The following is a 57,315-nucleotide window of genomic DNA, read 5'->3' as shown; positions in this document are numbered from 1 at the left end:
ATGCCCGGATCGAGGAGCTGGAGGCGGCGCACGCGCCGGAGCAGCCCCAGTCCGGCGGCTTCCTGGATTCCATGCGCGAGAGCCTGTTCGGCTCGAGCCCGTCGCGCGGCTCGGTTCCCAACGTGCCGCCGCGCGACTCGCGGCCGGTGTGGAACAGCGGCCAGGCAATGCAGCAGACGCAGCCGGGTTACGGCCAGCCGCCTTACGGACAGGCTTACGGTCAAGGTCAGGGCTATGGCGCTGCGCCGGTCGGCGGTGGCGGCGGCTCCTTCCTCGGCACGGCCGCGGCTGCGGCCGCCGGTGTCGTCGGCGGCTCGCTGTTGCTCTCCAGCATCCGCAACATGATGGGCGGACCGCATCAGGCTTTTGGCGACACCAACGCATTGGGTGACCGCAGCGGCAGCCCGTGGGGCGGCGGCGACCAGTCCGGCGGCTCGCTCGCGCGCGACGCAGGGATCAACGATATCGGATCGAACCGCGACCGCGGCGATGATTCGCGCCAGGGCTTCGTCGACCAGGCATCGAACGACGATCGCAACGACAACGATCAGAACTACGACGATGACCACGACGACGACAACATGGACATGGCCGACGACAGCGATTTCGGCGGCGGCGACGATGGCGGCAACGATTACGCGTGACGCTACCTCTCTTTCTTGCACCAAACAGAACGGCCGCCAATGAGGCGGCCGTTCTTGTTTGATGTCGCGCCCTTGCTCGGAATTCTTGCCTTCCCCCCTTGTGGGAGAAGGTGGCGCGAAGCGCCGGATGAGGGGTTTTCTCCGCGCATGCGGATACAGTTCTACTCGCGGATAGAGACCCCTCACCCGGCTTCGCGTTCCGCGAAGCCACCCTCTCCCACAAGGGGAGAGGGTAAGCGGCGAGCGCATGGACTCACATCACCACGACCTTGGTGCCGACATTGACGCGACCGTAGAGGTCGATGACGTCGTCGTTGCGCATACGGATGCAGCCGGAAGAGACGTTGGTGCCGATGGTCCAGGGCTCGTTGGAGCCGTGGATGCGGTAGAGCGTCGAGCCCAGATACATCGCGCGCGCGCCGAGCGGATTTTCCGGACCACCTTCCATGTGGCGCGGCAGGTCGGGACGGCGCGCGATCATTTCCGCCGGCGGCGTCCAGTCCGGCCATTCGCGCTTGGCCGAGATGGTCTTGACGCCGGACCAGGTGAAGCCGGGACGCCCCACACCGATGCCGTAGCGCAGCGCCTTGCCGTTGCCCTCGACGAGATAGAGGAACTTATTCGGCGTATCGACCACGATGGTGCCGGCACTTTCCTTGCCGCTATAATCAACGAGCTGTTTCTCGAATCTCGGATCGAACGGACGCTGCCGCGGATCGACCGCATCCTGCTGCACGCCGGCGCCCTGCATCTGCGGCTCGCCCATCGGCGGCAGCCGCCGCTGGTCGTAATAGCCGGGCTGCTGCTGATACATCGGCTGCTGTTGCTGCGGATAGTAGGTCTGGCCGCGGCCGGGGGCGTCGCCGAACAGAAACTCGATGAAGCCCCCGCCCATGTTCGAATTGGAGGCGACGCGCACCGGCGCCGGCGGGACCTGCGGCGCATAGAGCACCACGGGCGGATCGGAAGGCACGCTGTTGTCGAAGGCAATCGCGCGGTCGGCGCCGGTCATGAAGGTGCAAGCGCTGCCGAGCAGCGCGACAGACATTCTCTTGAACATCGACGTACTCTGTACTGTTTCGTCTAGATCACATTCGTCGTGGAGCGGTTGGCTGATCCGCGCTCGCGACGTGGTCAATAAAGATCAAAAGCAAATCGGTTTGGTAAACGCAGAGCGCGTTTCGATTCACCACGCCGTCAAGACAGGCGCAATTTGGCGATCAGCGTTTATTTTCGATGAACGGCGATCTCGCATGGTTAATCGCCCCTTTGCGCGCCGTCGCGCGCGGCCGCATCACAGTTCCTGCTGTGAACTTCGTGTTAAATCGCTTCTGCCTACAAAGACGCGTGAGTGAGGTGGGGGGAGTATCCTAATGGCTGTTCACCGCAAGCGTTTTCGCGTCGAGGAAGCTGTCGTCGGCGAGATGCCAATTCCTGAAGTAATCGACGAGGCTCTTCCGATGCATAGCGAGATCATGGCCGAGCTGCGCGCGATCCGTGCACAGATGGCCCGCGGCAGTCATGCAGGGCACGCCGCGCTGCCGCCGAGCGAATCCGTCGTGGCGCAGGAAGTTGCCGAGACGCGCGCGATGCTGGAAACCTATCGCGCCCAGATCGAGCAGTGCGAGAAGCTCAAGGTCGAGCTCGACCTCATTCACGACGCCATCAACCGCACCAAGCGCGAGATCGCGGTGCTGCATGGCAAGAGCTTCAACGGCGAGGAGATGGCCAAGGTCAACGGCGAGCTCGGCGCGGTCGTCGGCGGCACCGAGCAGGCGACCCAGCAGATCCTCGAAGCCGCCGAATCGATCGATCAGGCGGCATCCGCGCTCTCCAAGGTCGACTCGGTCGACCAGCAGAAGCGGCTCGCCGACGACATCCAGGAACGCGTCATCTCGATCTTCGAGGCCTGCAACTTCCAGGACCTCACCGGCCAGCGCATCAGCAAGGTGATGGGCACGATGAAGTTCATCGAGCAGCACATCAATGCGATGATGGACATCTGGGGTGGCGTCGACGCCATCAAGGCGCATACGCCGCCGATCGTCGACACCCGCGACGAGGACGCCAAGCTGCTCAACGGCCCGAAGCTCGCCGGCGACGTCGGCCACGCCTCGCAGGACGACATCGACGCGCTGTTCGACTGATTGGACAGAGATTGCGAAAAAAAACAAAACGCCGGCGCGAAGCCGGCGTTTTTGTTTTGGCCATCCCCTCGGCTGTCATCGTCCGCCTTGTGCGCAATTGCGCACTGGGGCGGACGATCCAGTATACGCAAGCGTCTCGGCTCAAGCCGCGGCGGTGATTACTGGATGCCCCGCCTTCGCGGGGCATGACGAAGGCGAGAGTCTACGCCCTCGGCGCGCAGCGGACGTAGACCATGTTGCCGTAGCGGGTGGCGGCGTCCTTGTCGATGAAGCGGGTGATCATGACGCGGCCGTCGAACGAGACGATCTCGCGGTCCTGCTCGCCGGGGGTCGGACCAGGCGGTCCGATATAATTCTTGCCGCTGGGCGAGCCCTTGAGCCGCAGTTCCTGCGGGGTCGCCTGGTCGGCCAGATGCATGATCACGCCGCCGGAAGAACCGGCGCCGATCACGTAGGGATTCTTGCACTGCGCGCGTGCGGCGGCCTCGGTGCGGGCGCGGTCGGCCGGGTTCTGGAACGAGGCGAGGCCCCAGCGGCCGACGATCTCGTCGGCGCGGATCGTCGCCGGCATTTCCGGCCCGGTGCCGGGTTCGGCCTCGGGCGGCGGCTGGGACGAGGAGAACGACGGCAGGCTCGTGCCGCCGCCGCAGGCGCCCAGCAACAGCGCCAACAGTGAGGCGGCGGCCAGACTGGCAGCCGTCCGCGCGTGAGCTGAACTGATCATGGCATTCCCCCGAACAAGACCTTGGCCACACCCCTCCCGCAGCCAAGCGCAAAACCGCTGCCGGGGCAATGACGTCCTTTGATGCGCCAGCTCCCCGGACGAGTTTCCAGTGCCACCATCCTATATCCGCCTCACCAATCGCTTAACCAGCTTTGCTTGACAGGATCGCGGCCAAGCCATATTTCCGGGCGCACTATTAGCACTCGGAAAGGCCGATTGCTAAGCGCGCGCCGCTTGACCCTCGGGAGAGGGTTGACGGGAGCGCCGCCCTCACCCACTTCCGCTGCTTTCGACAAAGCGAGCCTCCAAAGGGAAACGTCATGGCTAAATCCAAATTTCGTCCGCTGCATGACCGTGTCGTGGTCAAACGTATCGAAGCCGAGGAAAAGACCAAGGGCGGCATCATCATTCCGGACACCGCCAAGGAAAAGCCGTCCCAGGGTGAGGTAGTCGCCGTCGGCCCTGGCGGCCGCGACGAGACCGGCAAGCTGATTCCGATCGACCTCAAGGCCGGCGACCGCGTGCTGTTCGGCAAATGGTCGGGCACCGAGGTCAAGATCGACAACGAAGAGCTCCTGATCATGAAGGAGTCGGACATCATGGGCGTGCTGGCCTAAGGCCACCCGCCTGAATAGCCGCTGAATGCTCCACTGTCATGCCCGGGCGGAAGCGCGAAGCGCGGCTTCGCGCTAGATGACCCGGGCATCCATCGTTCTTCGAATGATGATGGATGCCGGACCAGGTCCGGCAATGACGAGGGCAAGCGCGGCGCCCCATCGATCCAAGTTTTTTCAGGAGTTAGAACATGGCTGCCAAGGACGTCAAATTTTCCGGAGACGCGCGCGAACGCATGCTGCGCGGCGTCGACATTCTCGCCAACGCCGTCAAGGTGACGCTCGGCCCGAAGGGCCGCAATGTCGTCATCGAGAAGTCGTTCGGCGCGCCCCGCATCACCAAGGACGGCGTCACCGTCGCCAAGGAGATCGAGCTCGAGGACAAGTTCGAGAACATGGGCGCCCAGATGGTGCGTGAGGTCGCTTCCAAGACCAACGACCTCGCCGGCGACGGCACCACCACCGCGACCGTGCTGGCCCAGGCCATCGTGCGCGAAGGCGCCAAGGCGGTTGCCGCCGGGATGAACCCGATGGATCTGAAGCGCGGCATCGACACCGCGGTTGCGGCCGTCATCAAGGACATTGAAAAGCGCGCCAAGCCGGTCGCCTCCTCCTCCGAGGTCGCCCAGGTCGGCACCATCTCGGCCAACGGCGATGCCGCCATTGGCAAGATGATCGCGCAGGCGATGCAGAAGGTCGGCAACGAGGGTGTCATCACCGTCGAGGAGAACAAGTCGCTCGACACCGAAGTCGACATCGTCGAAGGCATGAAGTTCGACCGCGGCTATCTGTCGCCCTACTTCGTCACCAACGCCGAGAAGATGACCGTCGAGCTCGAGGACGCCTACATCCTGCTGCACGAGAAGAAGCTGTCGGGCCTGCAGGCCATGCTGCCGGTGCTGGAAGCCGTGGTGCAGTCCGGCAAGCCGCTCGTCATTGTCGCCGAGGACGTCGAGGGTGAGGCCCTGGCGACGCTGGTCGTCAACCGCCTGCGCGGCGGCTTGAAGGTCGCCGCCGTCAAGGCGCCGGGCTTCGGCGACCGCCGCAAGGCCATGCTCGAGGACATCGCGATCCTCACCGGCGGCCAGCTCATCTCCGAAGAGCTCGGCATCAAGCTCGAGAACGTCACGGTGAAGATGCTGGGCCGCGCGCGCAAGGTGGTGATCGACAAGGAGAACACCACGATCGTCAACGGCGCGGGCAAGAAGCCCGACATCGAAGCCCGCGTCGGCCAGATCAAGGCGCAGATCGAGGAGACCACCTCGGACTACGACCGTGAGAAGCTGCAGGAGCGTCTCGCCAAGCTCGCAGGCGGCGTCGCGGTGATCCGCGTCGGCGGCGCGACCGAGATCGAGGTCAAGGAGAAGAAGGACCGCGTCGAGGACGCGCTCAACGCCACCCGCGCCGCCGTGCAGGAAGGCATCGTCCCCGGCGGCGGCGTCGCGCTGCTCCGTGCCAAGAAGGCGGTCGGCCGGCTCTCCAACGACAATGCCGACGTGCAGGCCGGCATCAACATCGTGCTGAAGGCGCTGGAAGCTCCGGTCCGCCAGATCTCCGAGAACGCGGGCCTGGAAGGCTCGGTCGTCGTCGGCAAGATCCTGGAGAACAAGTCCGAGACCTTCGGCTTCGACGCCCAGAACGAGGACTATGTCGACATGGTCGAGAAGGGCATCATCGATCCCGCCAAGGTGGTGCGCACCGCGCTGCAGGACGCCTCCTCGGTGGCGGGCCTGCTGGTCACCACCGAAGCAATGGTCGCGGAACTGCCGAAGAAGGAAGCGGCCCCGGCGATGCCGGCCGGCGGCGGCATGGGCGGCTTCTAAGCCCATCGTTCCCACACATTGATGCGAAGGCCGCCTCCTGGCGGCCTTCTTTTTTGCCGACGATGTCTTGCGCTTTGTCTTGCGCTTTCCAATTCAACCGACGGCCAAAACCCACTACGGTGGCGCCGATTCTATTGCTCGAGGATTTCGTCGATGCGCGCGCTTCTGGTCTGCCCGACAGTTTTCTTGGCGGCTCTGCTTGCCGTTTCGCCTGAAGTCGCATCCGGCCAGATGAAGCTGTCACCGAAGGCCGCCGCCCCGGGCGGTGCGGAGACGCGTTATTTCACTTCGATCGACGGATTGATGGAGGGCAATGCCGACGTGATCCTGAAGGAGACGCGGCAGGGCAAGGCGGTTACGGCGGCCGTGCTCGACGTCTGCTACCCCGTCTCGAGGAACTCCGACCGCAAGGACCGCTTCGTCGCCAACCTCCAGGTCGCGGGCCAGACTCTGACCGGCACGACGCAGAGCCTCGGCGAGAAAGCGCCGGTCAGCATCAAGCTGGTGCGCAAGCCGACCGGCGACACCTTCGAGTTCCGCGGCCAGATCTCGATCGGCCAGGTCGTGACCGAGGTCGCCTCCCCCGACAATTCCGATCTCAGCGAGAGGGAATTCCTCGACAACCAGACCTCGGACGACGGCATCACGCCGCAGCCGAAGGATTTTACCGAAGTCTCGCCCGAAGCGATCGCGGTCAAGGTCAAGCTCGACGCGGCGACCGACCTCTTGAAGAGCCTGAAGGGCCAGGACGTCGAGGTGACGCTGGCGAGCCTCTCGGTCGGCTGCGACGCGCTGCGCGCCGGCGAGCAGACCATCAACATGTCGGTCGACCCGGAGCGCGCCGCCGCGCTGCTCGCAAAGCTCAAGGCGATGCCGGGCGTCACCGCCGCAGGCTGGACCGCGGGGATGACCGAGATGGATCGCACCATCCGTTTCCCCGCCGCCGACTGGCGCGATGGCGACAGGATCAACCGTGACAAGCTCGCAAGCGCGGTCTCGAACGTCCTGGGCAGGACGCTCGCGGCAAAGCCGGTCGCGCAGAGCTTCAGCCCGATCACCGGCAAGCTCAAGCTCGTCTTCAAGCGGCCGAACCAGGATTTCCCGGCGCTCGAGCTCACCGATACGATCGAGGTCGCAGGCCTCGTCTCTGCGGACAAGCCGGGCTCGACCGACAAGCTGATGCTCTGGATCGGCAGCCCTTCGACCACAACTACCGACGAGGGCACCGGCGCGAAGCTCAACCTGTCGGACGAGGCGGCGACCGACGAGGAAGGCGACCAGCCCGACGACAACGGCTCGGTCGAGGCGCTCACCAAGGAGCTCAAGGGCCAGCGCTGGGACGCTGACAAGTCGCTGTGGAAATAGGCTGAGCTGCCGCAGCCATTCGCCTGATTGTTAAGATTCGATTCAGTCTAAGCGGCCATCATCGGGTAACCGAACGTGGGTCGCATCATGCAAGACCACGAGCTGAGTACCCTTGGAGACATCCGGCCCGGGAATGTGGTTGGCGGCGAGCTGCCGAGGCCGCCGGCCAGTCTGTGGGATATCTTAAGCCACGATCGCGAAGACGTGCTGGTGCTACGAGACCCGTATGGTGTTCGGGCGCGCACCGTTCTGCTGGTCGCAATCGCACTTGTGGCAAGCTTTGGATTGGGTTGGGCCGGAGGTCTGAATTGGCCTGCGTTCGCAAGCATGTTCGACGCCGGCCCAATTGCCCAGGAAGCAGCGCCCCCATCGCGAGGTCCTGAAACAAGGTCCGCGGGCAAGATTGAAGGCATCCGAAAGACGGCCTCTACCTCCGAGCAAGCAACCGTACCCGCCTTTGTTGGAAGCATCCCCAAGACTTCCGCCACGTCGGGCGTACGCCCGTCGACGGCCTCGCAAGTACATACGAGCCCATCCGGGCCGGCGGTCGCAATGAGGCAGCCTTTGGCGCCGGCACCTGAAACCAGGCCCACCACCATTCCCGGCTGGACGGTTGTTGACGTTCGGGACGGAACCGCGGTTCTCGAAGGCCCTGACGGAGTTCGGATGGCCGCGCGCGGCGACATTATTCCCGGGCTTGGGCGAATAGACTCCATCGTGCGCTGGGGCAGTCGCTGGATCGTCGCGACCGCCAACGGATTGATTGCGACGCCGTAACCGCCGCCGCGAGGTTCAATTGCCGTTCACGCGAAACCGCAGCGGCTTCGGGCCGATCAGCGTGAGCACCTCGCCCTGGCGCTTCCAGGTCTCGGTGGCGGCGAGCGCCGCGACGAGATCGTCGTCGGCCTGAGCCTTGGCGGGCGGACAGGAACGGTCCTGGATCTGGCCGGCGACGAAGATCACGGTGTTGCCGGCGACGGAGAACTGGCCCTTGCCGCCCTTGCACCAGAGCTCCAGCACGACCTCGCCATTGTCGCCGATCTCGATGTTCGGAATCCGCTTCGAGCCGGGCTGCGGCAGCGCCTCGAGCGTCATCTCGGTGCCGAACGGGAACCCCTCCTCGCCGTACGCGATACCCGACATCAGCAGCACCGCGACCGCCGCACACATCACCTGCTTGAGCGAACCCACGACACCTGAATCCACGACACCTGAACCCACGAAACCTGAACCCATGACACCTCTCGACCGTCCTGACTTGCCGCACCTTCTATAAGACCGCGGCGACAATGAGAAGGTTCGCGCACCCTCGACGCAAAATCCCCGCGGGAGCGATCCCGCGGGGATTTGCGTCAGAGCAAACCGTTCCGGGCTACTTCAGCACGAGCGCTGTGAACGGCCAGACATAGGCCTGCAACGTCACGAGCACGCCGACCAAGCAGGCCAGCACGATCGAGTGCCAGAATACGAAGCGCAGGATCGAGCCCTCGTGGCCGTACCACCGCGTCGCGGTGGAGGCGACCACGATCGACTGCGCGTCGATCATCTTGCCCATCACGCCGCCCGAGGAGTTCGCCGCCGCCATCAGCACCGGCGACAGGCCGATCTGCTCGGAGGTGATCTTCTGCAGGTTGCCGAACAGGATGTTCGAAGCGGTATCCGATCCCGTCAACGCCACGCCCAACCAGCCGAGCAGCGTGCCGAAGAAGGGATAGAGCACGCCGGTTGCCGCGAAGGCGAGACCGAGCGTCGCGTCGACACCGGAGAGGCGGGTGAGCGTGCCGATTGCAAGCATCGCCGAGATCGTGATCAGCGAGATCGCGCACAGCCGGATCGTGCGGCCATACTCCGCCAGCAAGCGTCCGGGCCCTACTCCCATCAGGAAGCCGGAGATGATCCCCGCGATCAGCATGCCGGTGCCGGTGAACGACAGATAGGTGAACGCGAACACCGCGCCTTCCGGCGTCGGCTTGGCGGCCACCGGCGGCATCTTGTTGATCATCTGGTGCAGGTCGGGAACAGCGTAGTTCCAGGTGAAGATCGAATTCGCCCAGGTCTTGAACGCCCCATTGCCCCAGATCAGCATCACGATGCAGACGATGATCCACGGCAAAAGCGCGCTCCACAGTTCGGACTGGGTGAGCGGAGTCTTGTCGAGCGGCGTCGCCTTTTCCATTTGCGCGGCCGATTCGTCGTGTCCGCGCAGTTCCGGCGACAGCCAGAGCTGCCTCGGCTGCCACACTTTCAGGAACAGGATGAGCGCGCCCATCGAGATCAGCGAGGCCCCGATGTCGACGATCCATGGATTGATGTGGTTCGAGATCACGTATTGCGGGACCGCGAACGACACGCCGGTGACGAGGATCGCCGGCCAGACGTCCTTCATGCCGCGCCAGCCCGCGAACGCCCAGACCACCCAGAACGGCACGATCAGCGAGAAGAACGGCAATTGCCGGCCGACCATCGCGCCGAGGATGTAGGGATCGAGCCCGGTGACAGACGCAAGGCCCTGGATCGGCGTGCCAAGCGCGCCATAGGCGACCGGCGCGGTGTTGGCGATCAGCGACAGGCCTGACGCCGCGAGCGGCGAGAAGCCGAGGCCGATCAGCACGGCACCGGTGATCGCGACCGGCGTGCCGAAGCCCGAGGCGCCTTCGAAGAAGGCGCCGAACGAGAACGCGACCAGCAAGAGCTGCAGGCGCCGGTCCTCGGTAACGCCGCCGATCGCGCGCTTCAGCAATTCGAAGCGCCCAGTGCTCACCGTCACCTGGTAGAGGAAGATGACGTTGAGGACGATCCAGCCGATCGGGAAGAAGCCGGTGACGATGCCGAGCGCCGACGCGCGGAGCGACATGCCGGCCGGCATGGTGAAGATGAAGATCGCGATCAGATTGGTGATGATCACTGCGATCACGGCCGCGATATGCGCTTTCACGCGCCCGCTCGCGATCATGACCAAGAGCGAGACGACCGGAATGGCCGCCGCGATGGTGGACAGCGCCGCGTTGTTTAGCGGGTTATAGATTTGATTCCACATGTCTTCCTCCCCCCACGCATTCGTGTGGCAGGACAGCCAGCGTGGAGAGCCGAGCCTGCTTGACGCTGGTAGCGATAACCCCTGAGCCGGAAGCGAATTCCCCTGCGATGCACGGCGGCTCCCACCCGCTCCCAGGCCCGCGAATCCGAAGGCGCCATGGCTTGCCGAACCTTCTATAGGATGGCGACGGCGTTGAGAAGGTTCGCTGGCGCCCGAATGCAGGAATTCCCGCGAGAGCTGAAGCTCGCGGAGATTTCATTGCAAGTGCGGCCTGTACTGCTCCTTCAGGGCCGGCGATGGCGCGAACGAGCGCCAGAATACATCACGCAGCGCCGGTGATGTGCTGCGTTCAACGAGCATATACGAGGCTTGGCAGCCAAAGGATGATCTGTGGAAAGATGATGCAGAGCCCGACGCCGATCGCCTGCAGCACCATGAAGTTGACTGAGGCCCTGAAGATCGTGGCCATGCTGATTTCGGGCGGCGCGACGCTCTTGAGATAGAACAGCGAATAACCAAACGGCGGGCTGAGAAACGCCATCTGCATATTGATCATGAAGATCACGCCATACCAGAGCGGTACGTCGGTGGCTTCCACGCCGGGAATCCCGAGCACGCCGCTCCAGTTCAGGCTCTTCATGATCGGCAGGAAGATCGGCACGGTCAGCAGCAAGATGCCGACCCAATCGAGGAACATGCCGAGCACAAACAGGATCACCATCATCAGAGCCAGGATTCCGTACGGCGGCAGACCGGTGCCCAGGATCGAATTGGCGACAAATTCCTGACCACCCTTGAGGATGAAGAACCCGACGAACATCGTGGCGCCGAAGAAGATCCACATCACCATCGCCGTCGCCTTCAGCGTGGCAATGGCCGCTTCCTCCACCGCCGGCCAGTTCAAGCGCCGGTGAAGCGCCGAGACGAACAAAGCGCCGAACGTTCCGATACCGGCGGCTTCAACCGGTGTCGCGATGCCGAAGAAGATGATGCCGAGCACGAGAACGATCAGAAGCAACGGCGCGATCGTATTCTTCAGCAGCCGCAGCTTCTCCTTCATATCGACACGCTCTTCCGGCGGAAGCGCCGGACCGAGCTTGGGATTGATGTAGCAGCGAACCGTGATGTAGACGATGTACATGCCCGAGAGCAGAAAGCCCGGCAGGATCGAGCCAACCAGCAATTCGCCAAGCGATTGCTGTGCCACCACTGCATACACGATGGCCATTACCGAAGGCGGAATCAGAATGCCCAGGGTGCCGCCGGCAAGCAGAGCGCCGCAAGCGAGCTTCTGATCGTAGCCGCGCCTCATCATGGCCGGCAGGGCGATCATGCCCATCGTGACTTCGGTCGCGCCGACCACACCGACCATGGCGGCAAGCGCCGTACAGGCCAGCACGGTCGCTGAGGCGAGCCCTCCCTTGATCGATCCCAGCCACTTGTAGACGGCGTCGAACAGCTCTTCGATGATGCCGGCCTTTTCCAGCATCGCCGCCATGAAGATGAACAGCGGCACGGCCGAAAGCTGGTAGTCGGTCATAAACGGAAAGATGCGCGCCGGAGTCATGTTCAGGACGGCGGAGTTGCCGAACAGGAACAGGAAAACCACCGCAAGGCTTCCGGTGCAGAACGCCATCGGAAGCCCGAGCGCCAGCAGCACGCCCAGCGACCCGAACATCAGGAGCGTGAGCCACGCAATATCGATATTCCACCCCATGGGTCAGGCTCTCCCGCGCGCGAGGAACGCAACGTCCTTGATGAGTTTCGAAATTCCCTGGAGGAAGAGCAGCCCCGCGCCGATGGGCATCATCAGCTTGACCGACCAGTACTGGACGCCCCATTCGGTGAACGAGTGCTCGTTGTTGTTGATCGCGTCTGCGGCAAAACGCCAACTCGTCCAGAACAGGACCCCGATGAAGATGAAGAAAAAGACGGACGTGACGATGTCGGCCGCGGCTTTGCCGCGCGGCGAGAACTTGGTGTAGATCACATCGACGCGAACGTGCTGATCTTCGCGGTAGGCGTAAGCGCCGGCCAGCATGTATTGCATGCCGTACATCAGGAACATGCTTTCGTGCACCCAGTTGGTCGGCGAGTTGAACACAAATCGCGCAATCACCTCGTAATAGTAGACGAACACCGAAATCACGGCCCAGTAGGCTGCGAACTCGCCAACCCGGATGTTCAGTAGTTCAATCTTGTCGGTAAGCCGGGTATGCACGGCAAGGGTGGGATCCTCTCCGGTACCCTGCTGATCGAGATGTGGGGGAGCCTCCGCAGCAGGGGGATGGAGCCTGCGCTCGGCGGCCTCACTTTCGGATGCACGCCTCACAGTGCCCGGCAACAGCACCGCATCGGTCAGCAGCATCGCCGCCATCAGAATCGCGAGCCACCGCGAGTAGCCGCGCCACCGGTCGAGATCGGCCTGTGCTTGCGCGAATTGCTGTTCGGCGGCAGAGCCTTCGCTCTGGGCTCTTTTCAGCCTTTCGGTCATCCGCGGCGTGGCCGACACATTCGGCGGTATCTCCGCGCGCCTGATGGCGGTATGCGATCTCTCGACGGCGGCGCGAGTGCGCGAGACGTCTTCGCGACGGTCGCGCATTTCATCATTCGTATAGAGGATCGCAAGGAAGACCGGAATGAAGATGAGGCCCCACATGTTGCGGAGATAGAGGCGGTGCAGCCCCATGAAGCCGGCGCACAGGCAGAACACGTAGGCGATGAACAATGATGGACCTTGCGGGGTCCCGCGCTGCTTCTGGCGCTTGACGAAGTACATGGCTAGCAAGGGGAATACGATCAGGGTGCCCCAATAGAGCCAATGGGGCAGCACGAAATTCAGACTTGGCATCGAGGCCTCGGTAAGAGTGGGCTAAGGCAAAGAGACGATTGGAAAGAGCCTTTTCGACCCCCGTCGAAGGAGGCATCGAAAGTGCCTCCTTCCGCTTTTTTCGATCAGATCGAGCAGACCTCAAAGATCGAGCTTTTGGCCCTGGTACATCTCGGGGGTGACGTAACCGAAGCTCGGAGATTCCATGACTTCAAGCTGCGCCTTGAAAATGCGCGCCGCGTCCTTGTCCTTGTTGGCCCATTTGAACCAGATCGGGACCGCGACTTTCTGGAATTCCTCAAGATCTTCCGCTGGAAGGCGATTGATCTGAACACCTGCCTTCTCGAACTTGCCCCAGGCGTCCATGTCGGCCTTCTGAATCGCGCCATGGTGGAGGGCCGAATAGGCCTCGATCTCGTTCTCTACCCAGAGCTGCATCTTCGGCGACAGCTTGTTCCAGTGGTTCAGGCCGACGCAGAAGTCCATCAGGTCGACCGGCTGATAGATCGACTCCAGGCCGGGGGGACCCATCCAGATGTATTTCGCGACCTGTTGGAAGCCGAGGTCCCAGTTGACCGCGGGGCCGGTGTAGTCGGCCGCCTCGATTGTGCCCTTCTCAAGGGCCGAAAACACTTCGCCGCCCGGCAGCAGGGTTGTCTTCGCGCCGATCGCGGCAAAGCCCTCGGCGATCATGCCGCCCGGCACGCGCAGCTTCAGATCCTTGAAATCCTCGATCGACCGGATCGGCTTTTTGGAGTGAATGATATTGGGACCGTGGTGAATGCGACCGACATACATCAGCCCCTGCTTGGCAAATACGTCACGCGCAAGCTTCAGTCCGCCATTGCCGTAGAAGAAAACGTCCCATTCATGGGGATAGCGCAGCCCCATCAGATAAGACGACAGGAATGCCGTGGCAGGCACCTTGCCGGCCCAATAGAGCGTGAACGAGTTCATCGCTTCGAGCACGCCGTTTTTCACGCCGTCCAGCAGCTCGAAATCGCCAACAACCTCCTTCGCGGCGAATGGCTTGAACTCGAGTTCGCCACCGGTCTTTTCCTTGATGGTACCGCACCACTGCTTGAACGTGGCCAGCCCCACACCGGCCGGCCATGAGGTCTGCACCTTCCATGTCGTCGTCTCGGCAGCTTCGGCGTCGCGAATGTAGGGCGCGGCGACGGCAGCCGTGCCGGCCGCGACAAGAAACTTGCGACGGGTGGTCTTTGGCTTGGTGGTTCCGTGGGTCATGGCATCCTCCCTTATGGTCGCCGTATTCCGCCCTTATGGGCGGTTTCTCTTGCCGCTTAAGACTAGGATCAGCGGCTATTCACGGCTTCCACGGACGATGGCGGCTGAGCAAAATCGGCCCAGCCGGGCGGTGCTCACTTCCTCGCGAAGTCCGGAGACCTCTCGTCCCGCGCCGTTTCGACCATGCTAGGGTCGACTGGCGGGCCGGGACAAGCCAACGCGAATTGCAGGATTTACAACCTTAGTCTAAGCGCGCTTATTTTCGCCGTTGCTACAGGCAGTTGCGCACACCCCCGCAGGAGACCACTCTGTGAAGAACATCCGCGCCACGCTCGCGACCGTTTGGCGAATCGCCATCCCCTATTTCCGATCGGAGGACAAATGGGCCGGCCGCGGCCTGCTCGCCGCCGTGATCGCGATGGAGCTGGCGCTGGTCGCGATCAACGTCCTCGTCAATCAGTGGCAGAACCGGTTCTACAGTGCACTCCAGGCCTACGATCTGGAGGAGTTCGTCAAGGAGATATGGATCTTCCTCGGCCTCGCCTTCACCTTCGTCGCATTGGCGGTCTACAAGCTCTACCTGAACCAGTGGCTGCAGATCCGCTGGCGGCGGTGGCTGACGCGACACTATCTCGGCGAATGGCTCGACGGCGCCACGCACTATCGCATGCAGCTCAGGGGCGAGGCCGCCGACAACCCGGACCAGCGTATCACCGAGGACGTCAAGACGTTCGTCGAGCAGACGCTCACCATCGGCCTGGGTTTGCTGTCGTCGATCGTGACGCTGGCCTCGTTCATCGTCATCCTTTGGGGCCTGTCCAACAAGGCGCCCCTGCACATCTACGGCACCGATCTCGTCGTCCCCGGTTTTCTGGTCTGGTGCGCGCTGGTTTATGCGATCCTGGGCACGGCCTTGACGCACTGGATCGGCGTACCGCTCGTCAATCTCAATTTCGAGCAGCAGCGGTTCGAAGCCGATTTCCGCTTCAACCTGGTCCGGGTGCGCGAAAATTCCGAGCAGATCGCGCTGTTGAAGGGCGAAGCGGCCGAGCGCGGGCGCCTGTTGCACCGCTTCGGATTCGTCATCAGCAACTGGTACGCGATCATGAGCCGGACCAAGCGCCTCACGGCGTTCACGGCGAGCTATCAGCAGGCGGCGGTGGTCTTCCCCTATGTGATGGTGGCGCCCGCCTTCTTCGCCAAGAGGATCCAGCTCGGCGACATGATGCAGACCGGCTCGGCGTTCGGCAGCGTGCAGGATGCGCTGTCGTTCTTCGTCACGGCCTATCGCTCGCTCGCCGAATGGCGCGCGGTGGTCGCCCGTCTCGACGGCTTCGAGATGTCGGTCGGCGCGGCCGCCAACATCGCGGCGCACGAGCCGACCATCGGCGTGGTGCGATCCGGCGCAAGCAAGGCGGTCGCGCTCCAGCACTTGCTGGTGAAGCTGCCGAACGGCGCACCTCTGGTCACGGCCGATGCTTTCACGATCCAGCCGTCTGAGCGGGTGCTGGTGACCGGGCCGTCGGGCTCCGGCAAGTCGACGCTATTCCGCGCCGTCGCCGGCATTTGGCCGTTCGGCACCGGAACGATTTCCATCCCCGAGAAGGCCCGGCTGATGATGCTGCCGCAGCGGCCGTATTTCCCGGTCGGCCCGCTCGGGGACGCCGTGATCTACCCCGCCGAGCACGGCACGATCGCGCCGGACAAGATCAAGGAGGCGCTAACGGCGGTCGGCATGCCGCGGCTGTCGAGACGGCTCGACGAGGAAGGCCACTGGAACCGGACGCTGTCACTGGGCGAGCAGCAGCGCCTGGGGCTGGCTCGCGCGCTGCTGCATGCGCCGGACTATCTGTTCCTCGACGAGGCCACCGCCTCGCTCGACGAGCTGTCCGAGGCCCGGCTTTACCGGTTGCTGGCCGAGAAGCTGCCGCAGGCGACCATCGTCTCGATCGGGCACCGTTCGACGCTCGACGCTTTCCACACGCGCAAAGTGGCGATGGTGGAAAGCGGTGAGCTCCACGTTCTCGGCAGCAGCGGCGAGCCGGTCGAGGCGGAGCCGACCGCCGCGCGCTGAGAGTTGGGGCGCTGAAGCTTCCACGTCGTCATACCCGGGCATAGCCGTCCAAGGGACGGCGTCGCTTACGCTCGCCTGTGTCCCCGGCATCCACGTTCTTTGCGCGGCTACGTGGATGGCCGAGACAAGCCTGGCCATGACGAGTGTGCAACTGATACCCCCAAAGCAAAAAGGCGGCAGGTTGTCCTGCCGCCCTTTCAGCCAAGTCTCGGGAAGAAACTTACTTCAAGTTGGTCATCGCCGTCAGGTCGAACGACAGCTTGGCGATACCGGCCGCGCCGCACCAGTTGGAGCCGACGCCCGAAGGATTGATCGGGGTCAGGTCGGTACCGGAGCTCGCAGTGATGTTGCCGCGCGCGGAGAAGTCGCTGGTGAAGGCGTTGCAGTTACCCTTGGAAAGATCGGTGTCGGAGTAACGCAGGTCCAGCGTGAACACCTTGTAGGTGAAGCCGATGCCGATGTTCCAGGTGTTGTAGTCGGCATATTTGATCCCGTTCGGGAAGGCAGCCGTGCCGTAGAAGCTGTCGGACGTGCCCAGCCACTGACGGCCGAACTCACCCGAGACATACATGCCGACGCCGCTCGAACCGAAGATCGTGCTGGGCGCGATGTACTTGCCGGTAATCGAGGTGTAGTTGCCCCAGGCGCCCGAGTTCAGGTAGCTCGGAGTGTAATATTCGTTGACGCCGAATGCCCAGTTGTCATTCACCGTGTAGGTCATCTTGCCGTAGACTTCGAAGAAGCTCAGGTCCTTCTTGATCACGTTGCCGTTGATCAGGGCCTGCGAAGCGCACTCGGCGCCCTGGAAGTTACCCGCGAAGTCGAAGCCGTTGCCGCCGAAGAAGCAGCTCCCACCCGGATACAGGTAACCCCAGACACCGATGTCGAAGGCGAAGGCGCCGAAGGTCGGACGGATACCGCCATAGACGTCAATCTCGGCCGCGGCGCGGTTCGGGAAGGAGATGCTCTCACCGGACACGCCGACGTAGAGCTGGAGGTCCTTGGTGACGTTGTAACGCGGCTCGAAATAGGCCGTGACCGACGGCTTGTGGTTCGACTGCGTAATACCGCGGAAGATGTAGTCGTTCATGATGCCGCCGCCGAAGGCGACGTCCCACGGTTCAAAGGCAGGCGGCGGCGGAGCCTTCAATGCCTTCACCGGCAGATCTGCCGCCAGAGCCGAACCCGTCACCATTGCCAGCGCCGTTGCCAACAAAGTCACTTTTTTCATTACGATCCCCATCACCAGTCTTAAGCCCCGTCAGGTCCGAAAGCCCCCAAGGGCGCGATACCTGACCGAAAAATGACAGTCACAATCTGGAGCGGGGGCAATTAACCCGGAAGCAAAAATCACGGGCAACTGCTGACTTTTTGGGCGTTCAAGCCTTTCCACGAAAGGTTGTTGCGATGTGTTGCACCCCGAACACAGCTTTTGCATTCCGCCCTGCGTCCGGTCCCGTGGGGTTACGGACATCGCGAAGCTGTGGGGACTTAAGGTCACGGATCAACCAGGAGCATGATTCGGCGCCGCTCCCTGCGATGCGAAAAGGCCGCAGCGTTGGCTGCGGCCTTCCTGTCTGCACGTCGTTCCGGAGGATACGGGACGGACTACCCCTGACCTTCGGCCGGCGTCGAATCCCCTGACGAAGGCATCGCCCAGCTTGTTTCCGGTGCGGGCTCGGGAGCCGGAGCCTCCGTGGGTGGCGGCGCCTTCGGAGTCGGAGCAGCCTTCGCGCGCTTCTTGGGCGCAGCTTTCTTCGCGGCCTTCTTGGCAGTCTTCTTTGCCGCCTTCGGGGCGGCCTTCCTGGCCGATTTCTTTGCAGACTTCTTCGCTGATTTCTTGGCGGCTTTCTTCGTCGCCCTCTTCGCGGTCTTCTTCTTCGCCGCTACAACCTTCTTAGCCTTTTTGGCCTTCTTGCTTTTCTTCTTCTTCGCCTTCGCCATCGTGGTCCTCCTGTTGCCGCCGAACAATGGTCGATCGGGCGTCTTCAGTCGTCACCTCGGGACGCAGCGCCGCTCGACTAGTTCAATGCCGGCCGCGAACCGCCCGTAGCCCAATCGAGAAGCTCAATCGTGTGCACGACCGGAACTGACGTGCCGCTGGCAATCTGCACCATGCAGCCGATATTGCCCGCGGCAATCATGTCCGGCTTGACGCTCGCGATGTTGGCGACCTTGCGATCGCGCAACCTGCCCGCAAGGTCGGGCTGGAGAATGTTGTAGGTCCCCGCCGAACCGCAACACAAGTGGCTCTCCGGCACATCTTTCACCACGAATCCATTCTTGGAAAGCAATTCTTTCGGAAGTCCAGTGATTTTCTGGCCGTGCTGCAATGAACAAGCGGAGTGATAGGCGACGACGATGTTGTCAGCTCGCATGGTCGGCGCGAGGCCGAGGCCGGCGACGTACTCAGTGATGTCCTTGGCCAGCGCGGAGATCTGCGCCGCGTCGGCAGCGAAGTCGCGATCCTCGCGCAGGAGATAGCCGTAGTCCTTGATGACGGTGCCGCAACCGGACGTCGTCACCAGGATGGCGTCGAGCCCCTCCCCCGTCGCTTCCGCGCGCCATGCCGCGACGTTGGCTCGGGCGCGGGCGAGCGCATCGTCGTCGCGGCCGAGATGATGGGTCAATGCGCCGCAGCACTGCTCGTCCTTGACCAGGACGACCTCGATGCCGTGCCGGGTCAAAAGGTTGATGGCGGCCTGGTTGATGCGTGGCGCCAGCACTTGCTGCGCGCAGCCCTGCAACAGCGCGACCCGGCCCCGTTTCTTGCCAAGAGGCGCGAACACGCTGCCGGCGGCAGGGCCCGGCGACGGCAGGCGGTTCGGGGCCAGCGCCAGCATCGCCTGGATCCGCTGGATCAGTCCCGGCGTGGGCGACGGCCGCGGGGTCGGCAGGAGCACTGTGAAGGGGCGCGCCAGCCGGGCCAGCCACATGCTGGCGCGGAAGCGCTGCGGGTCCGGCAGGACAAAGGCGAGCACCGCGCGCAACAGCCGCTCGGCCAGCGGCCTCTGGTAGCGCTGCTCGATCCTGACCCGGGCCTGGTCGACCAGGTGCATGTAGTGCACCCCGGACGGACAGGTGGTCATGCAGGCGAGGCACGACAGGCAGCGGTCGATATGCTTGACCACCTCCGCCGTCGGCGCCAAGTCCTTCTCCAGCATCTCCTTCATCAGGTAGATGCGGCCGCGCGGGCTATCGAGTTCGTCGCCGAGCAGCACATAGGTCGGACAGGTCGCGGTGCAGAAGCCGCAATGGACGCAGGCGCGCAGGATCTTGTCGGCTTCCGCAATGTCGGGGTCGGCGAGCTGCGCGAGTGAGAATTCGGTCTTCATGCTGCAGCGCCCCGCGTCAGCCGTCCACGGTTGAGGATGACTTTCGGATCAAAGCTGGCGCGGACCCGCTCGCTCAGGGCCGCGATGCCTGCCGGTTGCGGATGGAACACGTCGACATTGCGCCTGACGTCGTCGGCCGCCCGGACCAGCGTGGCGTGCCCGCCGAAGGCATTGACGCGGTGACGCACGATCGGCGCGTGCGCATCGCCCTTGGGCGGCAGCGCCGCCCAGATCAGCCCACCGCCCCAGTCGTAGATCACGTCGCCACCGGTCTCGCGCCCCAATTGCGCGCCGAGCGCGCCCCCCGATGCCGGCGGGCAGACGATCCGCCAGACCGGCCAGGCGCCGAGCGTGCCATCTGCCGCGAACGGCAGGACGTCGCGGATCGTGGCCCACAGCGCCGAGGACGCCGCATCCTCAACGAGGGTCGCGGCTCCAAACGGCGCCAGCAACTCGCGCAGCGAGCCTGCGCGGTGAACGGCAGAGGCCTTGATGCCCTCGAGCCGCAGCACGGTCAGCGGCTCGCCCTGGCTCGCAATGTCGCCAAGCCCTTCTGTCCTGCCGCGGAACGCCGATTTCGGCAGATGCGCTGCACCGGAGACGTCATAGGGCGAGCCGAGCGCCGCGGTCATGGCCTTGTTGGCGGCGGCATCGTCGAGCCCGCGCAACAACAAGGTCCGCTCGGCCTCCGGCTTCGGCATGACCTTGAGCGTGACCTCGGTCATGACGGACAGCGTGCCCCAGGAGCCCGCGAGCAGCTTGCAGAGATCGTAGCCGGTGACGTTCTTCACCACCTTGCCGCCGGTCTTGAAGCTGTCGCCGAAGCCGGAGACGGCGTGCGCCCCCAACAGGTGATCGCGCGCCCCGCCTGCCCTGATGCGGCGCGGGCCGGCGAGGCCCGTGGCGATCATCCCGCCGATGGTGCCAAGCGCCGGCGTGCCGAGGAGCGGGGCCGTGTTCATCGGCTCGAAGGCGAATTGCTGGTTCTTGGAATCGATCAGCGACAGCACGTCGGCGACCGGCGCACCGGCGGCAAGCGTGATGATCAGCTCGTTGGGCTCATAGGAGGTCACCGCGCTCAGCGCGGACACATCGAGCACGGCATTGGTCGCCATCGTGTGCCCGATGGCGCGCTTGGTGCCATGACCGATGATCTCGAGCGGCTGCTCGTTGGCAATCGCCGCGCGCACCGCCTCTTCGACGTCTTTGGCGTCTCTGACCTTGAGCGTATCCACGGGAAAAGGCGGTAGCGAAATTTACGTCGGAAATCAATTCGACGCATGGCAACAGGGCCTCGGAGCGTTGCGGCTGGGGTGGTGCCGCCCCTCATCCTGAGGAGCTCGCGGAACAGGGCTCTCGAAGGATGAAGGCCGAACTGCAACCACCGGGCTTTCGTGGTTCGAGATGACCGCGGAGCCTTTCATCGGGCCGCGCTTCGCGCGGGACCCGTTGGCGGCCTCCTCACCGTGGGGATCTGGATGGTAACCCGCATTGGCCCTGGCTGGGACATTCGCACTTCGATCAACATCGAATCATTGACGCGCAGACTTCGCTATCTGTCGAACTGTCCCTTGCGGGTTGCCGGGTTCGCCACGCCCGCGGGGTCCTGCAAGCGAGGAGTTCCACCATGAGCCAACAGACAATGAACACCATCCACGACGTGACCAGCGGCGGCGGCCTTCTGGTCGTGGCGCAATGGGAAGCGAAGACCGAGGAGGCCGACCGGGTCGCCGGGATCTTGCGCAGCTTCCTCCCGGAGGCGCAACGCGAGGAAGGCGTGAAACTGTTCCTGATCTCGCGCGCCAAGGACAATCCGGCCCAGTTCCTGTTCTACGAACTGTTCCGCGACGAGGCGGCCTTCAAGGCCCACCAGGAGAGCGCGCATTTCAAAACCTACATCGCCGGCGAAGCGCTGCCGCTGCTGGCGAAGCGGGAGCGGACTCAATACGGGCTGCTATAAGTGCCTTGGAGGGAAGAGCTTGCGTCGCGAGCCCTTCCCTCCGCAGATCCCCTAGAATCGCGGGATGTCCGGAAACGCCAGCTTGCCTGCATGGACATGCATGCGGCCGAGCTCGGCGCAGCGATGCAGGGTCGGAAACACCTTGCCGGGGTTGAGCAGACCCTGCGCGTCGAAGGCGCATTTCAGCCGCTGCTGCTGGTTGAGGTCGATCTCGGTGAACATGTCGCCCATAAGGTCGCGCTTCTCGATGCCGACGCCGTGCTCGCCGGTGAGCACGCCGCCAAACTCGACACAGGCGCGCAGGATGTCGGCGCCGAAGGCCTCGGCGCGCTCGATCTCGCCCGGCTTGTTGGCATCGTAGAGGATCAGGGGATGCAGATTGCCATCGCCGGCGTGGAATACGTTGGCGCAGCCGAGCTGGTATTTTTCCGAGAGCTCCCGGATCCGCGCTAAGGCCTTTGGAAGCGCGCCGCGCGGGATGGTGCCGTCCATGCAGAGATAGTCGGGCGAGATGCGGCCGACGGCCGGGAATGCCGCTTTCCGGCCCGCCCAGAACAGGTTGCGCTCTGCCTCCGAGGTCGAGATCTGGCAGGTGGTCGAGCCGCAAGCGTTGGCGATCGCCTCGACGCGGCCGATCAATTCGTCGACCTCGATGGACGGGCCGTCGAGCTCGATGATGAGCAGCGCCTCGACATCGAGCGGATAGCCGGCATGGACGAAGGCCTCCGCGGCGTGGATTGCGGGCTTGTCCATCATCTCCATGCCGCCGGGGATGATGCCGGCGCCGATGATCCGCGCCACGCATTCGCCGGCCGCCTCGACCTGCGCAAAGCCGACCATCAGCGCGCGCGCCGTCTCCGGCTTTTGCAGGATGCGCACCGTGATCTCGGTGATGACGCCGAGCAGCCCTTCGGAGCCGGTGATGACGCCCATCAGATCGTAGCCGGGATTTTCCGCCGACTTGCCGCCGATGCGCAGGATCTCGCCGCTCATCAACACGATCTCACAGCCGAGCACGTTGTTGGTGGTCATGCCGTATTTCAGGCAGTGCACGCCGCCGGAATTCTCCGCGACGTTGCCGCCGATCGAGCAGGCGATCTGCGACGACGGATCGGGCGCATAGTAGAAGCCGGCATGCGCGACCGCCTGGCTGATTGCCAGATTGGTGACGCCGGGCTCGGTGACGACGACGCGATTGTCGAAATCGATCTCGCGGATGCGTTTGAACTTGCCGAGGCCAAGCAGCACGCCGTCCTCGAGCGGCAGCGCGCCACCGGACAGCGAAGTGCCGGAGCCGCGCGGCACCACCTTGAGGCCGTGGGCTGCACAATATTTCAGGATCTGCGAGACCTGCTCGGTCGTATCCGGCAGCACCACCACCATCGGCGGCTGCCGATAGGCGGTCAGGCCGTCGGATTCATAGGCCCGCATCTCGGCGGTGCTGTCGATCACGCCCTCGCCGGGGACGATTGCGCGCAGCGCGGCAACGATCTCCGCGCGTCGCGCGAGCACGGCCTGGTCGGCTGCCGGCATCATGATGGCCATTGGACGTTCCTTCCGGCTCCGCGCCGTACGATCGATTTATCGGGACAAATCAAGCACGTCCGCGGTGTTTTGGGTAGGCCATCCGAAAGTTGGATCGGCAATTGCGACCGAGTTCGCTCTGAGACAAGTAGGGAACCGTGAAACCTGTCATGGTTTCGTGGCTTGTCCAAGCCGCACGGGCCATGCCAAAACCGGAAAGGCCCCGACGACGCCGACCAGCCATGAGCCCCACCACAGGGAAGAGACGAAGAGCACGCGATGAAAAAATTGACTTTTGGCGCACTGCTGACCCTCACCGTGACTGCCACTGCGCCCGCCGCGATGGCGCAGGATGCCGCGGCCGGCAAGACATCGTTCAACAAATGCTTGGCCTGCCACGCGATCGGCGAAGGCGCCAAGAACAAGGTCGGCCCCGAGCTCAACGGCCTCGACGGCCGCAAGTCGGGCACCGCGCCCGACTACAACTATTCGGATGCGAACAAGAATTCCGGCATCACATGGGGTGAGGCGCAGTTCAAGGAGTACATCAAGGATCCCAAGGCCAAGATCCCCGGCACCAAGATGGCGTTCGCCGGCATCAAGAACGAGAAGGAGATCAACGATCTCTGGGCCTATGTGTCGCAGTTCGACAAGGACGGCAAAATCAAGAAGTAGCTGAGGTAGCGAGGCGGCCGCTAATCGGCGGCCGCCTGCATCGCGACAATTGCACCGATCATCGTCTCGATTTCCCTCTTCACGAGATCCGGCACCGCGTTCTGCACCATGTGGCCGAGACCGGGCAGCACGATCAGCTTCGCATTCGGCACCATCGCGGCGAACGGGCGCGCGTGGATGTTGGTCGACACGGTCTTGTCTGGCTCGCCGGCGATGATCACGGTCGGCGCCGAGATCTCACGATAACGCGGGGCTTGCGCGGCCACCGACGCCTTCAGCGTCACCAGATCGACGGCATTGGCGATGAACTCGCGCGGGCGCAGCAGCAGCGGGGTCGCGGAATCCCTGACAAAGCCGTCCGGCATCACCTGCGGCAGGAAGACGTTGCGCGCACCGGAATCGGCCAGGACATAGCCGAGCGGCAGCGTGATGGTGTAGGCGAGCAGCGGCCCGATCACCGGCATTGCGATCAGCTCGTTGTAGCGGCCGACGCCGCCGCGCCAGGGATGGGTCACCGGCGCCAGCATGACGAGGCCGGCGACGCGCTGCGGATGATCGAGCGCGAGGCGGGCGCCGAGCGCTCCGCTCCATGAATGCACCACGAAGATCGCGCGCGCGATGCCGAGCCTTGCCAGCGCCTCGTCGATCATCCGGGCCTGGATCTCCGGCGTCGAATCCCGCCGCCGCGCCCGCGTGCTCCAGCCGTGGCCGGGACGGTCGATCAGGATGACGCGATGGTCCTTCGCCAGGAGATCGCCGAGCGGGCGCCGCATCGCTTCGAGATTGGAGCTCGCCCCGTGCAGCATCACGATCGGCGGGCCGGCATCGCGCGGGCCGATATCGACGACGTGAAGCGTCGCACCGTCGACCTCGACCATCCGGCCCTGGGGCGGAAAGGCGCGCTGCACGGCGAGGACGCCGGCTTGCGTGGCGAGCGCCAGCACGGCCAGCGCCACCACGACTGAAAGCACGATCATGAAGAGATTCCGGGCAATCTTGGGCACATGGCAGCTACGGGTCTTGGACGCGGCAGTTTCGCTCCGAGTGGCCGGCGACCTCCACACGAAATACCGGGCCTGTGGATATGTGCAAAATTGCCGCCGGGAAAAAACCAATAGAATCAGAGGTCTTCGGCGCCCGCGCGCAAGCCTCGGGACAGCTTCATGCGTCCGTCATGGCGACTTCCATATAATCGCCACGGTCGGTTCGGCCATCTAGCGACGGATGGGCGCCGATCCTCCTCGCAATCCACAGGGACGCGGGAAAGACCGGCAGGATTGTCATGGTTTGAACCGGAGGATTTTCGATGAGCGTTAGATCAAACGACACCGCGATCGACGAGATCGTCGCGAGCTGCAACGGCGACCTGCGCGGCGCGGTCCGGGCGCTTCTCCTGATCAACGAACATCTCGAGGCGGAGCTTGCAAAACTCTATGCCGCAGCCGCCGATCGCAGCCTCGCCGAACGTGGCACCAGCGTCCTGCACTAGACCGTACAATCGGGCTAGTTCGTACTGTCCTCGTCCTTTTCGTCGTCGGGAGTGACCGCGGGGCAGGCACGAATGGTCGAGCGCGCAAGCTTGGCGTCGGCCTTGGACGTGTACGGACCGTCTCCGAACCAGATGTCGCCTGCGATGACCGGGTTACTGGTCACGATGTCGCATTTGCCGGTGGCGCGGTTACCGACCACCCAGAACAAACCGTCGGCCAGACCTGCCATGCCTGACGCCAGCAGCAACGCACCTGCCAAGATGAAACGATTCATGGCTTTTGCTCCCGCCATGGACGTACGCCCGCGGCGTCAGCAACAATAGTCCTGACGAAGCGCACCCTGGAATCGTAGTTAACGCCCGCGCGCCGCAATCGCTCGAGAACGGCTCGATTTGTCGGCTAGATGTCGCGACCCTCGACTTTTTCGGTCAGCGCCTTGACCTGCTCAGGGACCTTGTCGAGGTGCGGATTGATCGCGAGCGCTTTGCGATAGGCATCGAGCGCGCGCTTCTCGTCGCCGATCTCCTGCATGATCATGCCGAGGCCCGCGAGCGCGCCGAAATGGCGGGGCTCCCGCATCAGCACCTGCTGGATGTCGGCGAGCGAACGGCCGTAGTCGTTCTGCATGTAGTACAGCGTGGCGCGCCGGTTCCAGGCCTCGATATAGTCGGGCCTGAGCTTGATGACGGCATCCAGCAGCTTGATCGCAACGTCGATCTTTTGTGCGTCCACCGCGGCCTTGGCCCGGGTCATCAACAAAGCGGCAGTGTCGCTCGGGGTCTGCAGCCAGATGGCCCAGATCCGCGCTTCGACATGCTTGGCGCTGACATCGTCGGGGGCGGCCTTCAGTGCGCCGAACAGGAAATCGAGATTCTTGCCGCGGTCGACCTTGGGAAGCTTCGCCGGCGCTTCAGGGAGCTTCTTCTGCTTTCCGGGCGGGCCGACCAGATCATCCTGCGCGACGGCGGGAGCGAGAATGGCGGTTCCGGCCAGAACGGCGGCCAGACACAAGGTACGTGCGAACGAGAATCTCACAGCCATGGTGAAAGTGTAAACGCGCAAAGCCGCCCTTGCATAGCAAGGACGGCGTCAAAGTCCTGTGAGACCGGGTCTTGCGGGGCGCGCGGAAAGCGCGTCCGGGGCAAAATCAGCCCTGGCGCGCCTTGAAGCGGCGCTGCACCTTGTTGATCACATAAACCCGGCCCTTGCGGCGAACCAGGCGGTTGGCGCGGTGGCGACCGCGCAGCGATTTCAGCGAGTTACGGACCTTCATGGCAGAATCCTGAACGTTCGAAAGGCCGTTTTCGGCACTACCGTTTCGGCACGCGCGAATGTGGCAAAATGGGATTTTTCCCGCCGGCGGGCCGACCGCCCGGGACGGGGCGGTTTCTAAGCCATGGCGGGACCGGATGTCAATGCGATCGGCCCGCCGGCGAGTGATTAACGGGGGAATTGGGCTGAAACGGCCCCAATCGGCCCGCCCACGGCCGAAAACGCGACCAGCTTCGGCGTCCCGAACCGACGCTTGCCAAATTCGTTATATCATATAATCAATTTGCGACCTCGGGAGGAAACCAATGCCGAAATTGAAGCTGCCCAATATCGACGACGTTGTGGCGATCGACATCCACACTCACGCCGAGGAGCCCTGCGGTTGCCATCCCGATGACGGCTATGACGACTTCCAGGCGCAGATGGCGGAGTATTTCAAATCGCCAAACAAGCATCCGCCGACCGTGCCGGAGACCGCGGCCTATTACCGCTCCAAGAACATCGCCGCCGTGATCTTCCCGGTCGACGCCGAGCGCGAGACCGGCTTCCGCCGCTACAACAACTACGAGATGCTGGAGGTCGCCTCCGACCATCTCGACGTCCTCATTCCCTTCGTCTCGATCGACCCGCACAAGGGCAAGCTCGGCGCGCGCGAGGCGCGCAAGCTGATCGAGGAGTACGGCGTCCGCGGCTTCAAATTCCATCCGACCATGCAGGGCTTCTACGCCAACGACCGCATGGCCTATGCGCTCTATGAAGAGATCAACAATGGCGGCGCAATCGCGCTGTTCCACACCGGCCAGACCGGCGTCGGCTCTGGCATGCCCGGCGGGATGGGCATGCGGCTGAAATACTCCAACCCGATGTACATGGATGACGTCGCGGCGGATTTCCCCGACCTCAAGATCATCCTCGCCCACCCCTCCTTTCCCTGGCAGGAGGAAGCGCTCTCGGTCGCGACCCACAAGCCGAACGTCTATATCGACCTGTCCGGCTGGTCGCCGAAATATTTCCCGCCGATCCTGGTGCGCTATATCAACTCGATCCTTCAGGATAAGATGCTGTTCGGCTCGGACTGGCCGGTGATCACGCCGGACCGCTGGCTGTCGGACTTCTCCAAGATCGACATCCGCGACGAGATCCGGCCGAAGGTGCTCAAGGCCAACGCGCGCAAGCTGTTGGGGATCTAACGAAGGAGTCAACGTGACGATCAAAGCCGTCGTCTTCGACGCCTACGGAACGCTCTACGACATCCAGTCGGTCGCGGAGGTCACCGAAGATGCGTTTCCGGGCTACGGCGAGATCATCACGCAAATCTGGCGCATCAAGCAGCTCGAATATACCTGGTTGCGCTCGCTGATGCGGCGCTACCAGGATTTTACCGCGGTCACACGCGACTCGCTCGCCTATACGCTGCGCGTGCTCGGCCTCGCCTACGACAGCGAGGCGTTCGAGCGCGTGATCGAGAAGTACCTGCATCTCGACCTCTATCCGGATGCGGCGGCCGCGCTTGCAGCGCTCAAGCCGTGCAAGCTCGCCATCCTCTCCAACGGCAGCCCGGACATGCTGGGCGCGCTGGTGCGCAACTCCGGCCTCGACCGGCTGCTCGATGCCACGATCAGCGTCGACGCGAAGAAGATCTTCAAGCCGAGCCCGGCGGCCTATGAGCTGATCGGCGAGACGCTCGGCACCGAGCCGGGCGAGGTGCTGTTCGTCTCATCCAACCCGTGGGATGTGGCGGGCGCGAAGGCGTTCGGGCTGAACGTCGCCTGGATCGAACGGGTGACGCCCGAGGCCATGGCGCTGGCTTGCGTCGAGAACGAACTCGTGGCACCGCTCACCATGTTCAAGGCGATCCGGACCCAGATGGATGAGCTTGGGTTTGCGCCGGATCACCGCATCCGCGCGCTTTCCGAGCTGCCCGGGATCGCTGCCCGCCGGTAAGTTCGGAATGAGCAGTCTGGAATGAGCCTTCAATCCGTTCGCGCCTTCTTCGCCGAGAAGGCCCCCGATATCGCCGTCATCGAATCCCCGATCAGCTCCGCAACGGTGGCGCTGGCCGCCGAAGCCTATGGCGTCGAGCCCGGACGGATCGCCAAGACACTGTCCTTGCGGATTGGCGAGCGCGTGATCCTGATCGTCGCCGCCGGCACGTCGCGTATGGACAACAAGAAGGTCAAAGCGCAGTTCGGCGGCAAGCCGAAGATGCTGGGGCTGGAAGAGGTCGCCGACATCACCGGCCACGAGGTCGGCGGCGTCTGCCCGTTCGGGCTGAAGGCACCGCTGCCGGTCTATTGCGATATCTCGCTGAAAGCGTTCGACGTCGTGGTGCCGGCCGCGGGCTCGACCCATAGCGCGGTTCGCATCACGCCCGACCGGATGGCCGAGCTGGTCGCGGCTGAATGGGTCGACGTCTGCGAGCACCGACCCTAGAGGCCTCTAGTCATCCTCATCGTAATAAGATCGTGGCGCCGGCGGAGGCGCACTATTGTAGTTATTATAGCGCGGCTGCGGCGCGGCGCGATTGCGCGGTACCGGCTGCTGCGGCTGGGTCTGGTTGTTGGACTGGAACACCGCCCGACATGCACTCGAGAGCTGCTGCGTGTTCTGCTGCAGGCAGGCCACGATGCGGTTCGTGTCCGGAATCTGGTCGCTGCACAGGCGCCACACATCGGGCGTGCAGGCCATCTGCTGTTCCATTGTGCCGCGATATTCTTGTGCGAATGCTGCGCCCTGCGCGACGATGCCGCCGATCGCAAGCGCCACACCCAGCGCCATCCGCTCTGTTCGCATGTCCCGATCCTTCCCGATTCCCTCAAATAGTCTTCAATCAATGAGGCGCGGGCAGGTTCTGGACCAACAACAAAACGTGAAAGCGCCGTTGGAACCTATTCCACCCGACCGATCTTCTTGACCGCCGCAATCAGCCGCGCGCTGTCGGTTGCCACGAACTGTGTGAAGGCCGGCGCGTCCTGATAGGCGACGAGACTGCCCGAGGCCTCGAACGACTTGAGTACGTCCGGGCGCGTCATCACCTGCGCCATCGCCTCGCGCAGCCGGGTCGCGATCGGCGCCGGCAGCGCGCTCTGCGCGAACAGGCCGGCCCAGATGTACATCTCGACATCCCTGTAGCCGAGCTCCTGGAAGGTCGGCACATCGGGAAAGCTGGCGATACGCTGCGCGCCGCAATTGCCAAGGACGCGCAGCTTGCCGTCGTCGACCTGCGGCTTCAGCGTGCCGGGCGCGGCCGCGATCGCCTGCACGGTGCCGCCGAGGATCGCGGTCAGTGCGGGCCCTGCGCCGCGAAACGGCACGTGCAGCAGCTTGATCCCGGCGCTGTTTGTGAACATCTCCATCGCCACGTGCAATGTGCCGTAAGGACCGGACGAGCCATAGGTGATCTGGCCCGGGCGCTTCTTCGCATCCTCGACAAAATCGTGCGCAGTCTTCCACGGCGCGGAGGCCGGCACAGCGAGCAGCGTCGGATCGGCAAGCACGCGCGCGATCGGCATGAACTGCGAGACTTCATAAGCGACGGGACGGTCGAACAGCCGGTCGGCTTCCGGCAACACTGCGAGCGAGGACAGCGTCATCAGCAGGGTATAGCCGTCGGGCTCTGCGCGGGCGGCCGCAGCATTGCCGACCGATCCGCCGCCGCCTCCGGCGCGGTTGTCGACGATGACCGGCTTGCCCAGGATTCTTTCCAGCGCCATGGCCACCGGGCGCGCGGCAAGATCGGCCTGGCCGCCGGCCGGGAACGGCACGATCATGGTGATGTTGCGCGATGGATAGGCTTGGGCGAGAGCCGGACGCGAGATCACAGTCTGTGCAAGCGGCAATGCTGCGGCGGCGCGCAGCAAGTCACGGCGGTTCATCGGCGGCTCCCCCAATATGATTTTGTTATTGGGGGGAGAGTAGCGGCTCTCGCCGAGTCGGCAAAGTGGCTTGTGAGGAAATGCCGTCTCAACAGTCTCCGTCATTGCGAGCGTAGCGAAACAACCGCAGGGACCGATTGGATTGCTTCGCTTCGCTCGCAATGACGAGCCCGATGATACAGCGTCCGCTCTACAACGCCTTCCCCCCTTTCCTCGCCCGCCGCTTGCAGGTGCCCGGCAGTTTCGCCGCGAGAAAATCGCCGAGCACCTCGACGCGCGCGGGGCGCGGACCGCCGGGCGGCGTCACCAGATGCACGGCGCCTTCGGCCTGCTTCCAGTCCTTCAGGATCACTTCGACCTCGCCGGAGGAGATGGCGTCGCCGACGATGAATTCGGGAAGCTCGGCGATGCCGAGGCCGGCGATCAGCGACGGCATCACCGCTTCGCCATTGTTGACGCGGAGCTGTCCGCCCGGCCGCACGCTGGCCTGCTCACCTGCTGCATTGGTGTAGTGCCAGACATTCGGCGTCGACAGATAGGCGTAGCTGAAACACTTGTGCTGGGCGAGATGCATCGGATGCGTCGGCCGGCCGTGACGCTTGAGATAGGATGGCGCGGCCACGGTGAAGCGTGGCATGGTGAACAGCCGCCGCGCGATCAGCGAGGAGTCCGGCAGCCGCGCGATGCGCACCGCCATGTCGAACCCCTCGCCGATCAGGTCGATGGTCGCGTCGCTCAAGTGCAGATCCACCGAGACCTCCGGATAGGTCTGGAAGAACTCCGGCAACAGCGGCGCCACCGCCTTGATCCCGAACGTCATGGGCACAGCAAGCCGAACCAGCCCGCGCGGCGCCACCGATTGCGCCAGCGCCTCGTTCTCGGCCGCCTCGCCGTCGGCGAGCAGGCGCGTCGCGCGTTCGGCGAGCTTGTGCCCTGCATCGGTCAGCGCGAGCCGCCGCGAGGTGCGGTTGAACAGCCGCGCGCCGAGCCGCTCCTCCAGCCGCGTGACGGCCTTGGACACCGTCGCCTTGGACATCGCGAGCTCGCCGGCCGCCGCCGCAAATGACCGTAATTCCACGACCTTTGCGAAGATCGCGAGCGCCTCGAAATCGGGGAGTTTTGCCATGGGGACGATCCAATCGTTCAACTTAAGGAAACAATGCGTTTCGACAGTTTCTATTTCTATACCACAGGCGAACGCATATCCAATAGCCCATCGCAATTTCATGGACTGGAGAAATCCAATGACCAAGAAGCTCTCAGGCAAGGTTGCCCTCGTCACCGGCGGTTCGCGCGGCATCGGCGCAGCATCGGCCCGCGCGCTCGCCGACGAAGGTGCAGACGTCGCCATCAGCTATGTCGCCTCGCCCGAAAAGGCGGAAGCGGTCGTTGCCGAGCTGAAGGCCAGGGGCGTGAAGGCACGCGCCTTCAAGGCCGACCAGGCTTCCGCAAAGGACGTCACCAAGCTCGTCAACGATGTGGCGAAGGAGTTCGGCCATCTCGACATTCTCGTCAACAATGCCGGCGTCGCCGCCGCCGGCGCGATCGACGACGCCAATGCCGATGTGGACGCGCTGGCGCGCCAGGATGCCATCAACGTGCATGGCGTGATCGCGGCGATCCGCGCTGCTTCGCAATTGATGGGCGAAGGCGGCCGCATCGTCACCGTCGGCTCGATGCTCGCCGACCGCGCCTCGTTCCCGGGACTTGCCGACTACGTCGCCACCAAGGCGGCAGTCGTCGGCTACACCAAGGGCGCGGCGCGCGACCTCGGTCCGCGCGGCATCACCGTGAACGTGGTGCAGCCCGGCTCGATCGACACCGACATGAACCCGAAGGACGGCGGCGAGTTTGCCGAGACGCAGCGCAAGCAACACGCGTTGCAGCGCTTCGGCCGCCCCGAGGAAGTCGCCGCCGGCGTCGTGTTCCTCGCGAGCCCCGAAGCCTCCTTCGTCACCGGCACCGTGCTCAATGTCGACGGGGGTTTTGGCGCCTGATCCGGACCTCAACCGTTCAACCAGGGAATACACAGATGATCGAACTAAGACCTTTCGCAAAGCTCGGCAGCGCCGACCACGGCTGGCTCAAGGCCAAGCATCATTTCTCCTTCGCGAGCCATTATGACCCGAACAACATGGGTCACGGCGCATTGCGGGTGTGGAATGACGACGAGATCGCGCCGAACACCGGCTTTCCCGCCCATCCCCACGCCAACATGGAAATCATCACCTATGTGCGCGAGGGCGCGATCACCCATCAGGACAGCCTCGGCAATGAGGGCCGTACCGAAGCGGGCGACGTGCAGGTGATGAGCGCGGGAAGCGGCATCCGCCACTCCGAGTACAATCTCGAGCCGACGAATACCCGGATCTTCCAGATCTGGATCGAGCCGACGGTGCGCGGCGGTCAGCCGACCTGGGGCTCAAAGCCGTTTCCGAAGGCGGACCGCTCGGGCAAGCTCGTCACCATCGCAAGCGGGTTCGAGGCCGACACGGACGCGCTGCCGATCCGCGCCGATGCGCGGGTGCTCGCCACCACGCTGAAGGCCGGCGAGAGCGCGGAGTACGAGCCGCAAAAGGCCCGTCACCTTTACCTGGTGCCGGCGGCAGGTTCAGTCGAGATCAACGGCGTGCGCGTCAATGCCCGCGACGGCGCCGCGATTCGCGACGAGGACAGGCTGAAGATCACGGCGCTGGAAGATTCAGAGCTCGTGCTCGTCGACGCGGCGTAACTTGTCCCGGCTACCCCGTCGCTGCGCGAGCGAACAAGAACGTGGATGCCCGGGACATAGGCGAGCGTGAGCGACGCCGTCCTTCGGATGGCTATGCCCGGGCATGACATCCCCAACAACTAGCCCATCAGATCCACACAACGGAGACCACCATGACCAAAGTTCTCGTCCTCTATTATTCCGCCTATGGCCACATTGAAGCGATGGCGAATGCGGTTGCCGAAGGCGCACGCGAAACCGGCGCGACGGTCGACATCAAACGCGTGCCCGAGCTGGTGCCGGCCGAAGTTGCCAAGGCCTCCCACTACAAGCTCGACCAGGCGGCGCCGATCGCCGAGATCAAGGACCTTGCGAATTACGACGCGATCATTGTCGGCACCGGCACCCGCTTCGGCCGCATGTCCTCGCAGATGGCGAACTTCCTGGATCAGGCCGGCGGGCTCTGGGCCAAGGGCGCGCTGCACGGCAAGGTCGGCGGCGCCTTCACCTCGAGCGCGACCCAGCATGGCGGCCAGGAGACGACGCTGTTCTCGATCATCACCAACCTCCTGCATTTCGGCATGGTGGTAGTCGGCCTGAACTACGGCTTTGCCGGCCAGATGAAGCTCGACGAGATTACGGGCGGCGCGCCCTACGGCGCGACCACGATCACCGGCGGTGACGGCAGCCGGCAACCCAGCGCCAACGAACTCGCCGGCGCCCGCTATCAGGGGCGCGCGATCGCCGAAACCGCCAGGAAGCTTCACGGCTGAACTTCAGAGCGAGACGTAGCGGCTGATCGCCGCGGTGAACTGCATGGCTGGTGTGATGCGGGCGGCATTCCCCTTGCGGGAATGCCGCCCCATCTGTTGCGCTTGGAGCGACGCGTATGGCTTTCGAACTTCTCTTGATCGCGCAGATCATCCGCAGACCGGTACAGGTGCTGGCTCGGCGATGGTATTGCCGAAGCCTGTTCCGCGCCTCGCGCGGCCGGCTGCGCTGTGCCGGGTGCACGGGGTCGTGAGATGCCGGTGATCGCGGGCCGCCGTTCGTTTCAACGTGCCCTGCGCAAAGCGCGTGCCGCGAAGGCGGCAAGCCTCGGGTGGCGGCGCAGGCCCTGCGCGGCGTGGTCGCGCAGGACATAGGGCAGACCGCGCCACGACAGCGCGACGCTGACATCGGTGAGCGGCACCGGCACCGCGCCGAAGCGGCGCTTGTAATCCTGATTGCCGATGCTGAGGTCGAAGCGGCGCACGCCCTGCGCATGCAACGCCGCCATGGTGCGCTCGGTCACGAGCAGCCCGGGCGAGCAGTTCGACCAATTCTTTCCGGCGTGGCTGATGCGCAGCAGGAAGTAGGTCGTGCCGTATCGGACGCCCAGCGTGGTCGCGACGATGCCCTCGTCGCAGACGAGCGCCGAGACGATCGTGTAACCCTCCGCAACGCCCCGCCGCGCCACGGCGCGGTAGAAATGCGCATAGGCGTCGTCGTTCAGGACGAACTTCGAGCCGAGTTGATTCATGCGCTCCTGCTGTTGGACGTCCATCACGTCCAGCAACTCGCGCGCGCGATCGACATCGGTGGCGATCTCGAAACGCGCACCGGCATGGCGGCTGAAGACGCGCCAGCAGCGCGGCATCTGCATACGCTTGATCGAGGCCTGATAGTCCGCATAGTCGTCGCTGGTCAGCAAGAGATTGCCATTGAGCGAGCAGGAGCCGATGCGGCCGAGTGTCACCAGCGGGTTCGGCTTGCCGCCGACATGGGCCGGCATCTTCTTGAGGCGCAGGAGATCGAAGCGGTCCGGCAGGGCGCGCAAGCCTCGGGCCAAGGCCGCGCCCACGGCCCGTGCACCGGCCGCGTCCATCGGGGCGTCAAGCGCGAGGATCGGCGCATTGTTGTCGGATACGCCGAGATCGGCGAACTCGACGACGCGGATGCCACGCCTGACGTGGCTGATCATCGGCACCACCGCAATGTCCTTGCCGGTGACGGCATCGGAGATCACGGCGATCAGCGGCGCGAGGTCGTCAAACGCCTCGTACCAGGCGCCGAGCCAGTAACCGTGCTGAAAGGGGGTGCGGTGCCCTGCTTTCAGGCGCAATGCGGCCTGCGACCAGTCACGCACGAAATCGACTGAGATTTGCGACGTGCCGGACACCCGACCATCTAATTGCTCGACGCTGAGAGACGCCATTCGCGGGGCATACAGTTACTGAATGTTTCCAGATAGATTATGTTTTGTCGCAGCTCACAAGCGACGTAGCTGCTTATCGTTAAGTGATACCCATCACGGCACGATGCTCTGTCCCCTTATGAAACGTGAGCCTGCGACAGGATGTCATTGACGGCCAGGTTCCACAGCCTCGACGCATTGGAACCTGGCGAGGAAATGCAGCCCGGCAACGGCAAGAGCAAACATGAACCAGATCGGATTCTGTCGTTCGAGCAGGAAGGTCTCGGTTGTCCCGTAATAAAGGCCGAACAGCCAGACGGTCAGAAACAGCTTGGCGAGCGCTCCGCTGCGGCTGTGAGTCTGCGCCTCCTGGAAATTGACCAGCGGCGCCAGCGCGAAGATGAGAGCGACGAGCAACAGCCCGGGCAGGCCGATGGTAACGGCAAGGTCGAGATAGCTGTTGTGGCTGTGCGCCGCGGTCACGGCCCATTCGGCGCCCTTGGCGGTCTGCCGGTCGGTCACGTCGTCCCAGAACGCTGCATAGCCGTGGCCGACGATCGGCTTTTCCGCGACGGCTGCGAGCGCGAATTCCCAGATGTCGGACCGGCCGGTGAAGGTCGGATCGATTGGAAGCTGCCGCGTGATAGCGCCGAGAGCCGGGCTCAGGGCGCTGCCGACCGTCAGCAGGTTCATCACGATCAGCGGCACGAAGCAGATCATCCGCTTCAACCACAAACTCCGCGTCACATAGACCAGGGAGGCCAGCGCGTAGATGGAGAGGCAGAGCACCGTCGACGTCTTGCCGCCGGTGAAGACCAGGAAGATGCCGGCGAGAACCGCGATCGCAGGCCCCATGACGAACGAGCCGACAGCGCTCAGATAGATCCCGGCATAGACCAGGATGGTCATCACCGGGGATGCGACGTTCTTGTGGCCAAAGCTTCCGCGCCAGTCGCCGGCGAGCTGCGGCTCGGTGATGTCGAGCGCGGTGTGGATCGAATATTGCGGCGCGAGGAAGACGCCGAGATAGCACAGCACGAGCAGCACGAGCGCGGCGCCGCCGAGGCACAGGTTGAAGCTCCGCTGCGTCGGCGGCAGCAACGGCAGGAGGACCGCGAGCGAGGTCACGCTGGCCGCCAGCACGAACCGCTGGATGGACACTTCGCGGCTTTCGGAAAAGACCACGTTGATCAGCATCCAGCCGACGAGGCAAAGATGCAGCGGCGTCACCAGGGTCTTCAGCGAGGGCGCGTCACTCGCGGCACAGAGCAGCACCGCCACCGCAGCCAGCAATCCGAACGAGACGTAGTTCAGCGCCATGCGTCCGCCGACGACGGTGGCGACGTCGGGATTGCGCAGGTCCGGGAACGGATCGAGCGTCACCAGGACGAGCAGCAGGGCTGCGACGGCGACCAGGCAGCGCGCCGCGTTCACGACATTGAGCTTCACCAGCACGGTGCGTAGGCCCTCGCCCAGCGACCGGGCCTCGACGTCAATCATGTCTGCGGCGCTGCGATTCATTCCTGAAGGCCGACATGGCACGCGTAGGGAAGTCTTGGGTTCTAACCCATCCCTGTTAAGCATCCGTCAACCAGCATGCCGGACCCGGCAGATGCCGCATGCCGTTGCGCCACGCTCCGCGCGATGTCGTAATATTGCTGCGCCCGCTGCTCCAGCGTGAGATTGTCCAGCACATAGCCACGCGGATCGAACGACGTCTCGGTGCACCCGGCCCAGAAATCCGCCCAACCCGCCTCGAAGCCGGCGAGGTCGATGAACTTCATGCCGCAGCGCTCATCCCAATAGGGAACCGACGACACCGGCGCGAACGTGACCCGGTGTGGATAATAGTCTGGGTCCCGCCACGGGCCACCGGGATCCCAGGCGAACACCGGCACGCCACAGGACAGCGCCTGCTGGTAGGCTATCCCCTGACTCTCGTTCTGGCAGAGGAAGATCATCGCGCGCGAACGCGCCAGCGCCGCCTGAAAGTCATCTTCCTTGTAACTGCCGTAGCGCAGCTCGGTGAACGAGCGGCCTTCGCTGGCGAGCCGGGCGCGGATGGGCTCGATGAGCTCCGGTGCGTAGCGCTCGCGATCCCAGTGGACCTTGTCGTAGATCAGCACATCGATGGTCTTGTCGGCGGTGCCCGACGGCGCCCACAGATCTGTATCGATGCCGATCGGCCAGGCTTCCGTTTCGGGCCAATGCGGCCGGTACATGTCGGCGTACCATTGGCCCGGCACCACGACCTTCTTCACCGGCAGGCGCTTGAACAAGTCGGGATCGTCGAGCGGATGATTGTGCGCGGCAACCCCGAGCAGGATCGGGTTCTTCCACGCGAATTTGTCGAGCAGGAACGTGCGACCGATGATGCAGGCGAGTTCGTCGGGATGCTGGGCGATATGGCGATAGTCGTTGACGCGATAGCGGATGCCGAGACGGTCCAAGCCCGCGCAAAGATTGAGGAACACCCGAAGCTGCCCGCTCATGCGCGGCTCGCCGAACAGCAGCTTGCGCGCCATGCGCCGCACGTGCCGATCACCAGGAAACCAGCGATCGTCCTTGTCCTCGTAGAACAGGTTGAGGATCATCTCATCGGGATCGTATTCGAACGTCTTCGCGCGCACTTCAGTCCATCCGCCGCAATCAGGCCGCTATTTCGCATGAGGCCGGGTGTCGCACCTATCAAGAATCCGCGACAGACTTAACGCCACACGCTTAACGCTAATTGACGAAACCGGCGTCGCGCCGGCCTTCGCAACAACGATTTGACCGTTAGGCGGGTATCATCCGCAACCGCCGAGACTGCGATCGCCGGGATTGCCGGCTTCGAGATACGGCCTGGTTAACAGATCATTAAAGACGAGCCGCACCGTGATCACTGCCGACGCCATTATCGACTTGCCGACCGCCGCGCTGCCGTCGACCGGCGTCCGCGCGCCCTCACCGGTCGGGCCAGTCTCCGTCGTCATTCCGGCCAAGAATGCCGCAGCCTATATCCGCGAAACGATCGACAGCGCGCTGATGCAAAGCAGCGTCGGAGAGATCATTGTCGTTGACGATGGTTCGACCGACGACACGATCGCAATCGTCCGCTCCATCCGCGATCCACGATTGCGCCTGATGACGAACAAATCCTCCGGCGTATCAGCCGCGCGCAATCTCGGCGCACAAAATGCTGCAGGCGTTTGGCTGGTCTTTCTCGATGCCGACGACCGTCTGCGTCCCGGCGCGGTGGCGACGCTGCTCGCGGCAGCGCGTGGTGCTCCCCGCGCGGTTCTCGTCTACGGCGACTACAACACGATCGATAGCGAAGGACAGCAGATCGGTCGACGCGAGCTTCTCAAGGGACGCCGCAAGCCGTCCGGCGACGTGCTGGAGCGGCTCGCGAGCGGTAACTTCATCGTCAATGGCGGCATCGTGCTCACGCGCGCCGAGGCCTTCCGCGCCGTAGGCGGTTTCGATGTCACCCTCAGATATTGCGAGGACTGGCATTGCTGGTGCCGCCTTGCCGCCATCGGCGAGTTCGAGTTCGTGCCAAAACTCCTGCTCGACTATCGCTTGCACACCGCCAACACCATGAACGCAACGGTGCGGACGCCGCAGGATTTCCTCCCCGCGGTCACACGGGTCTTTGACGATGGGCTGATCCTGGCGAGGCTGCCTCAGGGCGCCGCAGCCCGCCTGCGTCAGGCCGCCGAGATTCATCTGGTCACCTATTCGGCGATGCAAGCGATCCGCTTCGGCAGATATCGCCAGGCCCTCGCCTATCTCGGGATGGTCGGCCGGCGGTCGCTCAAAGCGATGCCGCGGTCCGCGATCAGGATCGTCCTGGCCTATTTGGGAATCTAGTCCGTCACTGCTTCGTCAGGACGCGATCTTCGAGGCTTCATAGGGCTTCGGCTCGATGCCGAAAGCGGCAAGCGCTGCGCCGAGCGCGACCATCACGGGGTGCATCGCGACGACGGCCTTCGATGTCGTCAGCAGACGGGCCGCGCGGACCAGCGACAGCGGCAGCCGTACGAGCATCTGCGCGAACACGCGCGCCCGCACGGCCGCGCTCTGCGCAGCCTTGTACTGAACGCGATAGTTGATCGCGCCGATGCGCAGGCCACGTCGCGCGATCCAGCCGAGACTGGTGCGGCTGTGCGGCACGGTCTCGGTGATGACGGCCTCCGCTGTCCAGTGGAACGTCATGCCGGCATCGCGGCACCGCACGAAGAAATCGGTATCGCCGCCGCCGAGGAAATTGAAGCGCGGATCGAAGGCGGGAGTGCCGAACCGGTCGAACGCGGCGCGCGTGATCAGGCAGTTGCCGCAGCCATAGATCAGCGGCACCGCACCGCTATAGTCATAAGCGGGACAGAAGGCGGGATGACGCGACAGCCATGGCTTGCTGTTGTCGTCGAAGGCCGGCAGCACCGGCCCGCCGACCACGTCCGCGCCGGTTGCCTCGCAGGTGCGCACCATCAGCTCGAGCCAGTCGGGCGAGGCGATCTCGTCATCGTCAATCATCAGGAAGCGGGTCGCGGCAGGGAACAGCGCCTGGGCCGTCTCGAACGCGGCGTTGATCGCCTGGCAATTACCCTGCCGTTTCTCGACGAGGCAGACGCCCTGGAGCTTGCCGCTGGCGAGAAACTCCGCGGCAACCGGCGCGCTCTCACGGCCGTTGGCGTCGTTCTCGATCATGACCACGGCGAAGGAGCGTGGGGTGCGCTGGCGGACGAGCGACTCCAGCGTCAGCCGCAGATGCTGGGGGCGACGAAAGCAGGGAATGCAAACAACGATGCCGACCGACAGGTCGAGAACGCGCGAGCTCGCCGCGATCTCCCGGTTGGGATCGCGCACGGCGTCCGGGATCCGGCTGGCGGACAGGTCTGTCGGGATCAGAGTCATGGCGTCCTAGATGTCCGAGATTTATTGAAAAAGCCCTGCGTCAATCGCATGCATCCACCTCCGTCCCACGCCGGCACAGCGCCGCGGGACAGATCCGTCCCAAAAAATGAGCGAGCTGCAAGAAGACGTCGCCACGCCGCCGCTGTCTCAGCGATGCAGACGCATCACCATGCGCTTAACCGCTTTGGCGCGCTTCTCCTGTTATTCCTTGCGCGCGTGATACTGCAATTTGCGGTCCACTGCCCTGAGAACGGTGCAATGCGGAGAATGCCGTAGTTAACGCGCCTTCGCATTAACCCGACCGAAAGCACCGCAACCGGTCGGGTGGCGCGGCATCGGATTTGCTCTTCGGGCACGTGACATATTTGCTGTAATTTGACTCGAACAAGCGCGGTCAAGAACCATGAACAAGCCAGCCACGATCGATTTCGCGACAGCCACCGAGATCGACGCTCCCGCCCATACCCAGCCGCTGCTCGACATGGTCGCCGGTGAAGCGCGCGACAGCCTGCTCGCCATCCACGAGGTCCTGCGCCGTGAGCTGCCGAGGGGCCGGCTCGCCACTTACGAGGCCGGCGGCGGCTCGTGCAGCTTCCTGCCGCTGGACGTGCTTAACCGCAGCCACGTCACCGTCGTCGACATCGACGAGGACCAGGTCCGCAACAACAGCTATGCGCACGAGGCGATCCTCGGCGACGTGCAGACCTATCGCTTCGCGCCGGAGAGCTTCGATCTCGTGATCTGCTACAACGTGATCGAGCACTTGCCGGACGTCGAGGCCGCGCTCCTGAACTTCGGCGAGGCGCTCAAGCGCGGCGGAATGATCCTGATTGGCGCACCCAATCCGCACTCGCTGTCGGGCGTCGTCACCAAATATTCGCCGCACTGGTTTCACGTCTGGTTCTACCGGCACGTCCGCGGCATCAAGAATGCGGGCGAACCGGGCGAGCCGCCGTTCCCGACCTTCTTCCATCCGCTGGTGACGCTGGCCAAGCTCGAGGCATTTGCGGCGAGCCACGGCCTCGAGATGATCTACCGCCGCGAGGTCGAGAGCCCGCGCTATCCCGAGATGCGCCAACGCAAGCCGCTGTTCGCCGCCCTCGTCGACGCCGGCGCGGCCGTACTGAATGCCGCGCTTCCGCGCGGCACCGACGTCCGGCGCGGCGACTATCACGTCATCCTGCGGAAGCGCTGACGAACATGGTGAGCGCGCGGTCAATCGCCGGACACGCGGCGCCGCTCCATGACGCTGCGCTGCTCGCCAGTAACGAACCGTTAATCTCTGAGGAACTTGCGCATCGGCAGCGTCACGACGACGCGTCGAAGAGTGCCCTGCGTTTAAACGCTTTGTTTGCCATTTCGGTGAATAGTCCCTCAATGAGTATGGTTAATTTTCCCTGTTGCGTTGATTTGGCGCCCATATCCCTGGTGCGTGGCGTGACCCGAAGAGTAACCCCTCAGCCCGCGGCAATTGGAATGAAAGCTGGGGATCATGCTTGACTACAACCAGCCGATAAATCGGGCCGTGTCGGAGGCGGTGCAGCCGCGGCCGCACGCCGGCTTCAATGTGCTGGAGCTCGTCAGCCTGCTCTGGCGGCGCAAGGTTGCCATTGTCGGTGCGGCTCTCCTCGGTGCAACGCTCGCGGTCACCGTCGGCAAGAGCCTGACACCCCGCTACACCGCCACCGCCCAGCTCTATGTCGATCCGCGTGAGCTCCAGCTCGTCGATCGCGAGCTCACGCCGCGCGCGCAGGACGTGTCCGGCATGTCCATGGTGGTGGAGAGCCAGGCTCGCCTGATCACGTCCAACAGCGTGCTGCTGAAAGTCATCCAGCAGGCCAATCTCGACAAGGATCCGGAATTCGGCGGCGGCGACGGCAAGACGTTGATGTCGTCGCTGCTCGGCCTCGTCGGTCTCCAGGCCCGCGCCCCCTCCGCTGGGGAGCAGAAGGAGGTGCAGCTTGCAGCCCTCGATGCGCTGAACAAGCACATCACGATCCGCAAGACCGAGAAGAGCTTCATCGTCGATATCGAGGTCTGGTCGACCGACCCCGCCAAGGCGGCAATGCTCGCCAACACGCTGACCAACGCGTACCTGACGGAGTCGCGCAACTCGCAGGCCCTGGCAGCGCGGCGCGCCACCAATGACCTGTCCGGCCGACTGAAGGAGCTGCGCGAGCGGCTCCGCAACGCCGAGACCGCGCTTGCCACCTACAAGGCCCAGAACAATTTCGTCGGCACGCAGGACACGCTGATCAGCGACCAGCAGCTCTCCGCGAGCAACCAGCGGCTGGCCGCGGCGCGCGCGGCGACGCTGGATGCGCAGGCACGCTTCGACCAGATCGAAGCGAGCCGGCGCACAGCGGCGGATGCAGGTGCGATCCCCGAAGCCCTGCAATCGCCGACGATCGCCAATCTGCGCGCGCAATATGCTGATGCCCGCAAGAAGTACGCGGAGCAGACCGGCGAGCTCGGGCCGCGGCATCCGACCCTGCGCCAGACCGAAAAGCAGGTCGAGGATCTCAAGCGCACCATCAACGAGGAGATCGACCGCATCGCCCAGTCGGCCAAGAACGACTTGACGCGTGCCCGCGACTACGAGGCATCGCTCAACCGGGCGCTGGAAGCGCAGAAGCGGCAGAGCGTCCAGCTTAGCCAAGCCGCCGTGCGCCTGCGCGAGCTCGAGCGCGAAGCCGATGCAAGCCGCGACGTCTATCAATCCTTCCTCAAGCGCTCGCGCGAGACCGAGGAGCAGGAGAGCCTGAACACGTCGGCGGCCCGCGTCATCGGCGAGGCCACAGTGCCGCAGCGGCGCTCGTTCCCGCCGGCCATGAGCCTGTTCGCCATGATCGGCTTCATCTTTGGCGGACTCCTCGCCGCCTTCTGGTTTGTCGCCGCCAAGCACCTGTTCTCCGGCGCCACCACCGCGCCCGAGCCGAAACGTCGTGAACGGACGCCTGAGCCGGAGACCGCCAGTGTGCCTCCAACGAGAGAGCCTCCGGCGCGGTCGCCGGCTGTGTCTGAGACGACGCTGTCCCATCCGATCGAAACCGTGCCGCAGGCGCCGCCGCTCGCACCGGTCGACGCGCTTCTGATCCCAATCGAAAAGCCTTTGATCGCACGTCTCCAGGAGGCAGACGTCATCCGCACGCTCGGCGCCATCCTCGCGTCCGGAGGCGGCACCGATCTCACCCGGCTCGGCTGGCCGACGCTGCGTCCCGGATTTCCGCTGACGACGCTGTTGAATGCGTTGCGCGACATGCGCACCGCCGTGGCACGGCGCGCCGGCGCCAAGGCGATGCCGGTCGTCGCGCTGGTCGGCGCCGGCGAAACCACCGAGCGCAGCGTCACCGCGCTGAATTTCGCGCTGGCGGCCGCGCGCGATGGCAGCCGCGTGCTGATGATCGACGCCGACCATCAGGCGCACAATCTGTCGGGCAAGCTCAGCCGGCCCGGCAAGAGCGAGCCGAGCAAGCTCGGTTGGCTCTCGATCGGCAGCAAGGGCGCGCGCGAGATCAAGACCGTCAATGGCATCTCGGTGCTGCCGGTCGCCGAGAGCGATGCCGGCAAGACGGCCGAGGCCATCCGCAAAGCGGTCGCGCAGGCGCGCTCCACCGGTGGCTATGATCTCGTCGTGCTCGATGGTCCGGCGATGCCGCTCTCTGGCGCGGGCCGCAAGCTGCTCGACGGCGTTGATGCGGTGGTGGCGGTGCTGCCGACCAGCCTCGACATCAACGACAGTCTGGAAGAGATCCTGAGCGCGCTCGGCGGCGCCGAGCGCAAGCTCGTGGGCGTCGTGCTCGACGAGCTCACCCCTGAAACTCAAACGCGCCAGCGAGGCAGGCAATATGCTTGAGCGTCGCGTCAATCTGGACGGGCGGGAAGCGACCGCCGACGTGCCACGGATCACCGTCGGCGGCCTTCGCATGGCCGCGCTCGATCTCGAAGCAACCGCCGATTTCATGATCGAGGCGACCGACCCGCGTCATCGCATCGGCCGTCCGTTGTTCCTGACGTCGGCCAACGGCGAGGTGCTGGCGCGCTGCTCGACCGAGCCGCAGACCGAGCGTCTGTTTCGCGCCGCCGATCTCATCAACGCCGATGGCCAGCCGCTGGTCGCGGCCTCGAAGCTGCAATCCTGGTTCCCGCTGCCGGAGCGCGTCGCAACTACGGATCTGTTCCATGTGGTCGCGCGCAAGGCCGAAGCGGCCGGCCGCACCTTCTACATGTTTGGCGCCAGCGAAGCCGAGAACGCCACTGCGGTCGAGAATGTCCAGAAGCTGTATCCCAATCTTAGGATCGTCGGACGCAGCCACGGTTATCTGCGCGGCGACGCGCTGCGCGCGAAGGTCGAGGAGATCAATGCGCTCGCGCCCGACTATCTGTGGGTCGCTCTCGGCGTGCCGGTCGAGCAGGCATTTGTCGAGGAATACACGCCGCTGCTGACCAATGTTGGCGTCATTAAGACCTCCGGTGGCCTGTTCAACTTTTTGTCAGGCAGCCGCTCACGCGCGCCGCAATGGATGCAGAAGATCGGACTCGAATGGGCCTGGCGAACCTGGCTCGAACCACGCCGTCTGTTCTGGCGCTATTTGACCACTAACCCCCGCGCGCTCTATCTTCTCTTCAGCCGCAACCGGCCATCCAATCGCTGAGAGAGACGTAGAGTAACGACATGACCGACCGACCGACTGTCCTCGTCACAGGAGGCGCGGGCTATATTGGCTCGCATGCGTGCCGGGCGCTGGCCGCTGCCGGTTATCAGCCGGTGGTTTATGACAATCTTTCGACAGGCCATCGTGACTTTGTCACCGGCCCGCTGGTGACCGGCGATCTGCTCGACGGCGCGGCACTCGCGCGCGCCTTTAACGAGCACGAGATCGCGGCGGTGATGCACTTTGCAGCAGCGAGCCTGGTCGGCGAGTCCATGACCGCCCCACAGAAATACTACATCAACAACGTGCAGGGCACGCTGTCGCTGTTGCAGGCGATGCGCAACGCTGGCTGCCAGCGCATCGTGTTCTCCTCGACCGGCGCCGTCTACGGCAACGCCGATTCCAAGGCGCTGCCGGAGGATTTCCCGTGCAACCCGATCAATCCCTACGGTGCTTCGAAGCTGATGATCGAGCGCATGCTCGCCGATTATCGCTCGGCCTACGGCTTCGGCGCGTTCTGCCTGCGCTATTTCAACGCCAGCGGCGCCGATCCCGCCGGCGGCATCGGTGAGCTGCGCGACAACGAGACACATCTCATTCCCCGCGCCATGATGGCGTTGCAGGGCCATGTCGACTTCGCCGTGTTCGGCGATGACTACGACACGCCCGACGGCACCGCGATCCGCGACTACATCCATGTCACCGACCTCGCCGCGGCGCATGTCGCGGCATTGAAGCTCCTCGAGCAGGGTCATTCCGGCGCCAGCTTCAATCTCGGTACCGGCTCTGGCTTTTCGGTGCGCGAAATCCTGACCACCATCAGGCAGGAGACCGGACGCGAGGTGCCTCACACCATCAAGCCGCGGCGCGCCGGCGATCCGACCTATCTGGTCGCCGACCCCTCCGCTGCGCGAAAGGTGCTGAACTTCGTGCCGCGTCACTCCGACTTGCCGACCGTGATCCGGACCGCCTGGAGCTGGCACCAGAAAGCGCATCCCCTAAGGTCGCGTTAGGCGACTTCCCGCCGATATCTTGCCCACTGGGCGCGTGAACGGCTAAAATCGGCAATCCCGGTCGACGTCGGCACGAGTCCCGGCGTCCAATTTTTTTTGCAGCGCTGGCACGATGCCGGCCTAGCCTGGCGGCGCCAATGCGCGAGGCGGCTTTCTTTCGAGCGTCGAGGCCACGATCCGATTTCCCGCGCATTTTCACGCGCGGAAGCCGAGGAGGATGGAGCGAATGCATCGGGCTGTCCGCCTGGAGTTCGAGCGCGTGATGGACGAGTTCGCGCGCTGGCAGTCGGTGCCGGAGAACGAACGATCGGCGGCGCCGGCCTGGTGGTGGGGCCCTGCCATGGCCGTGTTCGACGACCATGAGCCGATGAGCAGTACATGGTGCTCCGAGCTTGGCTTGAGCGAAGGGGCGAGCTTCGCCGACGGCGCACGCCGGTTGCTTGCGCTGTTCGCCACGCAGACCTCGCTGCCGCCGGCGCACGACTTTCCGAGCAAGGCGGAAAGCGGCGATCGCGACGTGCGCGATCTGCGTCCGCAGCCGTCAGACGACAGCGCGTTTCAGCCGTGACTCCGCACTTTCGTCGGCGGCCGCATCAAGCTCCGGCAGAAGCGGCGGCGCGACCGGCAGCACCATCGGCCGCAGCAGTTCGGCCATCTGCCGCGGCGGAAGCGGCTTGGAGATGAGATAGCCCTGCATCTCGTCGCAGCCATGGGTGCGCAGGAATGCTTCCTGCTCGGCATTCTCGACGCCTTCGGCGACCACGGTCATGCCGAGCGCCTTGCCCATGCTGATGATCGCCTGCGCGATCGCCTGATCCTCCGAATCCTGCGGCAGGTCGCGCACGAAGGAACGGTCGATCTTGATGGTGTCGATCGGGAAGTGCTTCATCAGCGACATCGACGAGTAGCCGGTGCCGAAGTCGTCGATGGCCAGACGAATGCCGCGGCTCTGGATGGCATCGAGTACCTTCAGCGCGCGCCCGACATTGCGCATCATCATGCTCTCGGTGACTTCGAGCTGGAGCAGCACCGGCGACATGCCGCTCGCCGCAAGCGCCTCATCGACGTCCTGCAACAGGTGCTCGTCGGCAAACTGGCGCGGCGACAGGTTGACCGCCATCGACAGCGGCAACAAGCCGCGGCGCTGCCAGGCCATCGCCTGCGCGCACGCCTCCTTCAGCACCCAGCGGCCGATCGGCACGATCAGGCCGGTCTCCTCGGCGAGCGGGATGAACTGCGCCGGCGAGACGCTGCCGAGATCGGGATGCGTCCAGCGCAACAGCGCCTCGACGCCCGTGATCTGCCCAGTCTCCATGTCGACCTTGGGCTGGTAGTTCAACGAGAACTGGTCGCGCTCCAGCGCGCGCCGCAGCGCGCTTTCGAGCGACAGTCGCTCGATCGACTGCGTCCTCACCTCCTTGGAGAAGAAGCGATAGCCGTTCTTGCCGTCCTCCTTGGCGAGATACATCGCCATGTCGGCGTTCTTGGTCAGCGTCTGCGCATCGGCGCCGTTCGCCGGATACATCGCGATGCCGATCGAGGCGGTGGTGTGGCACTCGTGGCCGGCGAGCTCCATGGGCTTGCCGAGCGCCGTCAAGAGTTCGGTCGCGATGTGCTGGACGGCGTCGATCTCGCCGCACTGGTCGAGGATGACGACGAACTCGTCGCCGCCAAGCCGCGCCACGACGTCGCTCGCCCGCAGCGCGTTGCGTAAGCGGTCGGCGACTTCGAGCAGGAGCAAGTCGCCGGCCTCGTGGCCGAGCGAATCGTTGATGACCTTGAACCGGTCGAGATCGATGAACAGCAGCGCGAAGCAGTGGTCGTGACGCTGCGCCGCGTCGATCGCTTCGCGCAACAGGCCGTTGAAGGTCTCGCGGTTCGGCAGGTTGGTCAGGCTATCATGCGAAGCGAGATATTCGACCCGCTCGTCCGCCTTGTTCTTCTCATCGGCGCGATCGAAATTCTCCATCGCGAACGAGACGTTGTCGGCCAGGCGCTGCAACAGCTCGACGAATTCATCCGTGAAGGTGTCCTTTTCGGTCGACATGTAGATCATGACGCCGACCGGCTGGTCGTGGACGATCAGCGGGAACGCTGCGCCCGACCTCGCTCCGTCCTTGTGGACGATGGCATGAAACGCACTGACGCGGTTGTCGTTCAGATAGTCGTTGCTGATGCACGGCTGCCTTGTCCGGAACGCCGTGCCGGCCATGCCTCGGCCTTCGGGGCGCTCGGCGTCGACTGAAAGCCTGACGTTGCGTGTCGTGTCGGCGGCGGGGCCGGCGGCGGCGGCGATCTGGAGCAGGTCGCTGTCGGCCACGGCGAGGGCAACGGTGGTCGAGGTGAACTTGCCGCCGGTCGATGCGGCGAGGCAGACGAGATCGAACAATTCAGCGCGGGACTTGGCCCGCATGATCGCCTCATTGGTGGCGCTGAGCGCCGCGAACATGCGCCTCAGACGTTCCTTCTGCGCCTCGGTGCGGGCCTTCTCCTCGGCGCGATCGAAATTGTCGAGGGCGAAGGAGACGTTTTCGGCCAGGCGCCCCAGCAGTTCGACCAGATCGGGCGTGAACGTGTTTTCTTCTGGCGCAAGGAAAAGCAGAATGCCGATCGGCTCCTGGCCCGACCGCAGAAGCGGGAAGCTCGCGGCGGCCCGGGTTCCATCCTCGAACGCCTTGGAGCGCCAGTGCGCCGATCCCGGGTCGTTCATGTAGTCGTTCATGACGCTCGGCCGGCGGGTCCGCAACGATGTCCCGATGATCCCCTGGCCCTCTGGGTGATCGGCGGAAACAGCGCAGGTACGTCCGACCATTCGCTCCTGAAGCCGTCCCTTCACAGCGACGACGCGAACGAGCTCATGTCTTTCGTCCAGAATGCCAATCGTTGCCGAGGCGAACACATCGCCCAGCACCGCCGCCTGGCACGCCGCCTCGAACAGCTCCTCGCGCGTCTTGGCGCGCATGATGGCTTCGTTGGTGGCGCTCAGTGCCTCGAACATGCCGCTCAGGCGGTTGCGCTGCCTGTCGGCCCGCGCCTTCTCCTCCGCACGATCGAAGTTTTCCAGCGCGAAGGCGACGTTCGCCTGCAATCGCTGCAACAGCTCGATGAATTCGGGGATGAAGGTGTCGCGTTGGAACGCATGGAACAGGAATACGCCTTCGATCCTGTTGCCGTTGAACAGCGGCAGGGCGGCCGCCGACGAAATGCCGGCACGCCGGGCGATTTCACGCCATGACGTCATGCGTTCATCAGTCGACAAATCGTTGCTGACGCTTGGCTGCCGCGTGCGGAACGCCGTCCCGACCAGCCCCCGTCCCTCAGGAATCTTGTCCGATGTCGAAAGCTTGAAGCGGCGGACCTCATCCTTGTTCGGGCCGTAGCTCGCGACGACGCGAAGCAGCTCGGCATCGTGATCGACCAGCGCAATCGAGGTCGAGGCGAACTTGGCGCCATGAACCGTCGCTTCGCACACGAGGTCGAACAGATCGTTTCGCGACCGCGCGCGCAGGATCGCCTCGTTGGTCGCGCTGAGCGCCGCATACATGCGCGCCAGGCGGTCCTCCTCGTCGGCGATCCGCGCCTTTTCCGCCTCCCGGTCGAAATTCTCGATCGCAAAGCAGACGTTCTCGGCCATGCGCAGCATGAGTGCGACGACTTCTTCGTCCTTCGCCCAGGATCGGCTGATGAAGGACAGGATGACACCGACGCTCTCGCCACGCTTGATCAGCGGAGCCGCCACGCACGCCGCGACGCCCGTGTTGACGTTGGCCTGCTCCCACGGCGTTCCCTTGGTGCGGCGGGCGAGGTCCTCTTCGACGTATGCCTTCTGCGTGCGGAAGACATTGCCGGAGATGCCGCGACCATAGGGATTGTCGGGATCGACGGAGTACTTTGTCTGGGCAACCAGATCGAGGTTCTGGCCGGTGCCGGCGACCGGCTTCAGCCAGTGAGAATCCTGCTCCTTGAGCAGAACGAAGGTCGCCAGCGACTTGCCGCCGTGCACGGAGGCATCGCACACGAGCTGGTACAGCTCCTGTTCGGTCTTGGCGCGCAGAATGGCCTCGTTGGTCGCGCTCAGCGCGCCGAACATGCGATTGAGCCGCCGCGTCGCCCGCTCGCCGGTCTGCCGCGCGGTCTCGCGCGCGAAATTGTCCAGCGCATAAGAGATATTCGCCGACATGCGCTCGAACAGCGATACCATCTGCTCGTTCAGCGAGCCGGCCTCTCTGCGGATGACGAACAGCACGCCGACGCTCTTGCCGTTGCAGAGCAGCGGCAGCGCCGCCGCTGCGCCGACGCCCGCCTTGACCGCGCCTTCGCGCCACGCCTGCGAGCGCGGATCGTTCAGAAAATCGTTGCTGATGCATAGCTTCTGGCTGCGAAACGCTTCGCCGCCGACGCCCGATCCTTCCGGGGTCCCCTCCTCGATCGTAATCTCGATCGACCTCAGCCGCGCAACGTCCTCGCCGCAGCCGGCCGCATAGCGAAGCCGCGGGCTGTCGGGCTCGACCAGGAACACCGAGACAGCCAAAAAATCCCCGCTCGAAAACCCGGCGTCGCAGACTTTCTGGTACAGCTCGTCCGGCGATTTCGCATACAGAATGGCTTCGTTGATGGCGCTCAACGCTGCAAATGTGCGCGCGAGGGTCGTCTGCAAGGTCTCAACTCCCGGGCATTTCTGCCGTTTTTTCCCGGGACGTTATCGCCGCCGATCAACTAAGTGGTCGTTATTGCGCGATGCAAACCGTTGATCAAAGTGAACGAGCTGCGAACAGCCCTTAGCAAACTGTCGAAAATACCGCCTCACGGGATGTGCACGGGCGCAGCCTCACGACGAAAGGCGCGTTCTCTTTACGAATTTGCAGCCCTGTATTGGTTTACGGGAGATTGATATCGCACCTGCGCTTTGAGACGATGGTGCAACAACCAGCGCCACAGGGCGAGAACCGAGGGAACGCCATGCCGATCGTCAAGGCCGAGCGCCTCACGCGCATCAGCGCCGCGCTGCTCAGCGCCGCCGGGGCATCCACCGAGGAAGCCGACGCGGTCGCGATCGGTTGCGTCAATGCCAATCTCGCGGGGCACGACTCGCACGGCGTCATCGCTGTTCCCACCTACATCGACCGCATCAAGGCCGGGCACATCGTCCCCGGCGCGCAATGGACCATCGTCCAGGAATCGCCGACCACGACCGTGATCGACGGGAATTGGGGTTTTGGCTTCCACGTCAACGCCAAGGCGATGGCGCTCACGATCGAGAAGGCGAAGACGGCCAATGTCGCCGCCTGCACCGTGTTCCGACAGAGCCATGTCGGCCGGCTCGCCGCCTATCCGATGATGGCGATGCGCGAGGGCATGATCGGGATTGCGACGGCGGACTCCGGTCGCTCACCAAAGCACGTGGCGCCCTTTGGCGGCCGGGAGGCGCGGCTCGGCACCAACCCGATCTCGATCGCGGTCCCCTCGGATCTCGACGCGCCATTTTATCTGGACATGGCGACCTCAGCGGTGGCCGCGGGCAAGATCCAGCTTGCGGTGGCCCGCAGCGAGCAGATCCCGACAGGATGGATCATCGATGCGGAGGGGCGGCACACCACCGATCCCACGCAGTACCGCAAGGGCGGCGCGCTGCTGCCGCTCGGCGGCACCGAGGGCTACAAAGGCAGCGGCCTCGCCGCCATGGTCGAAGTGCTTTGCGGCCTGCTGACGGGGCTCGGCTTCGGTGTCGAGCCGACCGGCCGGCACAATGACGGCTGCTTCATGGCGGTGTTCAATGTCGCGGCGTTCCGGCCGCTAAAGGAGTTCAAGCGCGAGGTCGCCGAGTTCGCGCGCTATTTGAAATCGACGCCGCCGTCCGAGGGAAGCAAGGGCGTGTTCTACCCCGGCGAGATCGAGCACCAGCGCGAGCAGCAGCGGCTGCGCGACGGCATCGAGATCGAGGATGCGACCTGGGACAAACTGCGTGCGCTCGCGCGCGACTACAAGCTCGACAAAGAGCTCGATCTGGCCTGACCGAATTTTGGAGAGCAGCAGCATGACGCGGCAGATGGCACTGGTCGGATTCCTCCAGGCACAGAACTGCACCAACTTGCCGAGCTCCTGGCGGCATCCGGACTCGCGCGACGATTCGATGTCCGCGGACTACTACCAGGAGATCGCCAGAATTTTGGAGGCCGGTAAGTTCCACATGGCGTTCTTCGACGATCGCCTGGCGATGCCGGACCGTTACGGCAACGATCACGCCCACACCGTCGAATACGGCATCCGCTGTGTGAAGATGGACCCGATCGTCGTGCTGACCACGATGGGCATGGTCACCGAGAAGCTCGGGCTAGGGGCGACTTGCTCGACCACCTATTACGAACCGTTCGATGTCGCTCGCCGCTTTGCGACCCTCGACCTGATGTCGGGCGGACGCGCGGGCTGGAACGTCGTCACCTCGCTGAACGACGGCGAGGCGCTCAACATGGGCAAGGACTCCCATCCCGAGCACGACTCCCGCTACGATCGTGCCGATGAGTTCATGGAGGTCGTGCTCGGCCATTGGGACACCTGGGAAGATGGCGCGCTCATCATGGACAAGACGAGCGGCCGCTTTGCCGATCCGACCAAGGTGAAGCGGCTCGACCACAAGGGCGAGTTCTTCAAATCGCGCGGGCCGTTCACCGTGCCGCGCTCGGACCAGGGCCATCCCGTGATCATCCAGGCCGGTGCATCCGGCCGCGGCCAGCGCTTTGCCGGCCGCTGGGGCGAGGTCATCTTCACCGCCGCACGCAACCTCGCGAGCGCCAAGGACGGCTACACGGCCGTGCGCAGCGAAGCCGCCAAGGCCGGCCGCGATCCCGACCAGATGTTCCTCTGCAACCTGACGACGCCGGTCTGCGCCGCGACCAAAGCCGAGGCCGAGGACAGGATGGCGCTGATCAACAAGCTGCCGCTCCAGATCGACGCGCTGTCGCTGCTCGCCGAAGCCCTCAATTACGATTTCGCGTCCAAGGGGCTCGATGAACCGCTGACCACAGACGAACTGAAGAGCATGCAGGGCATCCTGGGCATTCGCGACGGCGTGCTGAAAACATCGGGCAAGAGCAATCCGAGCGCGCGCGATTTCGTCACCTTCTCCGGACGCGGCCAGGTGCAGGACGCAATGGTCGGCGGGCCCAAGGAGATCGCCGACAAGCTCGAGGAGATGTTCGTCGAGCGCGGCTGCGACGGCTTCGTCATCGCCGCGACCTACGTGCCCGGCTCCTACGCCGATTTCGTGCGCCACGTCGTGCCGGAGCTGCAACGGCGCGGATTGTTCCAGAAGGACTATCGCGGCAAGACGCTGCGCGAGAATCTGGGGCTGAAGCGGCCGGCGGCGGGTGCGTGGAAGGCACAGCCGCGTGATGCCGCGGAATAAAACGGGGACACACTATGCGCTGGCTGAAATTCACCGCCTCAGGCAAGACCTCCTGGGGCGTCATTGAAGGCGACCAGGTGATCGCGGTCGATGGCGATCCCCTCAGTGACTGGCGTCGCACCTCGCTCACGCATCCGCTGTCGGAGGTGAAGATCGAGCTGCCGCTGGTGCCGCGCACCTTCTATTGCGTCGGGTTGAACTACCTGAAGCATCTCAAGGAAGCCGCCGACAAGCGCGGCGAGATTCCGGCCGTCCCTGATAGACCCGAGATCGGCTATCGCGCCCAGAATGCGCTGATCGCGCATGACGAGGACGTCGTGATCCCCTCATTCGCGACCGAGAAGATCCACTATGAAGCCGAGCTCGTCGTCGTCATCGGCAAGAAGGTGAAGCACCTCACCGAGGCGAACGCGATGGATTGCGTGTTCGGCTACACCATCGGTAACGACGTCAGCGAGCGAACCTGGCAGAAGGCCGATCGCGGCCTGTGGCGGTCGAAGAACGCCGACACGTTCAAGCCGATGGGACCGTGGATCGAGACGGAGGCCGATCTCGGCGCCATGGAAACCGTCGTCAGGGTCAACGGCAAGGAGACCAACCGCTTCCGCACCAATGACATGATCTTCGGCGTGGTTCCGTTCCTGGTCGAGCTGACGAAGTATTTTACGCTATGGCCGGGCGACGCGATCTGGATGGGCACGGACGGCGCCTCGCCCGACATCAAGCATGGCGACGTCGTGGAGATCGACATCACCGGCATCGGCACGCTGCGCAATCGGTTTGTGCGGGAGGGGCGGTAGCTCTTGATCCTCATCCTGAGGAGCTCGCGAAGCAAGCGTCTCGAAGGATGAAGGCCCGCTGGTGACCTCGCCCTTCGAGACGGCCGCTGCGCAGCCTCCTCAGGATGAGGGGATAGACTTGCAAGCGCCGCGAAATCAAAATGGCAGCGCCACTCCGGTCTTGATCTCCTTCAGCACCACGTTGCTGCGGACGTAGCGGATGCCGGGAATGCGGAACATGAATTCGTCGAGAAACCTGTTGTAGGCGGTCATGTCCTGCACCACGACGCGCAGGTGATAGTCGGCGTCGCCGGTGGTCGCAAAGCATTCCAGCACCTCCCGCCGCTTGGTCACCCGCGCAACGAACTCATCGACGAATTTTGCGTCGTGCCGCTCCAGCGAGACGTGGAGGATGGCGGACATCGCAAACCCCGCCCGCTCGCGCGCAACCAGCGCCGCATAGCCCTGGATGACGCCGCTCTCCTCGAGCGCGCGCACCCGGCGCCAGCAGGCCGAGGTCGACATGCCGACCTCATCCGCAAGCTGCTGGTTTGTGGCGCGGCCATCCTTCTGAAGATGGGCGAGTATCCGGGCGTCCTGGTCCTCGATCATGAAAACCTCTCAGGTCGGTAGTTTATACCACATTTGGCCACAATGCACAAAAATTTACCGATTTCGGCATCATATCGGAACAAATAGGTAAAACCTACCAGCGGCCCGGGCTTAACCTTCGCAGATCCGGCAGGGATGCCGCGGGAGGTCCGCATGGACGCCATTCCGTCACTCGACGCCTACGAACTATCCGACCGCTACGACCGCGCGGAGGGCCGCGTCTTTCTCACCGGCACGCAGGCGATCGTCCGCGTCGCGCTCGACCAGGCGAGGCGCGACCGCGCGAGCGGGCTCAACACCGCCGGCTTCATCTCCGGCTATCGCGGCTCACCACTCGGCGGCATCGATCTCGAACTCTGGCGCATCAAGGAGCAATTGAAGCGGGATCGCATCGAATTCCTCCCCGCTGTGAACGAAGACCTCGCGGCAACCGCAGTGCTCGGCTCGCAGCAGGTCGAGACGCAGGCAGATCGCGAGGTCGATGGCGTGTTCGGGCTCTGGTACGGCAAGGGCCCCGGCGTCGACCGCTCGGGCGACGCGCTGAAGCACGGCAACGCCTATGGCTCCTCGCCGCATGGCGGGGTGCTGGTGGTCGCCGGCGATGACCATGGCTGCGTTTCCTCCTCGATGCCGCACCAGTCCGACGTCGCCTTCATGAGCTGGTTCATGCCGACGCTGCACCCGGCCAGCATCAGCGAGTATCTCGAGTTCGGCGAGTATGGCTACGCGCTGAGCCGCTTCTCCGGCATGTGGGTCGGCTTCAAGGCGATCTCGGAGATCGTGGAATCCGGCGCCTCGGTCGCACTGCGCCCGTCGCGCCTCTTCCGCAGGCCTGACTTCACGCCGCCGCCCGGAGGGCTGCACTATCGCTGGCCCGACCTGCCGGGCCCGCAGATCGAGGAGCGGCTGGAGGCGAAGAAGCACGCGGTCTATGCCTTCGCAAAAGCCAATCCGATTGATCGGCACATCTACGACATTCCCAATGCCACCTACGGCATCGTCACGACAGGCAAGGCCCATCTCGACCTGATGGAGGCGCTGCGGTTGATCGGCCTCGATGAAACGGCGTGCCGCAGCATCGGCATCGACGTCTACAAGGTCGGCATGGTCTGGCCGCTGGCGCTGCACGACGCGATGGAATTCGTGAAGGGCAAGCGCGAGATCCTCGTGGTCGAGGAGAAGCGCGGCATCATCGAGAGCCAGTTCAAGGAGTATTTCTATGACTATCCCGGCGCGAAGCCCGAGCGCATGGTCGGCAAGCATGACGAGACCGGCGCGCGGCTGATCTCCTGGATCGGCGAATTGTCTCCGCGGGCGCTCGCAGGCGTGCTCGCGCGCCGGCTCGATCCGATGTTTCCGGGCCTCAATCTCGCCGTGCGGGCGGCCGCCTTGGTGCCGGAGCCAGAGCGCACGATCAGCGTCACTGGTGCAACGCGCACGCCGTACTTCTGCTCAGGCTGCCCGCACAACACGTCGACAAAGGTGCCGGAGGGATCGAAGGCGCTGGCCGGCATCGGCTGCCATTTCATGGCGAGCTGGATGGATCGCGAAACGTCCTCGCTGATCCAGATGGGCGGCGAAGGCGTGAACTGGGCGGCCTCGTCGAGATTCACCGGCGACAAGCACGTGTTCCAGAATCTCGGCGAAGGTACCTATTATCATTCCGGCTCGATGGCGATCCGGCAGGCGATCGCGGCAGGCGCGAACATCACCTACAAGATCCTGTTCAACGACGCCGTCGCCATGACCGGCGGCCAGCCGGTCGACGGCCCCGTCAGCGTGCAGGCCATCGCCCACAGCGTCCGCGCCGAAGGCGTTTCGCGCATCGCGCTGGCGTCGGACGAGCCTTCGCAGTTTTCGCTGGCGGACCTGCCCATTGACGTCACCATCCATCCGCGCGAGGAGATGGACGCCGTGCAGCGCGAGCTACGCGACGTCCCCGGCGTCTCCGTGCTGATCTACCAGCAGACCTGCGCCACCGAGAAGCGGCGGCAGCGCAAGCGCGGACAGATGGCTGATCCGAAACGCTTTGCCTATATCAATGATCTCGTCTGCGAGGGCTGCGGCGACTGCTCGGTCGAATCCAACTGCCTCAGCGTCGAACCGAAGGAGACTCCGCTCGGCCGCAAGCGCCGGATCAATCTGTCGGCCTGCAACAAGGATTTCTCCTGTCTCAACGGCTTCTGCCCAAGCTTCGTCACCGTCGAAGGCGCCACGCGCCGGGCGAGGACCGCAAGCAATATCGACGCGATCGGCCGTGCCGCCACGCTTGCCCCGCCCACCCCGGCAATGCTCGAGCGTCCTTACGATTTGCTCGTAACTGGCGTCGGCGGCACCGGCGTGATCACCGTCGGTGCGCTGATCGGCATGGCAGCGCACCTCGAACGCCGTGGCGTCTCGGTGCTGGACTTCACGGGCTTTGCGCAAAAATT

General features: G+C 64.2%; 50 protein-coding genes (2 of these 50 cut by a window edge). 25 read left to right on the top strand and 25 right to left on the bottom strand.

Annotated elements, in window-relative coordinates; all coding sequences use genetic code 11:
- Positions 1-644, top strand: partial view of a DUF2076 domain-containing protein gene (locus tag MTR72_RS08565; RefSeq protein WP_341510299.1) — the 3' portion only. The gene continues 181 nt to the left of window position 1, outside the view; the window shows 644 of its 825 coding nt (coding positions 182-825); its start codon lies off the left edge, out of view; it ends in the stop codon at positions 642-644.
- A 253-nt stretch (positions 645-897) separates the two neighbouring features.
- Here MTR72_RS08565 and MTR72_RS08560 read toward each other — a convergent pair whose 3' ends face one another.
- Positions 898-1,704 carry a L,D-transpeptidase gene (locus MTR72_RS08560; protein WP_280968393.1) on the bottom strand — a complete coding sequence of 269 codons (807 nt, stop codon included), beginning with the start codon at positions 1,702-1,704 and terminating at the stop codon, positions 898-900.
- 313 nt (positions 1,705-2,017) lie between these two features.
- Here MTR72_RS08560 and MTR72_RS08555 point away from each other — a divergent pair, with 313 nt between their 5' ends.
- Complete coding sequence (locus tag MTR72_RS08555; protein WP_280968392.1) at positions 2,018-2,791, top strand: protein phosphatase CheZ; 774 nt, start codon at positions 2,018-2,020, stop codon at positions 2,789-2,791.
- A 202-nt stretch (positions 2,792-2,993) separates the two neighbouring features.
- Here the strand turns inward: MTR72_RS08555 and MTR72_RS08550 are convergent, their stop codons facing one another.
- Positions 2,994-3,515, bottom strand: a complete 522-nt coding sequence (locus tag MTR72_RS08550; RefSeq protein WP_280968391.1) for a hypothetical protein — start codon at positions 3,513-3,515, stop codon at positions 2,994-2,996.
- Positions 3,516-3,835: 320 nt separating this feature from the next.
- Between MTR72_RS08550 and MTR72_RS08545 the strand changes: the two genes are divergently transcribed.
- The 3 genes from MTR72_RS08545 (at position 3,836) to MTR72_RS08535 (ending at position 7,317) form a co-directional block, all read left to right on the top strand.
- Positions 3,836-4,132 (top strand): co-chaperone GroES, encoded by a 297-nt coding sequence (locus tag MTR72_RS08545; RefSeq protein WP_280968390.1) that lies wholly within the window; start codon positions 3,836-3,838, stop codon positions 4,130-4,132.
- A gap of 188 nt (positions 4,133-4,320) precedes the next feature.
- Positions 4,321-5,952: a chaperonin GroEL gene (gene groL / locus MTR72_RS08540; protein ID WP_280968389.1), complete on the top strand. Its 1,632-nt coding sequence runs from the start codon at positions 4,321-4,323 to the stop codon at positions 5,950-5,952.
- A gap of 153 nt (positions 5,953-6,105) precedes the next feature.
- Positions 6,106-7,317 carry a hypothetical protein gene (locus MTR72_RS08535; protein WP_280968388.1) on the top strand — a complete coding sequence of 404 codons (1,212 nt, stop codon included), beginning with the start codon at positions 6,106-6,108 and terminating at the stop codon, positions 7,315-7,317.
- A gap of 792 nt (positions 7,318-8,109) precedes the next feature.
- On the opposite strand, the gene MTR72_RS08530 is transcribed toward MTR72_RS08535, so the two are convergent.
- From MTR72_RS08530 to dctP, 5 genes are all read right to left on the bottom strand, one after another.
- On the bottom strand, positions 8,110-8,487 hold the full coding sequence (locus tag MTR72_RS08530; protein ID WP_445819565.1) for an META domain-containing protein: 378 nt from the start codon (positions 8,485-8,487) through the stop codon (positions 8,110-8,112).
- A gap of 202 nt (positions 8,488-8,689) precedes the next feature.
- Positions 8,690-10,354 carry an L-lactate permease gene (locus tag MTR72_RS08525; protein WP_341510298.1) on the bottom strand — a complete coding sequence of 555 codons (1,665 nt, stop codon included), beginning with the start codon at positions 10,352-10,354 and terminating at the stop codon, positions 8,690-8,692.
- 349 nt (positions 10,355-10,703) lie between these two features.
- Positions 10,704-12,071, bottom strand: a complete 1,368-nt coding sequence (locus tag MTR72_RS08520) for a TRAP transporter large permease (protein WP_280968385.1) — start codon at positions 12,069-12,071, stop codon at positions 10,704-10,706.
- 3 nt (positions 12,072-12,074) lie between these two features.
- A complete protein-coding gene (locus tag MTR72_RS08515) occupies positions 12,075-13,205 on the bottom strand; it encodes a TRAP transporter small permease subunit (RefSeq protein WP_341510297.1) in 1,131 nt (376 codons plus the stop codon).
- Between the two features lie 120 nt (positions 13,206-13,325).
- Positions 13,326-14,432, bottom strand: a complete 1,107-nt coding sequence (gene dctP / locus MTR72_RS08510; RefSeq protein ID WP_280968383.1) for a TRAP transporter substrate-binding protein DctP — start codon at positions 14,430-14,432, stop codon at positions 13,326-13,328.
- Between the two features lie 310 nt (positions 14,433-14,742).
- Between dctP and MTR72_RS08505 the strand changes: the two genes are divergently transcribed.
- A complete protein-coding gene (locus MTR72_RS08505; RefSeq protein WP_280968382.1) occupies positions 14,743-16,506 on the top strand; it encodes an ABC transporter ATP-binding protein/permease in 1,764 nt (587 codons plus the stop codon).
- Between the two features lie 220 nt (positions 16,507-16,726).
- On the opposite strand, the gene MTR72_RS08500 is transcribed toward MTR72_RS08505, so the two are convergent.
- The 4 genes from MTR72_RS08500 to MTR72_RS08485 all read right to left on the bottom strand — a co-directional run bounded on the left by MTR72_RS08500 (position 16,727) and on the right by MTR72_RS08485 (position 21,076).
- Positions 16,727-17,737, bottom strand: coding sequence for a TorF family putative porin (locus MTR72_RS08500; RefSeq protein ID WP_280968381.1), 1,011 nt, complete (start codon positions 17,735-17,737; stop codon positions 16,727-16,729).
- Between the two features lie 377 nt (positions 17,738-18,114).
- Positions 18,115-18,450 (bottom strand): hypothetical protein, encoded by a 336-nt coding sequence (locus MTR72_RS08495; RefSeq protein ID WP_280968380.1) that lies wholly within the window; start codon positions 18,448-18,450, stop codon positions 18,115-18,117.
- 77 nt (positions 18,451-18,527) lie between these two features.
- Positions 18,528-19,841, bottom strand: a complete 1,314-nt coding sequence (gene glcF, locus MTR72_RS08490; RefSeq protein WP_280968379.1) for a glycolate oxidase subunit GlcF — start codon at positions 19,839-19,841, stop codon at positions 18,528-18,530.
- Positions 19,838-21,076, bottom strand: coding sequence for an FAD-binding protein (locus MTR72_RS08485; protein WP_280968378.1), 1,239 nt, complete (start codon positions 21,074-21,076; stop codon positions 19,838-19,840). The genes glcF and MTR72_RS08485 overlap by 4 nt, the downstream gene beginning before the upstream one ends.
- Before the next feature lie 392 nt (positions 21,077-21,468).
- Between MTR72_RS08485 and MTR72_RS08480 the strand changes: the two genes are divergently transcribed.
- Complete coding sequence (locus tag MTR72_RS08480) at positions 21,469-21,801, top strand: putative quinol monooxygenase (RefSeq protein WP_280968377.1); 333 nt, start codon at positions 21,469-21,471, stop codon at positions 21,799-21,801.
- Between the two features lie 51 nt (positions 21,802-21,852).
- Here the strand turns inward: MTR72_RS08480 and MTR72_RS08475 are convergent, their stop codons facing one another.
- Entirely contained in the window at positions 21,853-23,346 is a 1,494-nt protein-coding gene (locus tag MTR72_RS08475) for an FAD-linked oxidase C-terminal domain-containing protein (RefSeq protein ID WP_280968376.1), read from the bottom strand.
- 258 nt (positions 23,347-23,604) lie between these two features.
- Here MTR72_RS08475 and cycA point away from each other — a divergent pair, with 258 nt between their 5' ends.
- A complete protein-coding gene (gene cycA, locus MTR72_RS08470; RefSeq protein ID WP_280968375.1) occupies positions 23,605-24,000 on the top strand; it encodes a cytochrome c-550 CycA in 396 nt (131 codons plus the stop codon).
- Positions 24,001-24,020: 20 nt separating this feature from the next.
- Here the strand turns inward: cycA and MTR72_RS08465 are convergent, their stop codons facing one another.
- The gene (locus MTR72_RS08465) at positions 24,021-24,977 is read right to left on the bottom strand and encodes an alpha/beta fold hydrolase (protein WP_280968374.1); all 957 of its coding nucleotides are present in this window, start codon (positions 24,975-24,977) and stop codon (positions 24,021-24,023) included.
- A gap of 329 nt (positions 24,978-25,306) precedes the next feature.
- On the opposite strand from MTR72_RS08465, the gene MTR72_RS08460 reads away from it, so the two are divergent.
- Entirely contained in the window at positions 25,307-25,489 is a 183-nt protein-coding gene (locus MTR72_RS08460) for a hypothetical protein (protein ID WP_063704591.1), read from the top strand.
- A gap of 14 nt (positions 25,490-25,503) precedes the next feature.
- Here the strand turns inward: MTR72_RS08460 and MTR72_RS08455 are convergent, their stop codons facing one another.
- The 3 genes from MTR72_RS08455 to ykgO form a co-directional block, all read right to left on the bottom strand.
- On the bottom strand, positions 25,504-25,764 hold the full coding sequence (locus tag MTR72_RS08455) for a hypothetical protein (protein WP_280968373.1): 261 nt from the start codon (positions 25,762-25,764) through the stop codon (positions 25,504-25,506).
- A 125-nt stretch (positions 25,765-25,889) separates the two neighbouring features.
- Entirely contained in the window at positions 25,890-26,531 is a 642-nt protein-coding gene (locus MTR72_RS08450) for a tetratricopeptide repeat protein (protein WP_280968372.1), read from the bottom strand.
- 106 nt (positions 26,532-26,637) lie between these two features.
- Entirely contained in the window at positions 26,638-26,763 is a 126-nt protein-coding gene (gene ykgO / locus MTR72_RS08445) for a type B 50S ribosomal protein L36 (RefSeq protein WP_006611362.1), read from the bottom strand.
- 304 nt (positions 26,764-27,067) lie between these two features.
- Here ykgO and MTR72_RS08440 point away from each other — a divergent pair, with 304 nt between their 5' ends.
- Genes MTR72_RS08440 through MTR72_RS08430 form a run of 3 tightly spaced genes read left to right on the top strand, consistent with a single transcriptional unit; the run spans position 27,068 to position 29,195 of the window.
- The gene (locus tag MTR72_RS08440) at positions 27,068-27,952 is read left to right on the top strand and encodes an amidohydrolase family protein (protein WP_280968371.1); all 885 of its coding nucleotides are present in this window, start codon (positions 27,068-27,070) and stop codon (positions 27,950-27,952) included.
- Between the two features lie 13 nt (positions 27,953-27,965).
- On the top strand, positions 27,966-28,706 hold the full coding sequence (locus MTR72_RS08435) for a haloacid dehalogenase type II (protein ID WP_280968370.1): 741 nt from the start codon (positions 27,966-27,968) through the stop codon (positions 28,704-28,706).
- A 21-nt stretch (positions 28,707-28,727) separates the two neighbouring features.
- On the top strand, positions 28,728-29,195 hold the full coding sequence (locus MTR72_RS08430; protein ID WP_280968369.1) for a YbaK/EbsC family protein: 468 nt from the start codon (positions 28,728-28,730) through the stop codon (positions 29,193-29,195).
- 6 nt (positions 29,196-29,201) lie between these two features.
- Here the strand turns inward: MTR72_RS08430 and MTR72_RS08425 are convergent, their stop codons facing one another.
- From MTR72_RS08425 to MTR72_RS08415, 3 genes are all read right to left on the bottom strand, one after another.
- Complete coding sequence (locus MTR72_RS08425; RefSeq protein WP_280968368.1) at positions 29,202-29,555, bottom strand: hypothetical protein; 354 nt, start codon at positions 29,553-29,555, stop codon at positions 29,202-29,204.
- Positions 29,556-29,650: 95 nt separating this feature from the next.
- Positions 29,651-30,637, bottom strand: coding sequence for a tripartite tricarboxylate transporter substrate binding protein (locus tag MTR72_RS08420; protein ID WP_280968367.1), 987 nt, complete (start codon positions 30,635-30,637; stop codon positions 29,651-29,653).
- 190 nt (positions 30,638-30,827) lie between these two features.
- Positions 30,828-31,763, bottom strand: a complete 936-nt coding sequence (locus MTR72_RS08415) for a LysR family transcriptional regulator (protein WP_280968366.1) — start codon at positions 31,761-31,763, stop codon at positions 30,828-30,830.
- 118 nt (positions 31,764-31,881) lie between these two features.
- On the opposite strand from MTR72_RS08415, the gene MTR72_RS08410 reads away from it, so the two are divergent.
- The 3 genes from MTR72_RS08410 (at position 31,882) to wrbA (ending at position 34,120) form a co-directional block, all read left to right on the top strand.
- Positions 31,882-32,634 carry an SDR family NAD(P)-dependent oxidoreductase gene (locus tag MTR72_RS08410; RefSeq protein ID WP_280968365.1) on the top strand — a complete coding sequence of 251 codons (753 nt, stop codon included), beginning with the start codon at positions 31,882-31,884 and terminating at the stop codon, positions 32,632-32,634.
- A gap of 35 nt (positions 32,635-32,669) precedes the next feature.
- Complete coding sequence (locus MTR72_RS08405; protein WP_280968364.1) at positions 32,670-33,368, top strand: pirin family protein; 699 nt, start codon at positions 32,670-32,672, stop codon at positions 33,366-33,368.
- Between the two features lie 152 nt (positions 33,369-33,520).
- On the top strand, positions 33,521-34,120 hold the full coding sequence (gene wrbA, locus MTR72_RS08400; RefSeq protein ID WP_280968363.1) for an NAD(P)H:quinone oxidoreductase: 600 nt from the start codon (positions 33,521-33,523) through the stop codon (positions 34,118-34,120).
- A gap of 281 nt (positions 34,121-34,401) precedes the next feature.
- Here wrbA and MTR72_RS08395 read toward each other — a convergent pair whose 3' ends face one another.
- The 3 genes from MTR72_RS08395 to MTR72_RS08385 all read right to left on the bottom strand — a co-directional run bounded on the left by MTR72_RS08395 (position 34,402) and on the right by MTR72_RS08385 (position 38,153).
- Entirely contained in the window at positions 34,402-35,544 is a 1,143-nt protein-coding gene (locus tag MTR72_RS08395; RefSeq protein WP_280968362.1) for a GNAT family N-acetyltransferase, read from the bottom strand.
- 144 nt (positions 35,545-35,688) lie between these two features.
- Complete coding sequence (locus tag MTR72_RS08390; RefSeq protein ID WP_341510296.1) at positions 35,689-37,044, bottom strand: O-antigen ligase family protein; 1,356 nt, start codon at positions 37,042-37,044, stop codon at positions 35,689-35,691.
- A 41-nt stretch (positions 37,045-37,085) separates the two neighbouring features.
- Positions 37,086-38,153, bottom strand: coding sequence for a glycosyltransferase (locus tag MTR72_RS08385; RefSeq protein ID WP_280968360.1), 1,068 nt, complete (start codon positions 38,151-38,153; stop codon positions 37,086-37,088).
- A 247-nt stretch (positions 38,154-38,400) separates the two neighbouring features.
- Here MTR72_RS08385 and MTR72_RS08380 point away from each other — a divergent pair, with 247 nt between their 5' ends.
- Positions 38,401-39,378: a glycosyltransferase gene (locus MTR72_RS08380; RefSeq protein ID WP_445819562.1), complete on the top strand. Its 978-nt coding sequence runs from the start codon at positions 38,401-38,403 to the stop codon at positions 39,376-39,378.
- Between the two features lie 15 nt (positions 39,379-39,393).
- Here MTR72_RS08380 and MTR72_RS08375 read toward each other — a convergent pair whose 3' ends face one another.
- A complete protein-coding gene (locus MTR72_RS08375; protein ID WP_280968359.1) occupies positions 39,394-40,422 on the bottom strand; it encodes a glycosyltransferase family 2 protein in 1,029 nt (342 codons plus the stop codon).
- A 403-nt stretch (positions 40,423-40,825) separates the two neighbouring features.
- Between MTR72_RS08375 and MTR72_RS08370 the strand changes: the two genes are divergently transcribed.
- From MTR72_RS08370 to MTR72_RS08350, 5 genes are all read left to right on the top strand, one after another.
- A complete protein-coding gene (locus MTR72_RS08370) occupies positions 40,826-41,617 on the top strand; it encodes a class I SAM-dependent methyltransferase (RefSeq protein ID WP_280968358.1) in 792 nt (263 codons plus the stop codon).
- Positions 41,618-41,914: 297 nt separating this feature from the next.
- Positions 41,915-44,278, top strand: a complete 2,364-nt coding sequence (locus MTR72_RS08365) for an exopolysaccharide transport family protein (RefSeq protein ID WP_280968357.1) — start codon at positions 41,915-41,917, stop codon at positions 44,276-44,278.
- Positions 44,271-45,077 (top strand): WecB/TagA/CpsF family glycosyltransferase, encoded by an 807-nt coding sequence (locus MTR72_RS08360; RefSeq protein ID WP_280968356.1) that lies wholly within the window; start codon positions 44,271-44,273, stop codon positions 45,075-45,077. Before MTR72_RS08365 ends, MTR72_RS08360 begins: the two co-directional genes overlap by 8 nt.
- Positions 45,078-45,097: 20 nt before the next feature.
- Entirely contained in the window at positions 45,098-46,090 is a 993-nt protein-coding gene (gene galE, locus MTR72_RS08355) for a UDP-glucose 4-epimerase GalE (RefSeq protein WP_280968355.1), read from the top strand.
- Positions 46,091-46,316: 226 nt separating this feature from the next.
- Complete coding sequence (locus MTR72_RS08350) at positions 46,317-46,658, top strand: hypothetical protein (protein WP_280968354.1); 342 nt, start codon at positions 46,317-46,319, stop codon at positions 46,656-46,658.
- Here MTR72_RS08350 and MTR72_RS08345 read toward each other — a convergent pair.
- A complete protein-coding gene (locus tag MTR72_RS08345; protein WP_341510295.1) occupies positions 46,632-50,747 on the bottom strand; it encodes a bifunctional diguanylate cyclase/phosphodiesterase in 4,116 nt (1,371 codons plus the stop codon). The genes MTR72_RS08350 and MTR72_RS08345 overlap by 27 nt on opposite strands.
- 302 nt (positions 50,748-51,049) lie before the next feature.
- Between MTR72_RS08345 and MTR72_RS08340 the strand changes: the two genes are divergently transcribed.
- From MTR72_RS08340 to MTR72_RS08330, 3 genes are read left to right on the top strand one after another with little or no spacing between them, the layout of a single operon-like run.
- A complete protein-coding gene (locus tag MTR72_RS08340; RefSeq protein WP_280968352.1) occupies positions 51,050-52,102 on the top strand; it encodes an Ldh family oxidoreductase in 1,053 nt (350 codons plus the stop codon).
- 22 nt (positions 52,103-52,124) lie between these two features.
- Positions 52,125-53,492: an LLM class flavin-dependent oxidoreductase gene (locus MTR72_RS08335; protein ID WP_280968351.1), complete on the top strand. Its 1,368-nt coding sequence runs from the start codon at positions 52,125-52,127 to the stop codon at positions 53,490-53,492.
- A gap of 14 nt (positions 53,493-53,506) precedes the next feature.
- The gene (locus MTR72_RS08330; protein ID WP_341510294.1) at positions 53,507-54,292 is read left to right on the top strand and encodes a fumarylacetoacetate hydrolase family protein; all 786 of its coding nucleotides are present in this window, start codon (positions 53,507-53,509) and stop codon (positions 54,290-54,292) included.
- Positions 54,293-54,427: 135 nt separating this feature from the next.
- Here the strand turns inward: MTR72_RS08330 and MTR72_RS08325 are convergent, their stop codons facing one another.
- On the bottom strand, positions 54,428-54,883 hold the full coding sequence (locus MTR72_RS08325) for an Lrp/AsnC family transcriptional regulator (RefSeq protein ID WP_280968349.1): 456 nt from the start codon (positions 54,881-54,883) through the stop codon (positions 54,428-54,430).
- Positions 54,884-55,036: 153 nt separating this feature from the next.
- Here MTR72_RS08325 and MTR72_RS08320 point away from each other — a divergent pair, with 153 nt between their 5' ends.
- Positions 55,037-57,315, top strand: partial view of an indolepyruvate ferredoxin oxidoreductase family protein gene (locus tag MTR72_RS08320; protein ID WP_280968348.1) — the 5' portion only. Its footprint extends 1,153 nt past the window's final position; 2,279 of the gene's 3,432 nt are visible here — the first part of the coding sequence; the start codon lies at positions 55,037-55,039; the stop codon falls past the right edge of the window.

It is taken from the genome of Bradyrhizobium sp. ISRA442 (genome assembly GCF_038085055.1).
Lineage (GTDB): Bacteria > Pseudomonadota > Alphaproteobacteria > Rhizobiales > Xanthobacteraceae > Bradyrhizobium.
The sequence above is the reverse complement of the archived record's forward strand: the minus strand, read 5'-3'. Positions and strand labels throughout refer to the sequence as shown.

Coding starts and splice junctions, on each gene's coding strand:
- MTR72_RS08370 (WP_280968358.1), top strand. CDS start 40,826: ATGAACAAGCCAGCCACGATCGATTTCGCGACAGCCACCGAGATCGAC.
- MTR72_RS08500 (WP_280968381.1), bottom strand. CDS start 17,737: ATGAAAAAAGTGACTTTGTTGGCAACGGCGCTGGCAATGGTGACGGGT.
- MTR72_RS08350 (WP_280968354.1), top strand. CDS start 46,317: ATGCATCGGGCTGTCCGCCTGGAGTTCGAGCGCGTGATGGACGAGTTC.
- MTR72_RS08530 (WP_445819565.1), bottom strand. CDS start 8,487: ATGTGTGCGGCGGTCGCGGTGCTGCTGATGTCGGGTATCGCGTACGGC.
- MTR72_RS08560 (WP_280968393.1), bottom strand. CDS start 1,704: ATGTTCAAGAGAATGTCTGTCGCGCTGCTCGGCAGCGCTTGCACCTTC.
- MTR72_RS08390 (WP_341510296.1), bottom strand. CDS start 37,044: ATGAATCGCAGCGCCGCAGACATGATTGACGTCGAGGCCCGGTCGCTG.
- MTR72_RS08425 (WP_280968368.1), bottom strand. CDS start 29,555: ATGCGAACAGAGCGGATGGCGCTGGGTGTGGCGCTTGCGATCGGCGGC.
- MTR72_RS08535 (WP_280968388.1), top strand. CDS start 6,106: ATGCGCGCGCTTCTGGTCTGCCCGACAGTTTTCTTGGCGGCTCTGCTT.
- MTR72_RS08480 (WP_280968377.1), top strand. CDS start 21,469: ATGAGCCAACAGACAATGAACACCATCCACGACGTGACCAGCGGCGGC.
- MTR72_RS08405 (WP_280968364.1), top strand. CDS start 32,670: ATGATCGAACTAAGACCTTTCGCAAAGCTCGGCAGCGCCGACCACGGC.
- MTR72_RS08395 (WP_280968362.1), bottom strand. CDS start 35,544: ATGGCGTCTCTCAGCGTCGAGCAATTAGATGGTCGGGTGTCCGGCACG.
- MTR72_RS08465 (WP_280968374.1), bottom strand. CDS start 24,977: ATGATCGTGCTTTCAGTCGTGGTGGCGCTGGCCGTGCTGGCGCTCGCC.
- glcF (WP_280968379.1), bottom strand. CDS start 19,841: ATGAAGACCGAATTCTCACTCGCGCAGCTCGCCGACCCCGACATTGCG.
- MTR72_RS08450 (WP_280968372.1), bottom strand. CDS start 26,531: ATGGCTGTGAGATTCTCGTTCGCACGTACCTTGTGTCTGGCCGCCGTT.
- MTR72_RS08550 (WP_280968391.1), bottom strand. CDS start 3,515: ATGATCAGTTCAGCTCACGCGCGGACGGCTGCCAGTCTGGCCGCCGCC.
- dctP (WP_280968383.1), bottom strand. CDS start 14,432: ATGACCCACGGAACCACCAAGCCAAAGACCACCCGTCGCAAGTTTCTT.
- MTR72_RS08515 (WP_341510297.1), bottom strand. CDS start 13,205: ATGCCAAGTCTGAATTTCGTGCTGCCCCATTGGCTCTATTGGGGCACC.
- MTR72_RS08330 (WP_341510294.1), top strand. CDS start 53,507: ATGCGCTGGCTGAAATTCACCGCCTCAGGCAAGACCTCCTGGGGCGTC.
- MTR72_RS08555 (WP_280968392.1), top strand. CDS start 2,018: ATGGCTGTTCACCGCAAGCGTTTTCGCGTCGAGGAAGCTGTCGTCGGC.
- MTR72_RS08360 (WP_280968356.1), top strand. CDS start 44,271: ATGCTTGAGCGTCGCGTCAATCTGGACGGGCGGGAAGCGACCGCCGAC.
- MTR72_RS08545 (WP_280968390.1), top strand. CDS start 3,836: ATGGCTAAATCCAAATTTCGTCCGCTGCATGACCGTGTCGTGGTCAAA.
- MTR72_RS08475 (WP_280968376.1), bottom strand. CDS start 23,346: ATGGCCATCATGATGCCGGCAGCCGACCAGGCCGTGCTCGCGCGACGC.
- cycA (WP_280968375.1), top strand. CDS start 23,605: ATGAAAAAATTGACTTTTGGCGCACTGCTGACCCTCACCGTGACTGCC.
- MTR72_RS08340 (WP_280968352.1), top strand. CDS start 51,050: ATGCCGATCGTCAAGGCCGAGCGCCTCACGCGCATCAGCGCCGCGCTG.
- wrbA (WP_280968363.1), top strand. CDS start 33,521: ATGACCAAAGTTCTCGTCCTCTATTATTCCGCCTATGGCCACATTGAA.
- MTR72_RS08335 (WP_280968351.1), top strand. CDS start 52,125: ATGACGCGGCAGATGGCACTGGTCGGATTCCTCCAGGCACAGAACTGC.
- MTR72_RS08415 (WP_280968366.1), bottom strand. CDS start 31,763: ATGGCAAAACTCCCCGATTTCGAGGCGCTCGCGATCTTCGCAAAGGTC.
- groL (WP_280968389.1), top strand. CDS start 4,321: ATGGCTGCCAAGGACGTCAAATTTTCCGGAGACGCGCGCGAACGCATG.
- MTR72_RS08410 (WP_280968365.1), top strand. CDS start 31,882: ATGACCAAGAAGCTCTCAGGCAAGGTTGCCCTCGTCACCGGCGGTTCG.
- MTR72_RS08420 (WP_280968367.1), bottom strand. CDS start 30,637: ATGAACCGCCGTGACTTGCTGCGCGCCGCCGCAGCATTGCCGCTTGCA.
- MTR72_RS08460 (WP_063704591.1), top strand. CDS start 25,307: ATGAGCGTTAGATCAAACGACACCGCGATCGACGAGATCGTCGCGAGC.
- MTR72_RS08520 (WP_280968385.1), bottom strand. CDS start 12,071: ATGGGGTGGAATATCGATATTGCGTGGCTCACGCTCCTGATGTTCGGG.
- MTR72_RS08525 (WP_341510298.1), bottom strand. CDS start 10,354: ATGTGGAATCAAATCTATAACCCGCTAAACAACGCGGCGCTGTCCACC.
- MTR72_RS08325 (WP_280968349.1), bottom strand. CDS start 54,883: ATGATCGAGGACCAGGACGCCCGGATACTCGCCCATCTTCAGAAGGAT.
- galE (WP_280968355.1), top strand. CDS start 45,098: ATGACCGACCGACCGACTGTCCTCGTCACAGGAGGCGCGGGCTATATT.
- MTR72_RS08375 (WP_280968359.1), bottom strand. CDS start 40,422: ATGACTCTGATCCCGACAGACCTGTCCGCCAGCCGGATCCCGGACGCC.
- MTR72_RS08365 (WP_280968357.1), top strand. CDS start 41,915: ATGCTTGACTACAACCAGCCGATAAATCGGGCCGTGTCGGAGGCGGTG.
- MTR72_RS08495 (WP_280968380.1), bottom strand. CDS start 18,450: ATGGCGAAGGCGAAGAAGAAGAAAAGCAAGAAGGCCAAAAAGGCTAAG.
- ykgO (WP_006611362.1), bottom strand. CDS start 26,763: ATGAAGGTCCGTAACTCGCTGAAATCGCTGCGCGGTCGCCACCGCGCC.
- MTR72_RS08455 (WP_280968373.1), bottom strand. CDS start 25,764: ATGAATCGTTTCATCTTGGCAGGTGCGTTGCTGCTGGCGTCAGGCATG.
- MTR72_RS08440 (WP_280968371.1), top strand. CDS start 27,068: ATGCCGAAATTGAAGCTGCCCAATATCGACGACGTTGTGGCGATCGAC.
- MTR72_RS08430 (WP_280968369.1), top strand. CDS start 28,728: ATGAGCCTTCAATCCGTTCGCGCCTTCTTCGCCGAGAAGGCCCCCGAT.